This is a genomic window from Streptomyces sp. NPDC058469, assembly GCF_042721125.1.
Classification (GTDB): Bacteria; Actinomycetota; Actinomycetes; order Streptomycetales; family Streptomycetaceae; genus Streptomyces.
On record NZ_JBHXME010000037.1, the window covers coordinates 1 to 57,671 of the forward strand.

A 57,671-nucleotide genomic window follows, 5' to 3' on the forward strand; every position below is an offset into this window, starting at 1 on the left:
TGTTAAGCACGCCGCCAGCGTTCGTCCTGAGCCAGGATCAAACTCTCCGTGAATGTTTTCCCGTAATCGGGACCACACACACGAGAGCGGAACAGCCAGGCGGAATAAGCCCGGCCGTTCACAGCGTCCTCGCTGTATGTTTTCTTCAAAGGAACCTCGCCCCAGACATCAGATGACGACTGGAGACGGGGTATCAACATATCTGGCGTTGATTTTTGGCACGCTGTTGAGTTCTCAAGGAACGGACGCTTCCTTCGTACTCACCCTCTCGGGCTTTCCTCCGGGCTTTTCCCTTCGGTCTTGCGTTTCCGACTCTATCAGACCGTTTCAGGACCGATTTCCTCGGTGCTTTCCAGGTTTCCGCTTCCGCGTTTCCCTTTCCGGCGGTTCCGACTTTATCAGAAGTTCCGGGCCGGACTGACCGGCCGTTCTTTTCCGATTCATCGGGAGTGTGGCTTCTTTGAAATCGATGTTTCTAGAAGCAGACAGACACTCGCTGTCGCCGACCGGATCAGATCCAGTTCTAGGCAACTGTTCGAATCTACCTCCCCGACCGGTCCGTGTCAACGGCTCCTGTGGGGCGAAGAGGAGACTAGCAGCTCAGCAGGAGTGCCTGCACATCAGGCGGCTGTGGGGACGGAGGAGCTGCGTTCGGCTGCCTCGACGTCGCCCGTCTCACCGGCACGTACGGCACGACCGCCCAGGACGTAGACGTACGTCAGGAAGGCACCTTCGGCGGCGATGCCGATGCCGATGCGGGCCCAAGTGGGGAGGCCCGACGGGGTGACGAAGCCTTCGATGGCGCCGGAGACGAACAGGACCAGGGCCAGGCCGATCGCCATACCCACGGCGGCTCGGCCTTCTTCGGCCAGGGCCGTGCGGCGCGAGCGTGGGCCGGGGTCGATGAGGGTCCAGCCGAGGCGCATCCCCGTGCCGGCGGCGACGAAGACCGCCGTGAGTTCGAGCAGGCCGTGCGGGAGGATCAGGCCGAGGAACGTGTCGAGCCTGCCTGCCGACGACATCAGGCCGATGCCGACACCCAGGTTGAGCATGTTCTCGAAGAGGATCCAGAGGACCGGCAGGCCCAGGAAGACGCCCAGGACCAGGCACATCGCGGCGGCCTTGGCGTTGTTCGTCCAGACCTGTGCCGCGAAGGCCGCCGCCGGATGGCTGGAGTAGTAGGTCTCGTACTCGCCACCGGGACGGGTGAGGTCGCGCAGTTGGCTCGGGGCCGCGATGGAGGACTGCACCTCGGGGTGGGTGCCTATCCACCAGCCCAGGAGGATCGCGACCACGGTCGACAGCAGCGCGGTGGGGACCCACCAGTGGCGTGCTCTGTACACCGCGGCCGGAAAACTGTGCCCCAGGAAGCGTGTGACATCGCGCCAGGAGGCGCGGCGGGTTCCTGTCACCGCACTACGCGCGCGTGCCACGAGTTGGCTGAGCCGACCGGTGAGCTGGGGGTCCGGGGCGCTGGACTGGATAAGGGAGAGATGGGTGGCCGTGCGCTGGTACAGAGCGACGAGTTCGTCCGCCTCGGCGCCGTTGAGACGACGCTGGCGTCGGAGCAGCGCGTCGAGGCGGTCCCACTCGGCTCGGTGGGCCGAGACGAAGACGTCGAGGTCCATCTGGTTGCCTGCTCCTCGGCTGCTCGTCGACTGCTGGTCGGGGATCAGCTTGTCGTACTGGGGCGCGATGTGCCCTCAGCTTGGCAGACTGGCTGTTCCAGGGGCAGGGCAGGGGAAGGGCGGCAGGCGTGAGTGAGCTGGTGACGGGCGAGGCGGTGGCGCTGGAGTTGCGCCCCGCGAGGCTGCCCAGCAGGGCGCTGGCGGTGTTGCTCGATCTGATCGTGGCCATCGCCGCTTACACCGGTGTGACCGTGGTGCTGATGTTTTCCACGGCCTCCTTGGACGTCGCGGCGCAGGTCGCGATGTCGATCGCGGCCTTCGTGCTGATCCTGGTGGGCGGGCCCATAGCGGTGGAGACCCTGAGTCATGGGCGTTCGCTCGGGAAGCTGGCGTTCGGGCTGCGCGTGGTGCGGGACGACGGCGGCCCGATCCGGTTCCGGCACGCGCTCGTGCGGGGTGCGATCGGTGTGATCGAGATTCTGTCGACGTTCGGAGTCATCGCCTGTATCGCCTCGCTCGTCTCGGCGCGCGGTCGGCGGCTCGGGGATGTGTTCGCGGGCACTCTGGTCGTACGAGAAAGGGTGTCCGCCGGGCAGACGGCCTTCGTGCCTCCTCCGCCACCGTGGCTGACGGGACGTTTCGCGGAGCTTGATCTGTCCGCCGTTCCCGACGGGTTGTGGCTGGCCATCCGGCAGTACCTGACGCGGATGCAGCAGTTGGATCCGCAGGTCGGCTGGGCCATGGCCCAGCGGCTCGCCACGGACCTCGTGGCTCGTACGGGCGCTCCGGCGCCGCAGGGTGTTCAGCCGGCCGCGTATCTGGCGGCGGTGGTGCAGGAGCGGCAGGCGCGGGATGTGCGGCGGGCCTTCGGGAACGGCGCGGTCGGGGGTGTACCGGCCGGCGCGTTCGGGCCCGGGACGGGTGCGCCGGGCGCCTTCGGCAACTCGGCGTTCCAGCCGTCGCCGGCTCCTCAGCAGCCGTACGGTTCCGTTGCCGCGCCCGCACCTGTTTCCTGGCCGGCCTCTGCCGCTCCCCCTGTTCCCGCCGCGGGCGGCACGGGAGCCGATCCGGTCGCGCCCGGTGCCCAGCCCCCGGCGCCGCAGAACGCAGCGCCCGCCGACCCCCGGCCCTCCACCGGGTTCGCGCCGCCCGCCTGACTCTCCTCGCCGCCACCCTGGATCGCCGCCGCTCAGCCGAAGACGGACGGTGGCGACTCCAGTTCCTCCAGCTCGATGCCGGGTGCCGCGAGCACCACGTCGCCGGTGATGTATACGGCGTGCTGCTCGCCCGTGTCCAGGGCTGTGACCTGGTATTCGTCCACGGTCAGGGGGCCGTTGTCAGTGCCGTGTGTTTCTCTTTTCAGCAAGGCCCAGGACTGGTCCACGGTGCGGGGGGCGAGGACCGGGTCCGTGAGGCTGACCAGGCGGACACGGGTCGCGGCGGAGGAAGGGGTGAGGCGCAGGAGACGGGTGGTGGCGATGAGGAACGCGGGGGAGGTGCCGGTGAAGGCGTGGGCGCGGACATTGCCTTCGGTGGCATCGGTGCCGGTGGGGTCGGTGCGGACCCAGGTGACGCCGTCGAGAGCGGCGCCGCGCACCTGCCAGCTCGCCGCGTGGAGTTCCAGCCGGATGGGGCGGCCGAGTTCGTCGAGGGTGAGGTCGACGGAACCGCTGTGGTCGCCCGAGGGGGTGGTGAGTTGGGAGACATATCGCCAGCCGGACGGGCCGGGGGCGCACTGGAAGTGTTCTGCTGCGAGGGGGGTGTGATCGTGCGGATCGTGGAGCGAATATCGGCCGCGGGGCATCGGGGTCCTGGGTCTTGACGGGCCGGTCCGGCCAAAGGAACCAAAGGGGCAGGCCCCCGGCACGGGGGTGCGGGGGCCTGCCTCGGAGGATCTGCTGCTGAGGACCGCGTCAGTGCACGGACGCGGTCACAGCGGACGGGGTCGCCGGCTCAGTAGCGGTATTGGTCCGACTTGTACGGGCCGTCGACCTCGACGCCGATGTACGACGCCTGCTCGGGGCGGAGCGTGGTCAGCTTCACGCCGAGCGCGTCCAGGTGGAGGCGGGCGACCTTCTCGTCGAGGTGCTTGGGCAGCACGTAGACGTCGGTCGGGTACTCCTCGGGCTTGGTGAACAGCTCGATCTGGGCCAGGGTCTGGTCCGCGAAGGAGTTGGACATCACGAACGAGGGGTGGCCGGTGGCGTTGCCCAGGTTCAGCAGGCGGCCCTCGGACAGCACGATGAGGACCTTGCCATCGGGGAACTTCCAGGTGTGGACCTGCGGCTTGACCTCGTCCTTGACGATGCCCGGGATCTTCGCGAGGCCGGCCATGTCGATCTCGTTGTCGAAGTGACCGATGTTGCCGACGATCGCCTGGTGCTTCATCTTGGCCATGTCCGCGGCCATGATGATGTCCTTGTTGCCGGTCGTGGTGACGAAGATGTCGCCCTTGTCGACGATCTCGTCCAGCGTCGTGACCTGGTAGCCGTCCATCGCCGCCTGCAGCGCGCAGATCGGGTCGATCTCGGTGATGATCACGCGGGCGCCCTGTCCGCGCAGGGACTCCGCGCAGCCCTTGCCCACGTCGCCGTAGCCGAGGACGACCGCGGTCTTGCCGCCGATGAGGACGTCGGTGGCGCGGTTGATGCCGTCGATCAGGGAGTGGCGGCAGCCGTACTTGTTGTCGAACTTCGACTTGGTGACGGCGTCGTTCACGTTGATCGCCGGGAACAGGAGGGTGCCGTCGCGGTGCATCTCGTAGAGACGGTGCACACCGGTCGTGGTCTCCTCGGTCACGCCGCGGATCTCCGAGGCGAGCTGGGTCCACTTCTGCGAGCCCTCGGAGATGGTGCGGGTCAGGACCTGGAGGACGACGCGGTGCTCGTCGGACTCGGCGGTGTCGAGGGAGGGGACCTTGCCGGCCTTCTCGTACTCGACGCCCTTGTGGACGAGCATGGTGGCGTCGCCGCCGTCGTCCAGGATCATGTTCGGGCCGCCGGTGGGGGTGTTCGGCCAGGTCAGCGCCTGCTCCGTGCACCACCAGTACTCCTCCAGGGTCTCGCCCTTCCAGGCGAAGACCGGGATGCCCTGGGGGTTCTCGGGCGTGCCGTTCGGGCCGACGGCGATGGCGGCGGCCGCGTGGTCCTGGGTGGAGAAGATGTTGCAGGACACCCAGCGGACCTCGGCGCCCAGGGCGACCAGGGTCTCGATCAGGACGGCGGTCTGCACGGTCATGTGCAGCGAGCCCATGATGCGGGCGCCGGCCAGCGGCTGGCTGGCGGCGAACTCGCGGCGGATCGACATCAGGCCGGGCATCTCGTGCTCGGCGAGGGTGATCTCCTTGCGGCCGAACTCGGCCAGGGAGAGATCGGCGACCTTGAAGTCCTGTCGGTTGTCGACAGTCGTCATTGCGAGGTACTCCTCGGGGTTGGGGCGAGGTGGGCACGGCTGGTCTGCGCGGCGGCGGACACAGGGGTGCCCCAAGGAGGACACAGGCATGCCCGCGTGCGCGCAGCGCAGTCCGTCGGAGGCCCTCTCTCCCTCGGCCGGTCCGCGATGGGACCGCCCGACCGCCATCAGCAGCGACGTCTGGCTCCCACCCAAGCTACACCGGTGGACCCGGCCGCCCCAGCCCACCTCCGGACGGATCCAGCCGAACTCCAGCGGGCGTCGGGTGTCGGATCAGGTTTCCGGGGGAGCTGCAACGGGATGCCCGCGAGCGGTGGACGGAGGGGAGCGGACGACGGCGACCAGGGACTTCCGTGTCTTTGAGTCGGGCGTCGGATGTTGCAGGATGCACGGAGATCAGGAGCCTCTGATCGATCTTGCGGGACGTCCGGGACGGCGTTCCGTGCGACGAAGGTGTTAGGAGAACGACGTGACGAGTACGGCCGGCCCTCCCCCCACGGGCGGCGGCGATGGCGAGCGGCAGCGGTTGAAGCTGCTCGCGGTGACCGCGTGCCCGACCGGCATCGCCCACACGTACATGGCTGCGGAGAAACTCGCGCAGGCCGCCGAGAGCCGCGGCATCGACATGAAGGTGGAGACGCAGGGTTCCATCGGGGCTGAAAACATCCTGGATGACAACGATGTCAGCACTGCGGACGGTGTGATCGTCGCCGCGGACAAGGACGTGGACCTGAGCCGTTTCGTCGGCAAGCGGGTCCTCATGGTCGGGGTCGCCGAGGGCATTCGGCATCCCGAGCGGCTGATCGAGCAGGTGCGCACCGCGCCCGTGCACACGGCGGACGCTACGGCCGCAGCGGCGGCGGCACCGGGTGGCAGGGAGCGGAGCGTCGCGTACAAGGCGCTGATGAACGGGGTCAGTTACATGATCCCGTTCGTCGTGGTCGGCGGGCTGCTGATCGCGATCTCGCTGTCACTCGGCGGCCATCCGGACCCCTCCGGCGGTCTCGTCATCCCGAAGGACTCCTTCTGGATGGACGTGAACAACATCGGCGTGATCGGCTTCACGCTGATGGTGCCGATCCTGTCCGGCTACATCGCCTACGCGATCGGCGACCGGCCCGCGCTCGTGCCGGGCATGATCGGCGGGTGGATCGCCAACACCGGTTCGCTGTACGACTCGAAGGCGGGCGCCGGGTTCATCGGGGCGATCGTGACCGGGTTCCTCGCCGGGTATCTGGTGCTGTGGATCAAGAAGGTCAGGGTCCCGAAGTTCGTGCAGCCGATCATGCCGATCATCGTGATCCCGATCGTGGCGACGACGGCGCTCGGACTGTTCTTCATCAACGTGATCGGGAAGCCGATCTCCTGGGTGTTCGAGCACCTCACCAGCTGGCTCGGCGGGATGACCGGCACCAGCGCGATCCTGCTCGGCACGATCCTGGGGCTGATGATCGCGTTCGACATGGGCGGGCCGGTCAACAAGACGGCGTTCCTGTTCGGCGCGGGGCTCATCGCGACCGGCAACCAGGCCGTCATGGGCATGTGCGCCGCCGCGATCCCGGTGATGCCGCTCGGCCAGGGCCTGGCCACGCTGATACGGCAGCGGCTCTACACCGAGCAGGAACGGGAGACCGGTCTGGCCTCGCTGTTCATGGGCTGCTTCGGCATCTCCGAGGGCGCGATCCCGTTCGCGGCGGCACGACCCGCGCAGGTCATCCCCGCCAACATGCTGGGCGGCGCGGTGGCCGGTGCGGTCGCCGGGCTCGCCGGGGTGAAGGACGCGGTGCCGCACGGCGGGCCGATCGTGGCGGTGCTGGGCGCGGTGAGCGGCGTACCGATGTTCTTCGTGGCGGTGGCGATCGGTACGGCGGTCACCGCGGTGACGACGGTCGCGCTGGTCGACGTGAGTGAGCGGAAGCGGCGCGGGGAGCCCGTCGGGCACGGGGGCATCGCAAACGAACCCGAGCTCGCGTTGGTCGGGGCCGGGGTCGGAGTGCCGGGCGCCGGGACCGTCGTAGCGGAGCGGGCTGTGCGCGGCGGGACGGTGACGGCGAGTGTGGTGGGCTCGGGTAGCTCAAGTTCGCGTACTGCGACCGCAGTTGAGGCTACGACCGATGCCGACTCGGCCGACGCCGAACGTGCCCCCGGTTCCGGCTCCCCCACCACCGCGAACCCCACCCCCGAAGTCCACTCCGGCTACCTCACCGAGCAGACCGTGAAGGTGCGGCTCGACGCGGGTGACAAGGGGGCCGTGATTCGGGAGATGGCCGGGCTGCTGACGCGGACCGGCAAGGTCGTGGACGTCGAGGAGCTGGTGGCGTCCGCGCTGCGGCGGGAGGCGCAGGGGACGACCGGGCTCGGGGAGGAGATCGCGATTCCGCATGCCAAGACGGATGCGGTGAGTGCGCCGGTCGTCGGGTTCGCGCGGTCGGCGGAGGGGGTCGAGTGGGGCTCCCTGGACGGTACGAAGGCCCGGCTGGTGTTCATGATCGCCGTGCCGGAGGCGGCCGCCGGTGATGAGCATCTGCGGATTCTGGCGCTGCTGTCGCGGAAGTTGATGAATGCCGGGTTCCGGGAGCGGCTGTCGGCGGCCGGTGACGAGTCGGCGGTGCTCGGTGTGCTGAGCGAGGTCGGTTAGCCGGTGCGGGCCTGCGACTGTCGCAGGTCGCGGGCCCGCACAGACCGTTCATGGGCACCCGCTACCCTCGCCCCCGCGGAAGTGCCGCATGGGGGGGGAACGATGTCGGGCAAGGGGCGGGGACTCCGGGGCGCGGCTGTAGTCGTGGGCGTGTTGGGGGTGGTGTTGGCGCTCGGCGCGCTCGTGTACGCGCGGGACTCGTACGGGAGTTCCACCGTCGGCAGCCAGAGCATGGCGCCGACGTACAAGCCGGGCGACCGGATCGTCTACGAGAAGGTCGACGGCGGCGAGGTGCACCGCGGTGACGTCGTGCTGTTCTCGGCTCCGGACCGCTACGGGTTCAGCGCGAGCGTGATGCAGCGGGTCATCGGGGTGGGCGGCGACCGCGTGGTGTGCTGCGCGGGTTCGGGCACGGCCGCGCGGATCACCGTGAACGGAAAGCCGCTGGCGGAGCCCTATGTGAAGCAGGGGGATGTCGACGGCGTGCACAAGACGTACGACGTGACGGTCCCGAAGGGGCGGCTGCTCCTGCTGGGTGACAACCGCGCGAACTCGATGGACTCGCGTTTCTTCGCGAGCGACCACGACGGGACAGTGGCCAAGTCAGCCGTCCGGGACCGGGTGACCGACGACCGTACGGTCGCCTCCGTCATCGGGACGGCCGTCATCTCCGGGGTCGTCCTCGCCCTCGTCGGCATCGGCCTGGGCATCGCCGCGTTCGTCGTACGGCGGCGGAGGGCGGCGCCGGTCGCGCCGTGGCCCGTTCAGCAGGTGTAGGGGAAGCGGGGCCCGTCGGACGTCTCGGCGGGCCCTGTTGCCGTAGCGGCGGAGGGGCTCAGTGCTCGGTGGGGTGCTGGGCCGGGCCTCCGGGGGTTGCTTCGCGGTCCGGGCCCTTGGTGGCTTCGGACTCGCTGTAGATGTCGGGTTCGAGGTAGATCACGCGGGCGATCGGGACGGCTTCGCGGATGCGGGACTCGGCCGCGTTGATCGCGGTGGCGACCTCGGTGGCCGTGTCGTCGTGCTGGACGGCGATCTTGGCGGCGACGAGCAGTTCCTCGGGGCCGAGGTGGAGCGTGCGCATGTGGATGATGCCCGTGACCGTGTGGCCGTCGACGATCGCGGCCTCGATCTTCTTGACGTCCTCGATGCCGGCGGACTCGCCGAGCAGCAGTGACTTGGTCTCGGCGGCCAGGACCAGCGCGATCAGGATGAGCAGGACGCCGATGCAGAGCGTGCCGATGCCGTCCCAGATGCCGTCGCCGGTGAGCAGGGCCATGCCGACGCCGCCGAGGGCGAGGACCAGGCCGATGAGCGCGCCGAAGTCCTCCAGGAGGACGACCGGCAGCTCGGGGGCCTTGGCGCGGCGGATGAACTGCGACCAGGAGTGCGAGCCGCGCAGTTCGTTCGACTCCTTGATGGCCGTACGGAACGAGAAGCCCTCGGCGATGATCGCGAACACCAGGACGCCCACCGGCCAGTACCAGTGCTCCAGTTCGTGCGGGTGCCTGATCTTCTCGAAGCCCTCGTAGACGGCGAACATGCCGCCGACCGAGAAGAGGACGATCGAGACGAGGAAGGCGTAGATGTACCGCTCGCGGCCGTAGCCGAAGGGGTGCTGCGGGGTGGCCTCGCGCTGGGCCTTCTTGCCGCCGATCAGGAGCAGGGCCTGGTTACCGGAGTCCGCGAGGGAGTGGACGCCCTCGGCGAGCATCGAGGACGAGCCGCTGAAGGCGAACGCCACGAACTTCGATACCGCGATCGCGAGGTTGGCGCCGAGTGCCGCCACGATCGCCTTGGTGCCGCCTGACGCGCTCATGTGTTCGCGGTGTCCCTTCGCCTTCGTACGTCTGCCCCGGACGTCTGCCCAGAGTGGCCGTCCGGTCGTCTTTGCCCGTCCTTTGCCGGTGGGCCATTCTTGCAGCCCTGCCCGGCGACGGCTCGTCAGGTATCCACAGGCCCGGTCATACGATCACAGTGGCCCGGAAGACCGTGCCGACTCCGGACACCTCGGCCGTGTCTCCCGCCGGGACGAACACCGACTGACCGGGGGCGAGTTCGAACTCGCCCGCCTTCACCGCACCGGCCGTGCAGAGCAGGATCTGCGGGGTGTCGAGGGTGAGGTCGTGGGCGCCGGTGCCCTCCGGGAGGACGTACCGGGACAGCCGGAACTCGTCGATGGGGGTCTCGTAGACCTCCTCACCGTCCGGGGACGCCTCGGGGCGCAGCACTCCGGGGTCGCTCGCCTCGAAGCGGACGATGCGCAGGAGTTCGGGGACGTCGACGTGCTTGGGGGTGAGGCCGCAGCGCAGGACGTTGTCGGAGTTGGCCATGATCTCGACGCCTAGGCCGTCGAGGTAGGCGTGCGGGATGCCGGCGCCGAGGAACAGGGCCTCTCCGGGCTGGAGTCGGACGTGGTTCAGGAGCATGGCCGCGATGACACCGGGGTCGCCCGGGTAGTGGTGCGCGATGTCGGCGTAGGGGGCGTAGTCGCCGCCGAGGCGGGCGCAGGCGGTCGCCGCGGCGGTGACCGTGTGGCGCATCTCCTCGGGGTCGGCGGTGAGGATCGCCGTGAGGACCTCGCGCAGGGCGGCTTCCTCGGGGTGTGCGTGCAGAAGGTCGATGTACGGCTTCAGGGAGTCGACGCCGAGGCCGGCGAGCAGGTCGGCGGCGCGCAGCGGGTCGCGGAAGCCGCACAGGCCGTCGAACTCCGTGAGCGCGCAGATCAGTTCGGGCTTGTGATTGGCGTCCTTGTAGTTGCGGTTCGGGGCGTCCACAGGGATGCCCCGGCGCTCCTCGTCGGCGTAACCCTCCTTCGCCTGCTCCAGGTTGGGGTGCACCTGGAGGGAGAGCGGGGCGCCGGCGGCGAGGATCTTCAGCAGGAAGGGCAGTCGCGGGCCGAACTTCGCCACCGCCTTGTCGCCCAACTCCCGCTCCGGAGCCGCCTCGATGACCTCGACGAGCGTCCCGCGCGCGGTGCGCGAGGGTGCGCCCGGGTGCGCGCCCATCCACATCTCCGCCTGCGGTTCACCGCTCGGCTCGACGCCGAGCAGCTTGGGGATGGCGGTGGGGGAACCCCAGGCGTAGGGGCGGATCGTGTTGTCGAGGCGGTCCATGCGGGTCTCTACCGGTTCTCTCTGCGTACGACTTGGGTACGACGTGGATTCGCGCCACGTACGACGGTGTACGACGGCAGGGGCTTCGACGACAAGATCAGGCGCCCGAGGCGAGCGCCAGGTAAACGGCGGCGAAATCCGTCATGGCGATCAGCTCCGCGAGGGTCTCCAACTCGCCGCCCTCCTCGGGCTCCAGCTCGCTGATCGGCGTGTCGTGGCTGAGCGCCAGGTCACGGGCGGTCGGCGCCGCGGTGAGGCCGCCGATCGGACGGTCCCGGAGCAGCACCACGCGTGTGTGCAGCGCCGGTGCCTCGTCGACGCGGTCGCGGAAGAAGTCGTCGGGGTCGGCGCTTGCGGCGAGCGGGCCGGCCAGCAGCGCGTTGTGCTCGGCGAGCGCCTCGGGCAGTTCGGAGACGAGCGCGGGGCGGCCGGCCAATTCGGCGAGCGCGGCGGCGAAACGGCGGCCCGCCGGGCCCGCCGACGTGCCCTCCGTCCAGATCACCGGGAGCGAGTCGGCGAGTTCGGCGGCCAGGGTCTTCGCGGGATTGCTGTACGTCGCGACGGCGGGCCCGCAGCGCTCGGCGACCTGGTCGAGGCGGTCGGCGACCTTCTCCAGGGCCTCCGGCGGCGCGCTGAGCAGGCCGGTGCGGTCCAGGATCGCGAGCAGCGGGGTGAGCAGCGCCCAGAGGACTCCGGGGGCGGAGGCGGCCAGGGGTTCGTCGTGTTCGTACGGTGCGGTCGCCATCCGTACGAAGAGGCCGTGAGCACCGTCCACCGCCTCGCTGAGGGGGCTGCGGGTCGGGGCTACGGCGACGACGGTGCAGCCGCGGCGGTAGGCCTGCTCGGCGAGGAGGGACAGGCCGGGTTCGGTGCCGTCCGGGGTGGTGATCAGCAGCAGGTCCACGGAGCCGGCCCAGCCCGGGAGTTCCCAGCGCAGGGCGCCGGCAGCGGGGGCGACGCCGGTGGGTGCCAGGCGGGTGACGGGGCTGCTGGCGCCGGCGAGGGTGCCGAGCAGGTCGGCGACACAGGTCGCGGCGGCGCCGGGGCCCGCGATCAGGATGGCGCGGGGGCGGCCGTCCGGTTTCAGGTCGTGGACGCCTGCCTCGGCGGCGTGCCGGGCGGCTGTGCGCACCCTGGCACCGGCTTCGGCGGCACCGCGGAGCAGGGCTCGGCGGTCGGCCTCGGCCAGTGCCTCCGGGGTGTCGAGCAGCGATTCGTCGAGCATGGGCGGCGGCCTCCGATCGCGTCGTCGTCGGTTACGCGGGGCGGCGGGCCTCGTCGACGAGCAGTACGGGGATGCCGTCCCGGACGGGGTAGGCCAGGCCGCAGTCCTCGCCGGTGCAGATCAGCTCGGTGTCCTGCTCCTTGAGGGGGGCGTGGCAGGCCGGGCAGGCCAGGATCTCCAGGAGGCCGGCTTCGAGCGGCATGAGGTGTCCCTCCGAGGGGGTGTCTGCGACTGTCTGCGACGCTTGGGCGGATGTGCCTGGTCAGGTTACCGCCGGTGGGGAATGCTTGCCGGGGTTGGGGCTCACGTACCTGGGGGCTGCGCCCCCAGACCCCCCTTCGGCCTGAACGGCCTCGTCCTCAAACGCCGGACGGGCTGAGAATGGCGGCCTTCGTTGGAGGGGTGGACCCCCTCCCTGGTGGGTGGGGGTTCGGGACGGTGAACCCGTCCTCCGACGCGAGGCAAGCTGAAAATGCCGATCGGCGCCGCAGAGGTGTCCTCCTCTGGACGGGGACGGACGGTGCACGCGCCCTCGGAATCCGGACCGGTTGAAAATGCCGACCGGCGCTGGAGGTGTGCGCCCCTCCTGGTCGGCGGGACGCTGAACCCGGCCTCGGATGCCGGGCGCGCTGGATCTACCGACCGGCGTCGAGAAGAACCCTCAGCCGAAGCGCCGTCAGCCCCTGATGATCCCCAGTACCTCGTCCCGCACCTTCCCCATCGTCGCCTCGTCCCGCGCCTCCGCGTTGAGCCGCAGCAGCGGTTCCGTGTTGGACGGGCGGACGTTGAACCACCAGTCGGCGGAGGAGACGGTGAGGCCGTCGAGTTCGTCGAGGGTGAGGTCGGTCTGGTCCTCGTACGCGGCACGGATCGCCGCTAGGCGGGCCTGCTGGTCGTCGACCGTGGAGTTGATCTCGCCGGAGCCCACATAGCGGTCGTACTGGGCAACGAGGGCGGAGAGGGGGCCGTCCTGGCCGCCCAGCGCGGCGAGGACGTGGAGGGCGGCCAGCATGCCCGTGTCGGCGTTCCAGAAGTCCTTGAAGTAGTAGTGCGCGGAGTGCTCGCCGCCGAAGATCGCGCCGACCTTCGCCATCTCGGCCTTGATGAAGGAGTGGCCCACGCGTGTGCGTACCGGTGTGCCGCCGTTCTCCTTGACGACCTCGGGGACCGACCAGGAGGTGATCAGGTTGTGGATGATCACGCCCTTGCCGCCGTTCCTCGCCAGCTCGCGGGAGGCCACCAGGGCAGTGATCGCGGACGGTGAGACCGGGTCGCCGTTCTCGTCGACCACGAAGCAGCGGTCGGCGTCGCCGTCGAAGGCGATGCCGAGGTCGGCGCCCTCCTCGCGGACGCGTGCCTGGAGGTCGACGATGTTGGCCGGGTCGAGCGGGTTGGCCTCGTGGTTCGGGAACGTGCCGTCCAGCTCGAAGTACATCGGGACCAGCGTGAGCGGCAGGCCGGCGAACACGGTCGGGACCGTGTGGCCGCCCATGCCGTTGCCCGCGTCGACGACGACCTTCAGGGGGCGGATGGAGGTCAGGTCGACGAGGCCGCGGAGGTGCGCCGCGTAATCCTCCAACGTGTCCCGCTTTGTGATCGTTCCCGTCGGTCCGGAGACCTCCGGCGCGCCCGAGTCCAGCCAGGACTCGACGAGTTGGCGGATCTCGGCGAGGCCGGTGTCCTGGCCCACGGGGGCCGCGCCCGCCCGGCACATCTTGATGCCGTTGTACTTCGCGGGGTTGTGCGAGGCCGTGAACATGGCGCCGGGCAGGTCGAACGCGCCCGACGCGTAGTACAGCTGGTCCGTGGAGCACAGACCGATCTCGGTCACGTCGACTCCGCGCGCCGCCGCCCCGCGCGCGAACGCCGCGGAGAGGCCCGGGGACGAGGGCCGCATGTCGTGTCCGGTCACGATCGCGCTCGCGCCGGTCACTTGGACGAAGGCCGCTCCGAACAGCTCGGCCAACGACTCGTCCCACTGGTCCGGGACGACGCCCCGTACGTCGTACGCCTTCACGAGCTGTGACAGATCAGCAGACACGGCCAACCCTCCAGAAAGTCCTATCGGTCGCCCCAAACTACCCGCCGGCACCGACATCACGACGCGCGGTAACCGAGCCGTCCACAGACTCTTACCTGCGCTCAGGGCAGCATCCACCCCAGGACGGCCGAACTCTGCCCGACCACGATGAGGCACATCACCAGCAGCAGCCCCGCGCTCCACGGCAGCACCTTGCGCAGCAAGTCCCCCTCGCGGCCCTCCAGTCCGACGGCCGCGCAGGCGATGGTGAGGTTCTGCGGCGAGATCATCTTGCCGAGGACACCACCCGAACTGTTGGCGGCGGCCAGGAGTTCGGGTGACAGTCCCGACTCGCGGGCCGCGCTCACCTGGAGGGCGCCGAACAGCGCGTTGGACGACGTGTCCGACCCGGAGACGGCCACGCCGAACCAGCCCAGAACGGGCGACAAGAAGGCGAGCCCCGCGCCTGCCGCCGCCACGAAGTGCCCGATGGTGGCGGCCTGTCCGGAGAGGTTCATGACGTAGGCGAGGGCCAGCACGGACGTCACGGTGAGGATCGCGAACCGCAGTTCGTGCACGGTCGCCGCCCACTCCCGTACCGCCACGCGCGCGTGGACCCCGAGGACAACCGCCGTGCACACCCCGGCGATCAGCACGAGCGTGCCGCCGGTGGCGACGATCGGCCAGGTGAACACATTGCCGCCGACCGGCTTCCCGTCCGGGTTGACGACGTCCAGGAAGGGCCAGTCGTACGCGCGCGTGGCGCCCGCCAGCCAGTCCTTGACGGCCGGGATCTGCGCGGCGGAGAAGATCGCCACGATCAGCGCGTACGGCGCGTAGGCGCGCAGCACTTCGCGCCGCGGGTCCTCCTCCGCGAGGTCCTCGCTGGGTACGCCGGTCAGCACGGACGCGCGTACCAGCTCGGTGGCGGGCCTTCGTGCCTGCGGTACGGCGACCAGGGCGCCCGCGCCGGCCAAGGAGGCGGCGATGTCGGCGAGTTGGGCGGAGACGTAGTTGGAGGCGGCGAACTGGGCCGCGGCGAAGGCGAGTCCGCACGCCAGGGCGGGCACCCAGGTCTCCCGGAGCCCGCGTCTGCCGTCCACGAGTCCGACCAGCACGAGCGGCACCACAAGGGCCAGCAACGGCGTCTGACGGCCCACCACGGAGGCTACCGAATCCAGTGGCAGGCCGGTGACTTGGGCAAGGGTGACGACCGGTGTGCCCATCGCCCCGAAGGCCACGGGCGCGGTGTTGGCGACCAGGGCGACGACGGCCGCGCGCACCGGGTCGAAGCCGAGCGCGACGAGCATGACCGAGCAGATCGCCACGGGCGCGCCGAAGCCGGCGAGGGCTTCCAGGAGGGCGCCGAAGCAGAAGGCGACGACCAGGGCCTGAATGCGGGGATCGTCGGACAGCCGCCCGAAGGAGCGGCGCAGGATGTCGAAGTGCCGGGTGCGGACCGTCATCCGGTACACCCAGAGGGCGTTGACGACGATCCACAGGATGGGGAAGAGGCCGAAAACGGCTCCCTGGGCGGCGCTGGAGACGGTCTGCTCCAGCGGCATGCCGTAGGCGAGCCAGGCGACCAGGGCAGCCGCCAGGAGGCCGGTCAGGCCCGCCCAGTACGCCTTCAGGCGCACTCCGCCGAGCAGGACCAGGACGATGACGAGGGGCAGAGCCGCCACCAGGGCGGACAGGCCGAGCGAGTCGGCGACGGGTTCCAGCTCCTGGACGTACACGGGCACCTCCCCGGATTCCGCGATGCGGAAAGCGATTTCTCGCGAGTGTCGAAATCGTCGTGTCCGCGACAAGGGTGCGTCAATGGGCGTGCACCACTGGATGAAGCGCTGGATGAATCGCCGAGTGAATCGATCGAGGAACTACCGGAAGCGAACCGCGGGACGGACAGGGTCAGTTGTCCGGTGAGCGCAGCACTCGAAGGTGACCCCGGCGGGCGACCTCCATCGGGTCCGCCGTGCGGGCCCCGCCTCCGCCGCCGGCGCCTGCCGCGCGCTCCTGGGGGCGGGCCGCCTCGCGCACGGCGTTGGCGAGCGCTTCCAGGTCGTCGCCGCTCGGACGGGCCGGAGCGGAGCTGTCGAGGAGGCGGACGACTTCCCAGCCGCGGGGCGCGGTGAGGCGCTCGGAGTGCTGGGCGCACAGGTCGTAGCAGTGGGGTTCGGCGTAGGTGGCGAGCGGGCCGAGGACCGCGGTCGAGTCGGCGTAGACGTACGTCAGCGTCGCGACGGCGGGGCGGCCGCAAGCGGTGCGCGAACAACGACGTACAGGGCTCACGACGTTGGACGGTACCGCACTCTTGAGCGGGCCGCGAAGACTCTCCCCCAGGTCACCCCACCGTGTCGGGCTGTGAAACGCCCCACACAACCCACCGGTAACACGGCGCTGACCTGCGCGGACACCCCTTCCCGAGATCTCGAACGGGGTCGAACCCGGTCACCACTCGGTACAAACACCGTCAATTGCCTTGAGAGCGACGGTCTTGGAGGCATACGGAATCGAGCCCAACCTTGGCTGGAATGGTCATCCGGCGACATGCCGTGCGGAGTGCCCGGCGGCGGGTGGAGTCGGGCGGCCGGACCCGGCGGGGACTACGCTTCACCAGTGATGGACACCCCCGTACCGCCCTCTGCCGCCGGACCCGGGCCCCGCCGCCGCGATCGCCACGGCCGGGGCATGCGCGGCCCGATCGCACCGCCCCAGGTTCCGCTCGCCGCGAGCCGCGCCGACGCGTTCGCCGACCTGGTGCAGGACTCCGTGGAGCGCCTGGAGCGACGCTGGCCGCAGCTGACCGACATCGATTTCCTCGTCCTGGAAGTCCCTCGGCTGGGTGGCGCGGGCGAGGGCTGGAACGACGAGTCGGTGCCCCTGGGCGGCACGATCGCCGCCCGCGAGGGGCAGCCCGCGCGCGTGGTGATCTACCGGCGCCCGGTCGAGATCCGCACGAAGGGGCGCGACGAACGGGCCGCCCTCGTCCACGAGATCGTCGTGGAGCAGGTCGCCGAACTGCTGGGGCTCACCCCGGAGACCGTCGATCCGCGCTACGGGGAGGAATAGCCCCTCCCCGCGCGCGTGCCGCGGACCGCTACTTCTGGAGCACCGACAGGTCCTCGTCCGTCTGCGGTACCGACACCGTTCCCCGGTCGTCGGGCAGCGTCTGGATCGTGAAGCCCGGTACGCCCTCCTCGGTCGCCGACAGGGTCCGGGCCGCGTACACCGGGCCGCCCGACTGCGGTTCGACCGTCAGCGCGTAGGTGCCCTTCAGGCCGCCGGGGACCGGGAGTTCGACGTCCTCGGTGGTGCCGGCCTTGATCGTGTACGTCTTCGAGACGGGCGTGCCGCCGCCGCTGCCCGCGGACGCGGTGACCTTGACCGTGGCGGTGCGGGTGGGGGCGACCAGGGACAGGGTGGAGCCCTTGGCGCTGTTGTCGGCGGACGTCGCGCGCGTGCCGACCTGGCCGGTCGCGGGGATGAACGCCGTCTCCTGCTTGCTGCCCTTGCCCCGTACGACCTTCAGCGCGGCGACGATCGGCACGGACTGGTCGGTCGGCGTCAGGACCAGGGAGCCCGGGTCGCCGCGCGTGACGTCGCCCAGGTCGACGGCGGTCGTCATGCCCGCCTTCACGTGCACGGTCTCGTGCCCGGCCGGCGTGATCATCCCGGTGGGTGAGGACAGCCGCACCTTCAGGTCGGCGTCCGAGTCGCCCGGCGTGAAGGCGATCAGCCGCACCGAGGTGGCGTCCTTCGGGATACCCGGCATGACCAGGCTGCCCGCCGGGTCCGTGGAGGCGGCCAGCCAGTCGCCGCCGAGCTTGGCGTCGAGGGCCTGCACGGACGCGCCGACCCGGCCGCTGCGCACGCTCACGTGCACGGTCAGGTCGGTCTCCTGGCCGTCGGTGAGCGTGGACAGCAGGATCGGCTCACTGGCGTGCGGCTCGACCGTGATGCCCTCCCCCACCGTCGACTTGAGGTCGCCGTCCTTGCCGTAGAGCTCGATGTCGACGACAGCGGCGGAGTCGTCCGGGTTGGTGAGGTGCACGTAGTCGGTGCGGCCGGCGGAGGTGCTGGCGCCCGGGAACCAGAACTCGGTGTCCGGGGCGGTGCAGTTGACGCCCTGGAGGCCGCGTCCGTTGCCCGCGGCGACCTCGGTGGTCTCCTGAACGGCCCAGCCCGGCGCGTACTTGCCCTCGGCGGTGCCGAGCAGTGCGGGCGCGTCGGCGCCTGAGCTGTCGCCGGTGGCCGGGGTGCCGGGGTCCTTGGGTTCCAGGACGGGCTTGGCGGGCTTCTTCTTGCTGCTCGTGCCGTCGCCCGACTCCTCGGTGACGGACTGGAGTTCGGCCTTGCCGCTGCTGTCCGTGCCTGTCGTGACGGGCGTGAAGGACGTGTACGAGGTGTCGGCGAGGTCGGAGGTGCTGGGCGCCGGGCAGAGCAGGCTGGTGCGCTCCACGGGCAGCTGGGCGGCCGCCTTGGCGGTGCCGGCGCCGGACGCGGCCGGTGCCTTCATCTCGGCGAACCCGGTGACGGCGCCGAGCGCGACCACGCCGGCGAGGAGGGACAGGGTGGTGCGGTTCACTGCTGGCTCCCGTCGGGGCGCTCATCGCCGTGCGGTTGTTGCTGCTGGGCCGGGTCGTACGTCGGGTCGTAGGCGGGGTCGTAGTTCGGGTCGTAGCCCTGGTTCTGGTCGTAGCCCTGGTTCTGGTCGTGGCCCTGGTCGTACGTCGGGTCGTACGCCGGTGTCGGGGGCCGGCCGCCGTACGCGTACGGGTCGTACTGGCCGCCCTGGTAGGGGTCCGCCTGGTACGACTGGTCGTAAGTACCCGCCGGGTACTGCTCGTTGGTCTGGTACTGCTCGCCGCCGTAGGTGCCGTACTCGGCGCCCGCGTAGCTCGCCGTGTCCCACTCGCCGTAGGACTGCTGCTGCGGGATCGCGGCAACCCCCTCCTCCGAAGGAGGAGGCGTGGTGTCCGTGGCGAACGCGTCGAACTGCCCGGTGTCCGCGGGGTCGTCGGTCTGGTCGGTGGACTCGGCCTCCGCCTGGGCGCGCAGGCGGCGGGCCCTGCGGCCCTCGCCCGCGACCGCCTGGGCCGGGATCAGCTCCTCCTCGGGGAGGTCGTCGTCGATCTCACGGCGGCGGCCCGGGAGGGCGAGCACGACGAGGACGAGGGCGAGCGCGCCCTGTGTCCACAGCCAGGCGGTGTGCCCGATCGGGTCGTCATAGGTGACGTCCAACTTGCCGCCGGAGGCGGGGAGTTCGAAGCCCTGAGCCCAGCCGTCGACCGTGGTGCGGGTGAGGGGCCTGCCGTCCAGGGTGGCCGTCCAGCCCGCGGCGGCCGAGTCGGCGAGGCGCAGGACGCGGCCGGTGGCGCCGGACGGGATCGTGGTGTGGACGTCGACGGGTCCGGCGGCGACGGGCTTCGGGGCTGCGGAGCCGGTGACGACGGCCGCGCGGGAGACCTGCGCGTCCACCCGCCACAGGGCGCTGCCGTCGGCCTGGCTGAGCCTGCTGAGGCCGGGGGTGGCGTCCAGGACGCGGCTGACCTCGCGGGGCGCGCCCTTGTGGACGAGGACGTAGCGCACGGCGAAGCCGCCGAGTTCGTCGGCCTGGTCGGCGCCGGAGCCGGCGACGAGGTTGGCGACGACCTTGTCGAGCTTGGTGTTCTCGCCGTCCGCCGCGGCGAACTCGCCGTCTCCCATGCGGGCGCCGGAGCCGCGCACCAGCATGTAGCCGACGTGGGCGGCGGAGTCGCTGTCGAGGACGAGGGTGCGGGCCTGGTCCTGGGTGCCGCTCTCCTCGGCGACGAACGCGGGCACCTGGGTCGGGTCGTGGCGCTCCAGGGGGCCGTCGGCGCCGCGGATCATCCAGCCGGCGGCGACGAGCAGCGGGCCCGCTGCCGAGGCGAAGGCGATCAGCACGGCCACCGGCTGGCGCCAGCCGAAGCTCTGCTCGGCCACACGCGCGCGTGCCCCGTCGGCGCCGAGCGCGGCGGCGGCGAGGAGGGCGAGGCCGTAGACGAGGGTCGCGGGGCCCGCCCAGGTGGAGCTGTTGGACAGGACGGCGAAGACGAGGCCCACGAGGGCGACGCCCCAGGCCGTCCAGATTCCGAACTGACGGTCGCCGCGCAGCAGGGCGGCGAGCGCGGCCAGGACGATGCCGACGAGCATCAGGCCGCTGACCGTGCCGGGGCCGCCCGGGCTGGCGCCGAGCAGGTCGAGGGGGGACGCGGACCCGGAGCCGTACTCCAGACCGGCCTGCTGGAAGAAACCGAACGGGAGCAGGGTCAGCGACCAGGGCGCCAGGATCAGCAGCGGGGTGCCGTACTGGGCCAGGAAGCGCGGCCCGTAGCCGACGAGGTCGCTGCGGCGCACGGCCAGCAGCGCGACGCCGAGGAGCAGCGTGATGGGCCAGATGATCGGCGTGAAGGCCGTGGTGATCGTCAGGAGCAGGGCGTACGCCCAGGTGGCGCGCCAGCTGCCGCGGGCCCCGGAGGTGTGGGTGAGGCCGCTGGCCGCGATGCCCGCACGGGCCATCAGCGGGAGCAGTACGGCGAGCACTGCGGTGCCGATGCGGCCGCCCGCGAGGGCGCCGGTGGCGGCGGGCAGGAAGGCGTAGACGACGGCCGCCCACGCGCGCAGCAGGCGCGACTCGACGAGCGGGCGGGACGCGAAGTAGGCGGTGAACCCGGCCAGCGGGACCGAGGCGACCAGCAGGACCGTGACCGCGAAGCCGGTGGAGCCGAAGAGCAGCGAGGAGAGCATCGCGACGAGCGCGAGGTACGGCGGCGCGGACGGGGTGCCGCCGACGCCCACCGGGTGCCAGGAGTCCAGGAAGCGGGACCACAGCTCGCCGGAGTCGCCCGGGACGGGCAGCAGCGCGCCGCCCGTGAGCGCGCCACTGGCGAGCAGGCCGCGGCAGGCCACGAGGGAGACGAGCAGCAGCACCAGGAACAGCACCGGGCCCGGCTTGCGGGCGATGCGCTTCACGCGCGCGAACTGTTCGATCTCCAGGAAGTCCGCGTCGTCGCCACCGGGTCCGGACTCGACGGCGCCGCCGTGCCGGCCGGCTCCGGAGGTGATCTCGGGGTCGGAGGTGTCGACGAAGCTTCCGGCGAACTGTTCGAAGGTGGCCCGCACGGTCGCGCCGGGCGGCGGGAACAGCGGCCGCAGTTCGGCCTTGTCGATCTGGGCGCCGGCGCGCCTGCGCCGTCCGGCGAGGATCCGCTCGGGGCGCAGCAGGGTCCCCAGGAGGCCGCGGATCTCGTCGAGTGCCTGTCCGGGGACCTTGCCGACGAGGTTGGCGACGGTCCGCAGCAGTGTGCCGACGACGACCCTGAAGAGGACCCAGGGCAGCACGGCCGTACGGCTGTTGACGAGCAGGGTGTAGACGGCGCCGGCCTTGTCGACCTTGTGCGGGGAGGCGACGGTGCGGCCCGCGCAGTCGACGGCGCGGCGCTCGCGGGAGGCCGCCTCGGCGTGCCGTACGACCGCCTCGGGGGCGACCAGGACGCGGTGTCCGGCGGCGGTGGCGCGCCAGCACAGGTCGACGTCGTCGCGCATCAGGGGCAGCCGGCGGTCGAAGCCGCCGAGTTCGTCGAAGACGTCGCGCCGGACGAGCATGCCGGCGGTGGACACGGACAGCACGGGCCGTACGTGGTCGTGCTGTCCCTGGTCCTGCTCACGGCGGTCGAGGCCGGTCCAGCGACGGCCGGAGTGGGCGATGGTGACGCCGACCTCCAGCAGCTGCCGCCGGTCGTACCAGCCGCGCAGTTTGGGGCCTACGACGGCCACGTCGTCGCGGCCCAGTTCGTACTCCTGGTCCACGACCCGCAGCAGCTGCGCCAGGGCGTCGGGTTCCGGGGCGGAGTCGTCGTGCAGCAGCCACAGCCACTGGACGGGTTCGCCGTGCGGGAGCTCCGGCAGGTCGTAGGCGTCGTCGCGCCACGTGCGCGTGACGGGGTCCCAGCCGCTGGGGCGCTTCAGGTACGGCAGCTCGTCCGGGGTCAGCAGGGGTGCGGTGCGGTTGGCCTCCTCGACGGCCTGGCCGAAGCCGGTGCGCCGGGCGAGGTGGAGCACGCGGTCGGCGCCGAGGGCGTCGGTGACCAGCTGGGCGGAGTCGTCCGCGCTGCCGGTGTCGGCGGCCATGACGCTCTGCACGGGGCGCTCCTGGCCGAGCAGCCCGGCGAGCGCGTCGGGCAGCCAGCGGGCGCCGTCGTGGGAGACGAGCACCGCTGTCACCACGTGACGCGGGAACTCAGGAGTGGCAGCGTCGTGTTGGGCTGCCGTGTGGCTGTGCACGGACATCGAGGTACGGGCCCCGGTTCGATGGACTGCGGTGGACGCCCGTGTCCCGAGGGGACTGCGGTACGTCTCGGACGAGCGCCCACACTATCGGCTGGGCATGACGACGGCCCGCCGCCTGTGGACAACCCAGCTGCGACGGGCCGTTCAGTACGTCCCGAGGTATGTCCCGAGGTGTGCCGTCCGGCTTCAGACGGCGGCCTTCTTGAGCCGGCGGCGTTCCCGCTCGGAGAGGCCGCCCCAGATGCCGAAGCGTTCGTCGTTGGCGAGGGCGTATTCGAGGCATTCGGAGCGGACCTCACAGGCCAGGCAGACCTTCTTGGCCTCGCGGGTGGAGCCGCCCTTCTCGGGGAAGAAGGACTCGGGGTCGGTCTGGGCGCACAGCGCGCGCTCCTGCCAGCCGAGTTCCTCGTCCGCGTCGTCGACCAGCAGTTGCTGCACCAGCTCGGTCATGTGCGCCCCTCGTCCGTCTTTCGCGTCCCCGTGATGTGGCCGTTACCGATGTCGGCTGAACGACACGAGTGAAATTACAAGTGTGCTGCTCCGGGCGAGTCAAGCCGAGATCTGCTATTGGGCCCCTTATTCACTCTGCGGAACCAAGGGCTAGCGGAAAGTGTTCAAATCGGCCTAAACCTTGACAAGCAAAGGAGGCCCCCCGAGCGCCTCCTACCCCGAGACGGAGCCTGTACGGGGGAGGACGCCCAGGAGTTCGATCTCGTTCCACTGGGGTTTGTGCGTCCGGTTGTGCGCCATGTGTCCCGGTAGGCGCCTGAACAAACCTTTCACCTCGGAGATGAACCGGATGAGGTGAAACATGTCCCACATACCGGGCGTCGAGTTGACAGTGCGGGTGTGAACCGCTGTCCTTGTGGGCATGCTCGCGAACTCGGCACTCACCTCAACCCGCACCGCCGGGTCCCTCGGTGCTGCCCACGCTCGCCGCAGCTGTTGTTGCTGTTCCGGCTGTTGAGCCCCACGCGCTCCGGCCTTACTTGCTTGTCTGTCTGGTGACACCCAGCCCCCGCCGTTACTTCTTACGCCGAGGAACTCCCGCACCCCCATGAACAGCGACAGCGACCTCCAGATCGCCGGCGACATCCTCGAAGTCGCACACCTCCTCCAGCCTCCGCGCGAACACCCGGCCACGGTGGCCGAGTTCGTCGGCCTGGCGCGCTCCGTCGCGGCCGACCGCGCTCAGTGGGAGCACCTAGTCGAGTACGACGCGACGACCCGCTGGTACCACCGGCTGCGCACCGGCCCCGGCTACGAGGTGTGGCTGCTGTCCTGGGTGCCCGGACAGGGCAGCGGGCTGCACGACCACGGCCGCTCCTCCGGTGTGCTGACCGTCCTGGACGGCTCCCTGACCGAGCGCACCGAACGGGGCACGCGCGCGTTGGGGGCGGGCGCGCAGCGGGTGTTCGCGCCGGGGTACGTCCACGAGGTCGTCAACGACACCCTCGAACCGGCCATAAGCCTGCACGTCTACTTCCCCGGCCTCACCGAGATGCCGATGCACACGGCCTGCGCGCGGCGCACCGGGTCCGAGCCGGTCGATGCCGTGACCGCCTGACGCGATGCGGTGACCGCCGGGCGCGCGATACGACGACTGCCCGCCGCGTTGTCAGACCCGCCTGCAAGACTTGCCCCCATGCGCATTGTGGTTCTGGCAGGCGGTATCGGTGGTGCCCGGTTCCTGCGCGGTCTCAAGCAGGCCGTGCCGGACGCGGACATCACGGTGATCGGCAACACGGGGGACGACATCCACCTCTTCGGGCTGAAGGTCTGCCCGGACCTCGACACGGTGATGTACACGCTCGGCGGCGGCATCAACGAGGAACAGGGCTGGGGTCGGGCCGACGAGACCTTCCACCTCAAGGAGGAGCTCGGGGCGTACGGGGTCGGGCCCGAGTGGTTCGGGCTCGGCGACCGGGACTTCGCGACGCACATCGTGCGGACGCAGATGATCGGCGCCGGGTTTCCGCTGAGCGCGGTCACCGAGGCGCTGTGCGACCGGTGGCAGCCGGGGGTGCGGCTGATCCCCATGACGGACGACCGCGTCGAGACGCATGTCGCCGTCGAGGTGGACGGCGAGCGCAAGGTGATCCACTTCCAGGAGTACTGGGTACGGCTGCGCGCGTCGGTGGCCGCCGAGGCGGTCGTGCCGGTCGGGGCCGAGCAGGCCAAGCCCGCGCCCGGGGTCCTGGAGGCGATCGCGGAGGCGGACGTCATCCTCTTCCCGCCGTCCAACCCGGTCGTCTCCGTCGGCACCATCCTCGCCGTGCCCGGCATCCGTGAGGCGATCGCCGAGGCCGGGGTGCCCGTGGTCGGCCTCTCCCCCATCGTCGGGGACGCGCCCGTGCGCGGGATGGCCGACAAGGTGCTCGCGGCGGTGGGCGTGGAGTCCACGGCCACGGCGGTGGCCGAGCACTACGGCTCGGGGCTGCTCGACGGCTGGCTCGTCGACACCGTGGACGCCGCCGCCGTACCGGATGTCGAGGCGGCCGGCATCCGCTGCCGGGCCGTACCGCTGATGATGACCGACACCGAGGCGACCGCGCGGATGGCGCGGGAGGCGCTGGCGTTGGCGGAGGAGGTGCGGGCGGTATGAGCGGAGTGGCACCGGTGGAGGGTTACCGGGTCTGGGCCGTGCCCGGGATGCCCGAGGTGGCGGCCGGAGACGATCTGGCCAAGCTGATCGCCGCGGCCGAGCCCGGGCTCGTCGACGGGGACGTCCTGCTGGTCACCTCGAAGATCGTGTCCAAGGCGGAGGGGCGGATCGTCGAGGCGACCGACCGGGAGGCCGCGATCGACGCCGAGACCGTACGGGTCGTGGCGCGGCGCGGAGCCCTGCGGATCGTGGAGAACCGGCAGGGGCTGATCATGGCCGCCGCCGGTGTAGACGCCTCCAACACCCCTGCCGGGACCGTGCTGTTGCTGCCCGAGGACTCGGACGCGTCCGCGCGCGCGATCCGCGACGGGCTGCGGGACGCGCTCGGCGTCAACGTCGGCGTCCTCGTCACCGACACCTTCGGACGACCGTGGCGCACGGGGCTCACGGACGTCGCGATCGGCGCCGCCGGGGTGCGCGTACTGGACGATCTGCGCGGAGGCACGGACGCGTACGGCAATCCGCTCAGCGCGACGGTCGTGGCGACGGCCGACGAACTGGCCGCCGCCGGTGATCTCGTCAAGGGAAAGGCCGCCGGGCTGCCCGTCGCCGTCGTGCGCGGGCTGCCGCATGTGGTGACCGGGGACTACGGAGTGGGGGCGCGGGCCATGGTGCGGGGCGGGCGCGACGACATGTTCCGGCTGGGGACGTCGGAGGCGGTACGGGAGGCGGTGACCCAGCGTCGTACTGTGCGGGCCTTCACGGACGAGGCGGTCGATCCCGGTGCCGTACGACGGGCCGTGGCCGCGGCCGTGACCGCGCCGGCGCCGCATCACACGACGCCGTGGCGGTTCGTGCTGCTGGAGTCCCCCGAGTCCCGGACTTCGCTGCTGGACGCGATGCGGGACGCGTGGATCGCGGATCTACGGCGGGACGGCAAGTCGGAGGAGTCCGTCGCGAAGCGGGTGCGGCGCGGGGACGTGTTGCGTGGGGCGCCGTATCTCGTGGTGCCGTGTCTCGTCATGGACGGGTCGCACACGTACGGGGACGCGCGGCGGGACGCGGCCGAGCGGGAGATGTTCGTGGTGGCCGCGGGGGCCGGCGTTCAGAACTTCCTGGTGGCCCTTGCCGGGGAGCGGCTGGGGTCGGCGTGGGTGTCGTCGACGATGTTCTGCCGGGATGTCGTGCGGGGGGTGTTGGGGCTGCCGGTGGGGTGGGATCCGATGGGGGCGGTTGCTGTGGGGCATGCGGCGGGGGAACCGGCCGCGCGAGCTGAGAGGGATGCGGAGGCGTTTGTCGAGGTGCGCTGAATCGCCGTCGGGGCTGTACCGGTTCGCGGGTGCGGGTCGTTTGTGGCTGGGCGCGTCCGCGCGGCAGAGCCGCACATTGGCACAGCCCCGCGCCCCTGAGGGGCGCTACCGCCTAGGCTCGTGACACTCTTCAGGCCTCTCACATCACCCTGGAATCTCACTGTGGCCGGACGTTTTTCTCCTCGGCCCACTCGTACGACTGTGCGGGGCGGGGATGTCGTCGTGCCCGGGGGTGTGCCTCGGCAGGCTTCGCAGGCAGCGGGACGGGTGCGGAGCTGGGTGCCGGACGGGACGCTTGATCTCGGGCTGGTGCTCGGGCCGTTGCGGCGGGGGCCCGGGGATCCCACGTTTCGCGCTACGGCTGACGGGTCCGTGTGGCGGGCCAGTCTCACGCCTGTCGGGCCGGGGACCTTGCGGGTGTCCGCTCACGGGGGTGAGGTGCGCGGGGAGGCCTGGGGGCCGGGGGCTGAGTGGTTGTTGGAGCGGTTGCCTGACCTGCTTGGCGCCGCTGATGATCCTGAGGCGTTTGTGCCTCGGCATCGGCTTCTGGCGGTGGCTCAGCATCGGCGGCCTGGGTTGCGGTTGACGCGGACCGGGCTGGTGCTGGAGTCGTTGATTCCGTCGGTGTTGGAGCAGAAGGTGACGACCGACGAGGCGTATCGGGCCTGGCGGTTGTTGGTGCGGAAGTTCGGGGTGCCGGCGCCTGGGCCTGTGGGCGGGCGGATGTGGGTGATGCCGGCGCCGCGTGCGTGGGCGTTGATTCCGTCGTGGGAGTGGCATCGGGCCGGGGTCGACGACAAGCGGGCTTCTACGATTCTGCGTGCCGTACGGGTTGCTGCGCGGCTGGAGCAGGCGGTGGCGATGTCCGCGGAGGATGCGCGGGCTCGGCTGGAGGTTGTGCCGGGGGTGGGGGTGTGGACGTCCGCGGAGACTGTGCAGCGGAGTCATGGGGCGGCGGATGCGGTGACCGTGGGGGATCTGCATCTGCCGGGGATCGTGGGGTGGGCGTTGGCCGGGGACCGGGACGCGGATGACTCGGTGATGTTGTCGTTGCTGGAGCCGTACGCGGGGCAGCGGCATCGGGCGGCTCGGTTGATTCTGCTGAGCGGACGTACGCCGGATAGGCGGGCGCCGAAGATGCCGCGGGGTGACATCGGAAAGCTGTGAGGTTGCCGGGGTTCCGCTCGCCGTCCCTGGGGTCTCCGCCCCCAGACCCCCAGGCCTATGCCCACCCACTACCCGACTCTGTGGGCTCAGAAGTGGACCGTCGACTGACTCGGTAGGCCGGGAGGTGCACCGGCGCTCGACTCGGTAGACCTAGACGTCGGCCTCTGACCGACTCGGTGGGCTCAGAGGTGGGCCAACGGTCGCCCACCCCCATCGCCCTGTCCCCCCTTAGTGATCCGACCTTACTGATCCGAAGAAAACCGAACCGCCCCCGCCGGAATCCGCGCATCGCACCACACCCGCATGCCGTCGCGGAGTTCATTGTCCGCGCCGATGATCGCGCCGTCTCCGATGACTGTGCCGGTGAGGACGGAGCGTTCGCCCACTCGGGCTCGGGTGCCGATGAGGGAGTCGGTGATGACGGCGCCCGGTTCGATGACCGCGCCCGGCAGGATCGTCGAACCGAAGACCCTCGCGCCCTCCGCCACGAACGCGCCCTCGCCCACCACCGTGCCGCCCGTCAACTTGGCGTCGGGGGCCACTCGCGCCGTAGGAAGGACCAGGCGGTCGCCGCAGCGGCCGGGGATCGCGGGGGACGGGGCTCGGCCCAGGACCAGGTCCGCCGAGCCTCGGACGAAGGCGGCCGGCGTGCCTAGGTCCAGCCAGTATGTCGAGTCCACCAGGCCCTGGAGGTGGGCTCCCGCAGCCAGCAGGTCCGGGAACGTTTCGCGTTCCACCGAGACCGGGCGGCCCGCCGGGATCGTGTCGATGATCGAGCGGCGGAAGACGTACGCGCCCGCGTTGATCTGGTCGGTGACGATCTCCTCGGGGGTCTGTGGTTTCTCCAGGAAGGCCAGGACTCGGCCCGTCTCGTCGGTAGGGACGAGGCCGTAGGCGCGGGGGTCCGTCACCTTGGTGAGGTGGAGGGAGACGTCCGCGCCCGTTGTCTCGTGGGTGTGGACCAGGGCCCTGATGTCCAGGCCCGTCAGGATGTCGCCGTTGAAGATCAGGACCGGGTCGTCGGGACCCGAGTGGAGGCGCGAGGCCACGTTGCGGATCGCGCCGCCCGTGCCGAGGGGCTCGTCCTCCGTGACGTACTCGATGTGGAGGCCGAGGGACGAACCGTCACCGAAGTGCGGTTCGAACACCTCCGCCAGATAGGAAGTGGCCAGGACGATGTGGTCCACGCCCGCCGCTCTCGCTCTCGCCAGCTGATGCGTGAGGAACGGCACCCCCGCCGCCCTGACCATCGGCTTCGGGGTGTGCACCGTGAGCGGGCGCAACCGGGTGCCCTTGCCGCCGACCAGGAGGATCGCTTCTGTCACCTGTCGTCTCTGCTTCCTGCCGGGACCGGCCGAACTGTTTTTTCGGCCGGCCAGTGTATGCAGACCGCAGACCCTTCCCCGGCCCCCCTGTCGGTCCGCCCCGGTCAGCGGCCCTGGTACCGGGCCGACGTGGAGCGGGCCGAGCCGAGCTTGCCGTAGAGCTGCCGTCCTGGGCAGTCCGTGGCGAACCCGTCCCGATGGCCGGAGATCACATTGAGTCGTACGTTCTTTCCCTTTCGGTAGAGATTGCCACCAGCGGACTTCAGGTATGTCTTGCCGCGCGGATTGACCCCGTAGAGGCCGAGCTTCCATGCGGTGAGCTTGGCGATGGCGGTCACTGCCGCCGAGGACGGTTTGGCGCTGCCGAAGGTTCCGAGGACCGCGATCCCCATGCTGTTGGTGTTGAAACCGAGGGTGTGGGCGCCCATGACCGCCTTCGCGACTCCCCCGGCGCGGCCCTCGTAGATGGTCCCGCACTTGTCGACGAGGAAGTTGTAGCCGATGTCACGCCAGCCACTGCTCCTGACGTGGTAGCGGTAGATACCGCGAATGACTGAAGGCGCTTGCGAGCAGCGGTAGTTGTTGCCGGTGGCGGTGTGGTGCACGAAGGCCGCCTTGACCTTCTTCGTGTACACGAACCCCTTCTCCCGCAGCTTCTCGTCGGCACCCCAGCCGCGCCGGGTGACGATGCGCGGCCGCGGCCCGATGTACGGCTTGGCCCGCACCGGCCCGCTGCCGCGCAGGGTCGGCAGTTCGCGTTCGGTGGCCTGCTTGCTCAGTGCCGGGATCTCGGCGGCGCCCAGCGGGACCAGGTCGGTGTTGGTCGCCGACGCCGCGGCCGTCTCGGCGGTGAGGGGTACGGCGGCGCGGTCCGTGGCCGCGCGGGCGCCGGAGGTTGAGGGTTCCGCGCCTGGGTCCACGAGTTCCAGGTGCAGGCCGGCCGGGAGTTGGGACTGCTGCGCTTCCACGGCTTCCGCGACCCGCCTGTTCTCCGCGGTCGCTCTCATGCGTACGTCCACTCCGTCCGAGTCGCCCACCCACAGCGGGGCCGTGGAGCCGTGGACGTGGCCGGAGGTGCGTTCGGCGGTGCCGGGGTCGGCGCCGTGGTCCTCGTTGTGGGTGTCGATGTCCTGCCAGCCGGACCACTTACCGGTGCCGGTGGCCCGGGTGCGGACCTGGACCTGGCCGTGCAGTTCGGTGTCGGGGTCGGCCCAGGTGACGCCGACAAGGGAGAACCGGTGTACGTCGTCGCGGGTGAGGCCCTGTTCGGGGGCCGCGCCCAGGGTGCGGTCGCGGGTACGGGGGGTGAGGGGCAGCGACTGGGTGCTGCCGGGGAGGTCCGGTGCGGCGGCCGCCGACGCGGTTCTCGCGCCGCTCGCCGGCAGCGCCGCCGGTGCCGCGGACGCGGGCAGGGTGAGCGGGAGGGCCAGTGCGGCCGCGCAGGTGACGCCGATCGAGGAAGCAAGGAATCCACGCATGCCCCTGATTCTGAACATAGCCATACATATCCGCCCATCCGGGAATTGACGGACCGTCGGCTGCCGTTCGTCCGAACCGGTGGTCCGGCGCCGGACGCGGGGGCGTGCGGCGGCGGGCGCCCGCGTACGCTTGCGCGGGTGAACGCCACCGATCGCACCCCTGCCGACCTGCTGCGTTCCGCGCTCGCCGCGGATCCCGGCCGCCCCCTGGTGACCTTCTACGACGATGCCACGGGTGAACGTGTCGAATTGTCCGTGGCCACCTTCGCCAATTGGGTGGCCAAGACCGCGAATCTGCTTCAGGGGGATCTCGGTGCGGGGCCCGGTGATCGGGTCGCGGTGTTGTTGCCGGCGCACTGGCAGACGGCGGTGTGGTTGCTGGCGTGTTCGTCCGTGGGGGTGGTCGCGGATGTCGGGGGTGACCCCGCACGGGCCGATGTGGTCGTGAGTGGGCCGGAGTCGTTGGAGGCGGCGCGTGCCTGTGGCGGGGAGCGGGTTGCTCTTGCCTTGCGGCCGCTCGGGGGGCGGTTTCCGCAGACTCCGGCCGGGTTTGCCGACTATGCCGTTGAGGTGCCGAGTCAGGGGGATCGGTTCGTGGCGTTCTCGCCGGTGGATCCCGAGGAGCCTGCGCTGGTCGTGGGTGGGGCGGAGTTGACCGGGGTGCAGGTTGTGGAGCGGGCTCGGGCCGGCGGAGATGCGGGGGCTCGGGTGTTGTCGGGGCTGTCGTACGACACGTGGGAGGGGTTGAGCGCGGGGTTGTATGCGCCGCTTGCCTCCGGGGGGTCCGTGGTCCTGTGTCGGAATGTGGCGGAATTGAGCGAGGAATCGTTGGCCAAGCGGGTTGAGAGTGAGCGGGTGACTGTTTCGCGCCTCTGAAGGGGGTGCGGACGCTCGTATGGCGGGTGCGGGCCCGGTGGGGGCTGGTCGCGCCCACGCGGCGGAGCCGCACATCGATACAGCCCCGCGCCCCTGGAGGCATCACAGTCACCCGAATGGGTCGCTAACCCCCGCCTCCCCACCCCATCCGCGCCATGGTCGTAGGAGCAGAACCACGCGCTCGTACTCGGCCATGAGGGGTGGAACCGCACGTGTTCGACGACACCGTGGGAGGCGTTCTCGGGCCGGGTGCGGGGGCTTCCGCGTCCGGGGTCGGGCTCGTACGTCGGCGGCGTCGGCGGTGGGTGCGGTGGGTCGGGGCCGGGGTCGCCGTGATCGTCGTAGGGGCCGCCGGGGTCGGATGGGGCGTCTACGCCAAGCTCGACTCGAACATCACGCCGGACAACGCCGCCGCCGCCGAACTCGCCCGGTACGACAAGGAGCGGCCGACCGCGCTGGTGAAGGGGGCGCAGAACATTCTGCTGATCGGGTCCGACTCGCGGTCGGGGGACGGGAACGCGGAGTACGGGCGGGACTCGGGGACCGAGCGGTCGGACACGACGATCCTGTTGCATCTGGCGGCCGACCGGCGCAGTGCCACCGCCGTGTCGTTGCCGCGGGACCTGATGGTGGACGTACCGGGGTGTCTGCGGCCGGACGGGACACGGAGCGAGCCGATGTTCGCGATGTTCAACTACGCGTTCCAGGTGGGGGGTTCGGGGTGCACGATCCGGACCGTGGAGAAGCTGACGAACGTACGGATCGACCATCACATGGTGGTGGATTTCCATGGGTTCAAGGACATGGTCGACGCTGTGGACGGGGTGCAGGTCTGTCTCAGAGCTCCCATCCGCGACAAGGCCGCCAAGTTGAGGCTGCCCGCGGGGCGCGTCACGCTCGACGGGGAGCAGGCGCTCGGGTATGTGCGGGCCCGGAAGTCGCTCGGGAACGGCAGCGACACCGACCGGATGGACCGTCAGCAGGGGTTCCTGGGGGCGCTCGTCAACAAGGTGCGGAGTGACGACGTGCTGTTCAATCCGGTGAAGCTGTATCCCGTGCTGGACGCGGCCACCTCGTCGCTGACCACCGATCCGGAACTGGCGAATCTGCGTGGTCTGTACGAACTCGTGCGCGGATTGCGGAACATCCCCACCGAACATGTGCAATTCCTCACCGTTCCGCGGGAGTCGTACGTCTACAACGCGAATCGCGACCAGCTTGTGGAGCCCGAGGCCGAAAAGCTGTTCGCCCGGCTTAGGGCGGACGCGACCGTCGCGGTGACGCGGGAAGTTCCGCGGGGTTCCGCCGCAAACGCCCTTAATACGACGCCGGGTTCGGGAGCCACACCCGCGCCGACGTTTCGCGGGAACACGGCCGCCGAGGACACCTGCGGGTAAAGCGATCGCCAGGCAGACGAACTACTGTTCCGAAAAATAGGACGGATTGACCGGTTGTAGGGACGTGGAATTTGTCACCACAGTCACTTGCCGCTCAACTGGACGGATAGTGTGAGCGACCCGGTGTGCTTGCGCACCGGTTGTACGAGACCCGAGCGCCTGGAGGGGGAAGGCGCCGCGTGGCCCCGACGGAGGATTCGGTAAACCGTGGACGCGCAAGGCCGTGGGCGGGCGGGCGACATCGACCCCGCAGACCAGTGGGTACTCAATCCGAACACTGGTGAATACGAACTGCGACTGACTCCTTCCACACCGCAGTCAGCGGTGCCGGGGCCCCGTAGAGCCACCGCGCAGAACCGCAGCGTGGCGCCGGAGCGGGAGACGGTCCCGAAGGCCCCCGGGCGTGAGGTGCCGCCGCCGCGCAGACGGCGGGGCGCGCCCGAGGAGCCACCCGGGCGGCGCGGGCGCCGGCCGGTGAAGAAGAAGGCCAAGGGCAAGAAGATCCTGATGTGGACCGGCGGCGGTCTGGCCTTCGTGCTGGTCGCCGTCTCGGCGGCCGGGTACCTCTACATCAAGCACCTCAACGACAACATCACGGCCGTCTCCGACGACGGCGCCAGCACCGGTGGCTTCAGCAAGGGCAAGGCCATCAACCTGCTGGTGATCGGCACCGACAAGCGCACCGGCGCGGGCAACGAGGGCTACGGCGACTCCGGCAGCGTCGGTCACGCGGACACCACGATCCTGCTGCACGTGTCCAAGGACCGCTCGAACGCGACCGCGCTCAGCATCCCCCGTGACCTGATCACCGACGTCCCGGACTGCCAGACGGCCCAGTCGGACGGCACGTCCAAGGTCATCCCGGGCACGACGAGCGTCCGCTTCAACACCAGCCTCGGCCAGGACGGCCGCACGGCGAGTTGCACCGTGCGGACGGTCACCGAGCTGACCGGGATCCAGCCCGACGACTTCATGGTGGCCGACTTCAACGCCGTGAAGACGCTGACCGACGCGGTCGGCGGGGTCGAGGTGTGTCTGGCCAAGGACATCGACGACTCGGACTCGCACCTGAAGCTGTCCAAGGGCACGCACAATCTCTCGGGCGAGCAGGCGCTGGCCTTCGTGCGGACCCGGCACTCGGTCGGCTTCGGCGGTGACCTGAGCCGGATCACGCTCCAGCAGCAGTTCCTCAGCGCGCTGATGCGGAAGCTGAAGTCCAACTCCACGCTCACCAGCCCCTCGAAGATGCTGAAGCTGGCCGAGGCCGGCACCAAGGCGCTGACCGTCGACGACAACCTCGACTCGATCGGCAAGCTGAAGGACCTGGGTCTGGAGCTGGGCAAGCTCAACCCGAAGAACCTGACCTTCACCACCGTGCCGGTCGTCGACAACCCGGCGGAGAAGACCCCGGTGACGGTCGTCCTCAACAACACGACCGCCCCGCAGGTCTTCTCCCTGATCAAGAGCGACACGTCCTTCACCGCGGTCAAGCAGCAGGCCGCGAAGGAGAAGGCGGCCGTGGCCGCCCGGCTCAAGGGCACCAAGTCCGCCGCCTCCGCGGTGCGGGTGCGGATCCTCAACGGAGGGGCCGACGCGGGCAGCGCACAGGAAACTCTCACGTGGCTGCAGAATGATGAGGGCGTGCTCAAGTCCGAGAACGCGGGCAACGCTCCGGCGGCGCTCGCGAAGACGACACTTGAGTACGCGCCCGACCAGGCGGACCAGGCTCGCAGGCTCGCCGACATCATGGGTCTCTCGGGATCCGCGATGAAGCCGGGCAAGAGTGTGCAGAACTCCCAGGGGCTGCCGGCGATGACGCTGACCCTGGGCAAGGACTTCAAGGGAGCCGGCGTCCCGCTCACCTCGACCGCGGGGTCGACGCCGGAGGGGGTCCAGAAGTCCACGGCGGACAAGGTTGAGTGCGCCAAGTAAGTGACCACACGGGTCCGTTCCGCGTCTAACAGGGCGCGGGGCGGACCCGTGCGTCAGGGCGCGGTGTGGGAGGGGTGGGGACTTGACTCAGAGCGTGCGTGGGGAGGTGCCGGCGGTTGAGGACACGATGTCGCTCACGCCGGCGGACGGGAAGAGACCGTCGGACGGAGACGGGGGCAGACGCAAGGGCCGTAGACGCCGGGTGTTGCGCTGGTCGGCGATCGTCCTCGCGGTGGTCATAACCGGGACGGCCGGCGCCGGATATCTGTACTACCAGCACCTCAACCACAACATAAAGAAAGACCCCCTGAACATCGGGGACGAGAAGGACAGGGCGGCCGAGTCCAAGGCCAACGCGGCCGGGCAGACGCCGCTGAACATCCTGCTGATCGGTTCGGACGCGCGGGACTCCGCGGAGAACCAGAAGCTCGGCGGCGCGAAGGACACGTTCAACACCGCGCCCCGCGCCGACGTCCAGATGCTGCTCCATGTCTCGGCGGACCGCAGCAACATGTCGGTCGTGAGCATGCCGCGCGACACGTTGATGGACATCCCCAAGTGCACGGACCCGGACACCGGCACGACGTACGCGGCCGAGACGGACGTCATCACGAACGACTCGCTGGGCCGCGGCGGACCCGGCTGCACGGTGGCGACCTGGGAGAAGCTGACCGACATCCACATCGACCACTTCATGATGGTCGACTTCGCGGGTGTGGTGTCGATGGCGGACGCGATCGGCGGGGTACCGGTCTGCGTGGACGCCAACGTCTACTCGCACACCTCCTCCGGCAAGGGCTCCGGCCTGAAGCTGAAGAAGGGCACCACGGCCGTGAAGGGCAAGCAGGCCCTGGAGTGGCTGCGCACGCGCTACGGCTTCGAGGACGACACCGACATCGCCCGGACCAAGGCGCAGCACCAGTACATGAACTCGATGGTCCGCCAGCTGCGGGAGAACGCCACGCTGAGCAACCCGACCAAGCTGCGCAGCCTCGCCGAGACGGCCACCAAGGCGATCACGGTCGACAACGGCCTCGGGACCGTCGCCAAGCTGTACGACCTGAGCAAGGAACTGAAGAAGGTTCCGACGAGCCGGATCACCATGACGACGATGCCGTGGGAGTACTCGGGCAGCAGCGGCCGGGTGGTGCCCAAGCCGACCGACGCCGACCAGCTGTTCCGGCTGGTCCGTGAGGACATCGCGCTGGACGGCAAGGACAAGAAGAAGACGGCCACGGCGGTGAAGGCGTCCACCGATCCGGCCGCCGCCGACGACAAGATCGCCGTACAGGTGGAGAACGGCACCCGGACCGACACGACGAGCGCGGTACGGGGGCGGGCGACCTCGGTGGCCCAACTCCTCGTCGGCGAGGGCTTCAAGGAGGCGGTGGCCGACTCCTCGACGACCCCCAGCGAGGCCACGACGCTCGTCCGCTACCCGAGCGCCGACCTGGAGGGCGACGCCCAGCGGGTCGCCAAGGCCCTCGGCATCCCGACGAGCGCGGTGAAGAAGTCCACCAGCGTCTCCGGCGTCACCCTGGTCGTCGGCGCGGACTGGACCACCGGCACCAAGTACAAGGCCCCGGCCGAGGACGACACGACCCCGACATCGGCGGACGCCCTCAACGGCTCGGACACGACGGCGTGCATGCACGTCGACCCGAACTACGTCTGGTGAGCGGACCGCCGCGAGGTCGGGCCGGGGAGACCCGGTTCGCCCTCGGGCTCCTCGCCGTCGCGATCGCGCACTTCGCGACGGCCGTCGCCTTCGGCCACTCCGTCGCGAGCGCGCTGGAGACCCTGGCCGAGGACACGGCGATGCTCGTCGCCGTGGTCTCGACGGTCGCCTGGGTCAGCTCGCGGACGCGGCGGAGGACCCAGGAGGGCTGAGCGGCTCACGGGCCGGAGGCTCGCGGTACTTCAGCTGCTGGTCGAGCTGAGTACCGCGGGTCGGCGGGACGCGATCACTCTGCGCGCAAGGGACTTGGGGCTGGTGAGGAAGCCGTAGCCCCAGGACATGTGCATGGTGGCGAGGGCGACCGGGATCTGGAGGCGGGCCTTCAGAGGGAGGCCCTTGCCTGCCGGGAGGGAGCCGAGGGTGATCGCCGCGAGGTAGCCGGCCGGGATCAGGAAGCCCCAGGGGGTCAGTGCCGCGCCGATCACGATGCCGGCCGCGATCGCGCAGACGGCGGTCGGCGGGGCGAGGTAGCGGAGGTTGATGGAGCCCTCGTGGTAGCGGGCGACGACGTGCCGCCAGCGGCCGTAGTCCTTGTACTGCTTGGCCAACGCCTTCACGCTCGGCCTCGGGCGGTAGGACACCCGCAGTTCGGGCGAGAACCAGATCAGGCCGCCCGCCTCGCGGATGCGGAAGTTCAGCTCCCAGTCCTGGGCGCGGATGAACTCCTCGTTGTAGCCGCCCTGTTGCTCCAGCGCCTCGCGCCGGAACACCCCGAGGTAGACCGTCTCGGCGGAGCCTGCCTCGCCGCCCGTGTGGAAGGCCGCGTTGCCCACGCCGATCTTCGAGGTCATCGCGGCGGCGACCGCGTCCTCCCAGGCGTTCTCGCCCTCGGCGTGCATGACGCCGCCGACGTTCTGCGCGCCGGTCTCCTCCAGGAGGCGTACGGCGGTGGCGATGTAGTTCGGCGAGAGGATGCCGTGGCCGTCGACGCGGACGACGATCGGATGGCGGGAGGCCTTGATCGCGGCGTTGAGGGCGGCGGGCGTGCGGCCGGTCGGGTTCGGGACCGTGTGGACGCGCTTGTTTTCAGAAGATGCAGTTTCGCGTACGAGCTGGGCCGCGATCTCGTCCGTACGGTCCGTCGAGGGACCGATGGCGATCACGACCTCCATCTCGCCGTCGTACTCCTGCGCGAGGATCGCTTGGACGGCTCCGCGCAGATGCCGCTCCTCGTCGAGGACGGGCATGATCACAGAAACGGCGGGGAGTCGCACGTCGGGCTTGGCGTTCATAGGGGGCTCACGTTACCGCGAACGGGGGACACGGACGCGCCCCGCCCGGGCGTCTGCGGTGGTATCAGATCGTATCGGCCTACGGTGCTCAAGATCCCACGTACGGCCCTCGCGGAGGTGTCCCCCATGCCCACGCCGCCCCGCCGCTCCCCCGCCGCCCGTCCCCCACAGCGCCGCCCACGGCCCCCCGTACGGCCGAAGAAGCCGCGCTGGGCCATGCGGGCGGCGAGCACGCTGTCCGTGGTGGTGCTCGCGTCCGCCGGGATCGGGCACGCGGTGGTCACCAGCCTCGACGCGGACATCACCCGCGTCGACCCCTTCAAGGACATGAAGAACCGCCCGCGCGCGGGCCACGGCATGAACGTCCTGCTCGTCGGCACCGACGGCCGCGACAAGATCACCGAGGACGAGCGGCACAAGTACCACCTCGGCGGCGCGCCCTGCCACTGCACCGACACGATCATGATCGTGCACATCTCGGAGGACCGGGAGCGCGCCAGCGTGGTCAGCCTCCCGCGCGACTCCTACGCCGAGACGCCCGCGCACACCGACCAGACCACCGGCGAGCACCACGGCCCGCACCCCATCAAGATCAACGCGGCGTACGCGGAGGGCGGCCCCAACCTCACCGTCCGGACCGTCGAGTCCATGACCCACGTGAAGATCGACCACTACCTGGAGGTCGACTTCACCAGCTTCATGAAGACGGTCGACGTTCTGGGTGGGGTGAAGATCTGCACCGCCGAGCCCTTGAAGGACTCGTACACCGGCCTCGACCTACCCGCCGGCACGCACACGCTGATGGGCGGGCAGGCCCTGCAGTACGTCCGCTCCCGGCACGTCGACGGCGCCTCCGACCTCGGCCGGATGAAGCGCCAGCAGCGTTTCCTCGCGGCGCTGATCGACCAGGCCACCTCCTCCGGGGTGCTGCTGAACCCGCTGAAGTTCCGTGACGTGACCCTCGCGGTCCTCGGCTCGGTCCGCGCGGACAAGGGCTTCGGCACCGACGAACTACTCGACCTCGGCCGGGCGATGCGCACCTTCTCCCCGTCCTCCTCCGAGTTCACCACGGTCCCGATCGGGCAGATGGGCTACGTCGTGAAGGGCATCGGCTCCACCCTGAAATGGGACCAGGCGAAGGCGGCGAAGCTCTTCCAGGCCCTGCGCGACGACAAGCCCCTGGCCGTGCACAAGGCGGCGCGCGCCAACGCCGTGAAGGTGGACGTGGCCCCGCAGCAGATCCAGGTCCAGGTGGAGAACGGGACCGCGACGGGCGGACTCGGCAAGCGCGTGGACGCGGCACTGGCGGCGACCGGCTTCCGCACGACGCACCAGCCGACGAGCGCGGCCGATCACGCCGTACGACGGACGGTCGTCGCCTACGACCCCCGCTGGGACCGTTCCGCGAAGTCGCTCGCGGCGGCGCTGCCGGGGAGCGAGCTGCGGGCGGTGAAGGGGCAGGGGCCGGTGCTGAAGGTGATCGCCGGGAGTGACTTCAAGCAGGTCACGCGGGTGCGGGCGACGGATGTGCAGCAGGGCGAGTCCGGGGTGGTGACCGGGGACGAGGTGGGGTGTTCCTGAAAAAGTGTGACACTTCGGCGATTTCTGTAACACTTTTTCCAGGAGGGTAGGTCGTCCCCCCTTCGTCAGTCGTCGAGGCCCTCCGCGGCCCGCTTCTCGCGCAGTTCCATGATCGCGCGGCGGCGGGCCAGGCGGTGGGTGCGGCGGATCTGGGCCTCCTGGTAGCGGCGCTCGTCGCGTTCGGTCTCCGGGCAGACCGGCGGCACCGCGCGCGGCTTGCCGTCGGCGTCGACGGCGGCGAAGACGAGATACGCCGAGCCGACCTGGGTCGCCGGGTCCGACTCGTTCCACCGCTCGGCCATGACCCGCACGCCGACCTCCATGGACGTCCGCCCGGTCCAGTTGACCTGCGCCTTCACATGGACGAGGTCGCCGACGCGGACCGGTTCCAGGAACGCCATCTCGTCCATCGACGCGGTCACCGCCGGTCCGCCGCTGTGCCGCCCGGCGACTGCGCCCGCCGCGTCGTCGACCAGCTTCATGATCACACCGCCGTGCACCGTGCCCAGAAGGTTCGTGTCGTTGTGGTTCATGATGTGGCTGAGCGTGGTCCGGGAGGCGGACGTCGGCTTGCCCGGCAGGTCTGTCATGGTCCTCACCTTATGCCGGGGCGACATCTGCGGACTTTGTGTTGGCTTCGCAACAGCAGTGCCCTGATTTTCCTACGACCCTTGTAAAGGACCCAGCCGCTACCTGCACACTGGGCCCCATGAACGATTGGCCCGAGGGATCCGGCGACAACCGCGGCAACCAGTACGGACGCGGTAGCGCGAACGCACAGCCGGAGAGCGCACGTGTGATGCGCCAGGTACGACGCGGCCCGCAGGCCCCGCCGTACGGCGCCGGAGTCCCGCCGCAGCCGTCGTACACGGGCGGCCAGGGCTATGACGAGGGCCAGAACGGCTACGGCCAGGGCGGCTACGACAACGGGAACGGGTACGACGGCTACAACACCGGCCAGGTCTACGGCGGTGGCGGCCCGGGCGGACCCGAGGGGCCCGGCGGGCGCGGCCCGCGACGGCCGCCGAACTGGCGCCGTCGTATCAAGTGGACCGCGATCACCCTGGTCACCCTGCTCGTCGTGACCTCCGTGGCGACCTACTTCTGGGCCGACTCCAAGCTGAACCGCGACGTCGACCTGTCGAAGGTGATCGACCGGCCGGAGGCGGGCAGCGGCACGAACTACCTGATCGTCGGGTCCGACAGCCGCGAGGGGCTGTCCGCCGCCGAGAAGAAGAAGCTGCACACCGGCTCCGCCGCGGGCAAGCGCACGGACTCGATGATGATTCTGCACGTGGGCGACAGCGGCGACACCCTGATCTCGCTGCCGCGCGACTCGAACGTCACGGTCCCGTCGTACGTGGGATCCAGCTCCGGCAAGACGTACCAGAACACGGGCCGGCAGGAGAAGCTCAACGCGGCGTACGCGGAGGACGGGCCGACGCTGCTGGTGCGGACCGTCGAGTACAACATGGGCCTGCACATCGACCACTACGTCGAGATCGGCTTCAACGGCTTCGCGGACATCGTGGACGCGGTCGGCGGGGTCACGATCGACATCGACAAGGGCTTCAAGGACTCGTACTCGGGCGCCGACTTCAAGGCGGGCAAGCAGACGCTGAACGGCGAGGAGGCGCTGGCCTTCGTCCGTACCCGGCACGCGTTCGCCGCGTCCGACCTCCAGCGCACGAAGAACCAGCAGAAGTTCCTGTCGGCCCTCGCCCACCAGGTGGCGACCCCGGGGACCCTGATGAACCCCTTCAAGCTCTACCCCACGCTCGGCGCGGGCCTGGACTCCCTCTCGGTCGACAAGGACATGTCGCTCTGGGACCTGGGGTCCATGTTCTGGGCGATGAAGGGCGTCAGCGGCGGCGACGGCACCTCCATGAACATGCCGATCTCCGGCTCCACGGGCGGCAACCTCGTCTGGGACAAGGCGAAGGTCAAGACCCTGGTGAACGAGCTGAACAACGACCAGAAGGTCACGGTCTCCGGCAACTGAGGGACCGAGGGACTGGAAGTCAGCCGGCCCTGCCGCACGCCGCCAAGGCGATGTGCGGCAGGGCCAACTCGTCTCCCCCGGCGGCGAATTCACCGGCCAGCCGCGCGTACTCCCGCCTGATCCGTACGACCGTCCCCTCGTCCTGCGAGGTGACGATGAGCCCGGCGGTGGCGACGCCGGCGGCGGGTCCGCCCCACCATTCGTCGACGGTGGTGCGGTGGTCCCACTCCAGCTCGGCGGCCCGGGCATCGGTGAAGCCGGCCTCGCGGAGCAGCTCCACGAACCCGTCCGCCGTACGCACGAAGTCCTCGGCCGGGTCGAGCCGCGGCAGATCCGCGGGGATCACGGCCCCCGCCTCCGCGAACGCCCGCCCGAACAACTCCTGGCCGGCGCCCCTCCGCGCGCCCCAGAGGGTCAGCGCGACCCGTCCGCCCGGCTTCAGCACGCGCCGCAGTTCGGCGAGGGCGGCGCGGGGGCGGCCGACGTGGTTGACGACGAAGTTGCCGACTACGGCCTCGAACTCGCCGTCGGGAAAGGGCAGTTCGGGCAGTACGGCGACCCGTGCCTCCACACCCGCCGCCCGCGCGGCCGCCGCCATCCCGGCATCGGCGTCCACGGCACACACCCGTGCGCCCCGCGCCAGCGCGGCCAGGGCTGCCGTACCGGTCCCGGTGCCGACGTCGAGGACGTACGTCCCCGTCCCGACCTCGGCCGCGTCCAGCAGCCGCTCCACGGGGTGCGCGCAGAGCCGCGCGAAGCTCGCCGCGTAGGCGTGGGCGCGGCCGGCCCACATGGTGCGTTCGGCGGTGTCGAAGGCCTGGGTCGGGTCGGTCATGGGCCGCAGCATGCCTGACGAAACGGCGAGGGCACCCACCAGGGGTGCCCTCGATGCTGTTCGTCGTCCACGACTACGTCTACGGCAGGTTGCGCGCCATCACGATGCGCTGGACCTGGTTCGTGCCCTCGTAGATCTGGGTGATCTTGGCGTCGCGCATCATCCGCTCGACCGGATAGTCCCGCGTGTAGCCGTAGCCGCCGAGGAGCTGGACGGCGTCGACCGTGACCTCCATCGCCACGTCCGAGGCGAAGCACTTGGCCGCGGCGCCCTGGAAGGTGAGGTTCTTGTCGCCTCGCTGCGACGCCGCCGCGGCCTGGTAGGTGAGGGCGCGGGCGGCCTCGATCTTCATGGCCATGTCGGCGAGCATGAACTGGATGCCCTGGAAGTCGGCGATCGGCTTGCCGAACTGCTTGCGCTCCTTGACGTAGCCCTTGGCGTAGTCGATGGCGCCCTGGGCGATGCCGAGGGCCTGGGCCGCGATGGTGATGCGGGTGTGGTCCAGGGTCTTCATCGCCGTGGCGAAGCCCGTGCCCTCCGCGCCGATCATGCGGTCGGCCGGGATGCGGACGTTGTCGAGGTAGACCTCGCGGGTCGGGGAGCCCTTGATGCCGAGCTTCTTCTCCGGGGCGCCGAAGGAGACGCCCTCGTCGGACTTCTCCACCACGAACGCGCTGATGCCCTTGCTGCGCTTCTCGGGATCCGTCACCGCCATCACCGTGTAGTACTCGGAGACGCCCGCGTTGGTGATCCAGCGCTTCACGCCGTTCAGGACGTAGTGGTCGCCGTCGCGGACCGCCTTCGTCTTCATGCCGGCCGCGTCCGAGCCCGCGTCCGGCTCGGAGAGGGCGTACGAGAACATCGCGTCGCCCTTGGCGAGCGGGGTCATGTACTTCTTCTTCAGATCCTCGGAACCCGAGAGGATCACCGGGAGCGAGCCCAGCTTGTTCACCGCGGGGATGAGGGAGGAGGACGCACACACGCGTGCCACCTCCTCGATCACGATCACCGTGGCCAGCGCGTCCGCGCCCGTGCCGCCGTACTCCTCGGGTACGTGGACGGCGTGCAGGTCGTTCGCGACGAGGGCGTCGAGGGCCTCCTGCGGAAAGCGGGACTCCTCGTCCACCGCTGCGGCGTACGGCGCGATCTTCGCCTCGGCCAGTGAGCGGATCGCGTCGCGGAGCATGTCGTGCTCCTCTGACGGGCGGTACAGGTCGAAGTCAGCCGATCCGGCCAAGGTCTCTCACGCTCCAAGGACACTGTGATGACGGTGCTAATTACCGTTAAGTAACCCAAATTTTAGGGGCCTGCCCACGGGAGTGATACGTGAGCTTGGCGACAGGGGGAAAGTTGCCCGCTGTGACGTCCGACTATGCTCGGGCGCGCATCGCCCCCGTACCCTTTCTGGAGCACTCATGGCCCTCAAGATCACCGTGATCGGCACCGGCTATCTCGGCGCCACGCACGCCGCGGCCATGGCCGAGCTGGGCTACGAGGTGCTGGGGCTGGACATCGTTCCCGAGAAGATCGAGATGCTCCAGCGGGGTGAGGTCCCGATGTACGAGCCGGGGCTGGAGGAGCTGCTGCGCAAGCACGTCGCCGGGATCGAGGGCTCCACCGGGCGGCTGCGCTTCACCATGGACTGGGCCGAGGTCGCGGAGTTCGGCGACGTCCACTTCATGTGCACGAACACCCCGCAGAAGCACGGCGAGTACGCCTGCGACATGTCGTACGTCGACCGGGCCTTCGAGCTGCTCGCCCCGCACCTCACCCGCCCCGCCCTCGTCGTCGGCAAGTCCACCGTGCCGGTGGGCTCCGCGGACCGGCTGGCCGCGTATCTGGCTGAGCACGCGCCCGCCGGTGAGGACGCCGAGCTGGCCTGGAACCCGGAGTTCCTGCGCGAGGGGCTCGCCGTCGAGGACACGCTGCATCCGGACCGGATCGTCGTCGGCATACGGAGTGAGCGGGCCGAGAAGCTGCTGCGTGAGGTGTATGCCGTGCCGATCGCGGCCGGGTCGCCGTTCGTCGTGACCGACTTCCCGACCGCCGAGCTGGTGAAGACGGCCGCGAACTCCTTCCTCGCCACGAAGATCTCCTTCATCAACGCCATGGCCGAGGTCTGCGAGGCCGCGGACGGCGACGTCGTGAAGCTGGCCGAGGCGATCGGGCACGACGAGCGGATCGGGAAGAAGTTCCTGCGGGCCGGGATCGGCTTCGGCGGGGGCTGCCTCCCGAAGGACATCCGGGCGTTCATGGCGCGCGCCGGCGAACTGGGCGCCGACCAGGCGTTGACCTTCCTCCGCGAGATCGACTCCATCAACATGCGGCGGCGCGGCCAGATGGTCGAGATGACGCGCGAGGCGCTCGGCGGCGGGTCCTTCCTGGGCCAGCGGGTCGCCGTGCTCGGCGCGACCTTCAAGCCGGACTCGGACGACGTCCGTGACTCCCCCGCGCTGAACGTCGCCGGCCAGATCCACCTCCAGGGCGGCCAGGTCACCGTGTACGACCCGAAGGGCATGGACAACGCCCGGCGGCTCTTCCCGACGCTCGGCTACGCCGACACCGCCGTGGAGGCCGTACGGGGCGCCGATGTCGTCCTGCACCTGACGGAGTGGCGCGAGTTCCGCGAGCTGGACCCGGCGGCCCTCGGCGAAGCCGTACGCGCCCGCGTGGTCCTGGACGGCCGCAACGCCCTCGACCCGGCACTGTGGCGCAAGGCGGGCTGGACGTTCCGCGCGATGGGGCGACCTACCGCGTGACGCACGGGTAGGGGGTGGGTGGGCGGATGACGCCGGCCGGGCGGGGCTCGGTCGGTGGCCGGCCCGCCGCAGCACACACGGTCGGGCGGACGAGCCCGGTCGGGCCGAGGCTCGGTCGATGGGCCAGCCCAGCGCATCACACAGGGGTGGGCAGACGACGCCGGTCCGGCCGAGGGCACGGTCGGTGAGCCTGCCCAGGCATCACGCACGGGTGGGCAGACGACGCCGGTCGGACCGAGGGCACGGTCGGCGAGCCGGCCCGCCGCATCATCCACGAGTGGGCGGACGGCGCCGGTCCAGCCGAAGCTCACTCGGTGGCCGTCCAAGGGCATGGCGCACGGGTGGGCGACGGTTGGGCGGACGACGCCGGTCCGGCCGAGGCTCAGTCGGCCGGACCGGCGTCTGGCTGCATTCTGCACCACTGGACTGTGCTGAGCGCGGGGACCGCTCAAGTCGCCTTCCGTTAGGGCTACTTGGCGCGGTAGCGGCGCATCTTCGCGCGCGACCCGCAGACCGCCATCGAGCACCAGCGGCCCCGTCCGGCCGGGCTGCGGTCGTAGTACGCCCAGTGACAGGTCGGGGCCTCGCAGGCCTTGAGGCGGGGCCAGGTGCCCGCGACGAGGGCCCCGGCGATCGCCGCCGCCACGCGGGAGAGCAGCGGCTCGCCGTCGGTGGGTTCGAGGCGCGCCGAGCCGTCATCGGCGTCGACCGTGACCAACAGCGGGGCCCGCGACAGCAGTTCGCCGAGCGGAGTGGTCGCGCGGTGCGCGGGGTGGCCCGCGTGGGCGAGCAGGGTGGCGCGCAGGGACTCGCGCAGTTCGCGGGCCTGCGGCACCTCCTCCTCCGTGAGTCCGAAGCGGGTCCGGCCGTCCGCCGTGTCGAGTTCGTCGGCGCCCACCTCGATGTCCAGCGTGTTGACCAGAGCCTCGATCAGGGCCAGGTCCCCGGGCGCGGGAACCCTCTCACTCATGTCTGCGACCACTCATGCTTGCGACGTTACCTCCAATGCGGGAGCATGCAGTAACCGCCGTTACCGGCTAATGCCATCAATAGGTAACAAGGAGGAGTCCGTCATGACCGACCCCACCCCCATCGCCGAACTGGGTGCCGTCGTCCTGGACTGTCCCGACCCCCACGCGCTCGCCGGTTTCTACGCCGGGATCCTGGGCGGCACCATCGAAGGAGAGGACGACGGCCGCTGGGTGGACCTGAAGCTGCCGGGCGGGCGGTCCCTGGCGTTCCAGGAGGCGCCCGGGCACGTACCGCCGAAGTGGCCCGCGCCCGGCGACTCGCAGCAGTTCCATCTCGACCTGACCGTCGCGGACCTGGACGCGGCCGAGAAGGGCGTTCTGGCACTGGGCGCGACGCCGCTGGACACCGAGGACCGCTCACGCGCGTGGCGTGTGTACGCCGACCCGGCGGGGCACCCGTTCTGTCTCTGCGCCTGCTGACCCCGCAGATCACGCCGATACCGCAGACTCCTGAGACCCCCGAGATTCTGGAGGACCCGATGCCTGCCGTGGCACGTTTCCGTTCCACCGTGCTCGACTGCCCCGACCCGCTCGCGCTCGCCGCGTTCTACGCCGGGATCCTCGGCGGCACACCCCACGCCGCCGACGACGAGTGGGTCGTACTCGATATTCCCGACGGGCCGCGGCTCGCCTTCCAGCGGGTCGAGGGGTACACCCCGCCCCAGTGGCCGCGCGCGGACCGGCCGCAGCAGTTCCATCTCGACTTCGACGCCGGGTCCACCTGGGAGGAAGTCGAGGTCGCGGAGGCGAAGGCGCTGGCGCTCGGCGCGCGGCCGTTGCACCAGGAGGACAAGGAGGACTTCCGGGTGTACGCCGATCCGGCGGAGCATCCTTTCTGTCTCTGCCGGATCGACCACGCCTAGGGGCGCTACCCGTCCAGCTCGGCGATCTTCGCCGTCGACGGCTCGCGGCGCTGCTGGGCGGCGCGGGCCGTGAAGTCGGCGCTGCGCAGGACGCGTTGGACGTTGCCCCAGCTCAGCAGGGCGAGGTCGGGCTCGGACCAGCCGCGGTGGAGGAGCTCGGCGATGAGGTTCGGGTAGCAGGAGGCGTCGGCGAGGTCCTGCGGGTGGGCCGTGCCGGCGTCGTAGGTGCCGGACAGGGCGACGCACTCGCGGCCCGCGACCTCGTGGACGTGGTCGAGGTGGTCGGCGACGTCCCGGACGGACGGGCCGGTCTGCTCGGCGGTGAGCGGCACCATGCACAGGCCCTTGGCGGCGCCGACCGCGGCGAGGAGTTCGTCGGAGAGGTTGGCCGGGTGCGGGCGCAGGGTGCGGGCGGCGGAGCGGGTGAACAGCACCGGTGCCTTGGAGACCGCGAGGGTGCGGCGGATCGTGCCGTCGGAGGCGCCGGCGAGGTCGGCGAGCACGCCGAGGCGGTTCATCTCGCGCACGACCTCCTCGCCGAACCGGGTCAGCCCGGCCTCGCTCGCCCAGGACACCCCGGACAGCGTGAGGACCCGTAGACCCAGCACGTGCAGGGAGCGCAGGATGCCCAGGGAGTCGCCGAGCGCGGCGGCTCCGGCGGGGCCGAGCAGCACGGCGATACGGCCGCAGTGGCGCACGTCGGTGGTCTCGCCGGCGGTGTACGCCAGCCGCAGGCCCTCGGGGTGGGCCCGGACCACCGTGTTCACGAGGTCGAGCTGCTCCAGGGTGGCGCCGACCGCCCGGTCCCCGTCCAGCCCCTCGGGCAGGTGCAGCGACCAGAACAGCGCGCCGACATGCCCCTCGCGCAGCCGCGGCACATCGGTGTCAACCGAACTCTCCCCCAGCTCCAGGTCGAACCACGGCAGATGCCGCAGCGCCCACGGCAGCCCGCTGTAGCCGTCCGCGACCGGGTGCGCGGCGAGGATAGCGTGCGCGCGCTCCAGCGGGGCGGCGGCCGGGTCGGACACGGGGTCGTACGGTTCCGCGGTGTCCGGCGGGAAGGCCCCGCCGGGAAAGGGCTCGTGGACCAAGTCGTCGAGCTCGCCGACCTCGGTCGTCGCGTGCAGTTGGTCCTGGAGGTCGGCCATGGCGGGCTCCGTACGTCGTTACGGCAGTACGGTCACCGTCGCACGCCCGCAAGGGGGCTACCTGGTGAGCGGGGCGTTCGGGGTACGAGGGCGGGGGCGCCCGGTGCGACCGACCGCCCCGCCCCCGGACGATCACTCGTCGAGCGACTCGATCGTCGCGTTCGACGGCCCCCGCGTGGCCTGGATCCCGCGTGCCACGTCCTCCGCCGCGCCCAGCACCCGTACCGCGTTCTGCCAGGTCAGCTTGGCCAGGTCGGTCTTCGACCAGCCGCGGTCCAGCAGCTCCGCGATGAGATTCGGGTAGCCGGAGACGTCGCTCAGGCCGTCCGGGGTGAAGGCCGTGCCGTCGTAGTCGCCGCCGATGCCGAGGTGGTCGACGCCCGCGGCCTCGCGCATGTGGTCGAGGTGGTCGGCGACCGTGGAGACCGTGGCGATGGGGCGCGGGTTGAGCTCCTCGAAGGCGCGGTGCACCTTCATCGCCTCGGCGGTGGTCTCCAGGTGGTGCAGGCCGTGCGCGCGCATGTTGTCGTCGGCCGCGGCCGTCCAGTCGACGGCGGCCTGGAGCACGAACTTCGGTACGAACGTCACCATCGCCATGCCGCCGTTGGCGGGGAGGCGTTCCAGCACGTCGTCGGGGATGTTGCGCGGGTGATCACAGACGGCCCGCGACGACGAATGGGAGAAGATCACCGGGGCCGTCGACGTGTCCAGCGCGTCGCGCATCGTCGTCGCCGCCACGTGCGAGAGGTCCACGAGCATGCCCTCGCGGTTCATCTCCCGCACGACCTCGCGGCCGAACGCCGACAGTCCGCCCACACCGGGCTCGTCCGTCGCCGAGTCCGCCCACGCCACGTTGTCGTTGTGGGTGAGCGTCATGTAGCGGACGCCGAGGGCGTACAACCCCCGTAGCGTGCCGAGGGAGTTGGCGATCGAGTGGCCGCCCTCGGCCCCCATCAACGAGGCGATACGGCCCTCCGCGCGCGCCGACTCCATGTCCGCGGCGGTCAGCGCGGGCGCCAGGTCCTGCGGGTAGCGGGCCAGCAACTGCCGTACGCAGTCGATCTGTTCGAGCGTCATCGGCACCGGGTCGGGCAGGTCCGAGCGGACGTACACCGACCAGTACTGCGCGCCGACGCCGCCCTCGCGCAGGCGCGGGATGTCGGTGTGCAGATGCGCGTTCTGGTGTACGGCGATGTCGCGGGCGTCGAGGTCGTAGTTGACCTGCTCGCGCAGCGCCCAGGGCAGGTCGTTGTGCCCGTCGACGACCGGGAACTCACGCAGGAGTTCCCGTGCCTCGTCCAGTGAGGTCATCGCCGTCACTTCCCGAAGCCGAAGCCGCTGCCGGAGCCCTCGGCCTTGGAGCGCAGGCGCTTGCCCTTCTCGGTGGCCTGGTCGTTCAGTTCCTGCTGGAACTCCCGCATGCGGACGAGGAGTTCGTCGTCGTGCGTGGCCAGGATGCGGGCGGCGAGCAGGCCCGCGTTGCGCGCGCCGGCGACCGAGACGGTGGCGACGGGGACACCGGCCGGCATCTGCACGATGGACAGCAACGAGTCCATGCCGTCCAGGTACTTCAGCGGTACGGGGACGCCGATCACCGGCAGCGGGGTCACCGAGGCGAGCATGCCGGGGAGGTGGGCGGCGCCGCCCGCGCCCGCGATGATCACCTTGAGGCCGCGGCCGTCGGCCCGCTCGCCGTACGTGATCATCTCGCGGGGCATGCGGTGCGCGGAGAGGACGTCGACCTCGTACGCGATCTCGAACTCGTCGAGGGCCTTCGCGGCGGCCTCCATGACGGACCAGTCGGAGTCCGACCCCATGACGATTCCTACGACGGGTCCTGCGACGGAGCTCATTCGGTGATCGTGCCTCTCAGATAGCCGGCTGCGTGACGGGCGCGGTCCAGGACGTCGTCCAGGTCGTCGCCGTAGGTGTTGACGTGGCCCACCTTGCGGCCGGGCTTCACGTCCTTGCCGTACATGTGGATCTTCAGCTGGGGGTCGCGGGCCATGCAGTGCAGGTACGCGGAGTACATGTCCGGGTAGTCGCCGCCGAGAACGTTACACATGACGGTCCATGTGTCACGTGCGCGCGGATCGCCCAGCGGGAGGTCGAGGACCGCGCGGACGTGGTTCGCGAACTGGCTGGTGATCGCGCCGTCCTGGGTCCAGTGGCCGGAGTTGTGCGGGCGCATGGCGAGTTCGTTGACGAGGAGGCGGCCGTCGCCGGTCTGGAACAGCTCGACGGCGAGGTGGCCGACGACCCCGAGTTCCTTGGCGATGCGCAGCGCCATCTCCTCGGCCTGGAGGGCGAGGGACTCGTCGAGGTCGGGGGCGGGCGCGATGACCGTGTCGCAGACACCGTTGACCTGCTGCGACTCCACGACCGGGTAGGCGACGGCCTGGCCGTGCGGGGAGCGTACGACGTTCGCCGCCAGCTCCCGTACGAAGTCGACCTTCTCCTCGGCGAGCACGGGGACACCGGCGCGGAAGGGGTCGGCGGCCTCCTCCGCCGAGTCGACGACCCACACGCCCTTGCCGTCGTAGCCACCGCGGACGGTCTTGAGGACGACGGGAAAGCCGTCCCCCTCGGCCGCGAACGCGACGACGTCGACCGGGTCGCCGACGATGCGGTGCCGCGGGCACGGCACGCCGATCTCCACGAGCTTCGCCCGCATCACGCCCTTGTCCTGGGCGTGCACGAGCGCGTCCGGGCCGGGGCGCACGGGGATGCCGTCCGCCTCCAGGGCCCGTAGATGCTCGGTGGGTACGTGTTCGTGATCGAAGGTGATCACATCGCAGCCCCGCGCGAAGTCACGCAGCGTGTCGAGGTCGCGGTAGTCGCCGATGACGACATCGCCGACGACCTGCGCCGCGGAATCCTGGGGGGTGTCACTGAGGAGCTTGAATTTGATGCCGAGCGGGATGCCCGCCTCGTGTGTCATACGAGCGAGCTGCCCCCCGCCGACCATGCCGACTACCGGGAACGTCACTCCCCCAGGGTATCGGTCACGCCAGGGCGGCCTGATTTCCGTACCTCTTACCGTTCTTTTCCGGGTCTCTTCCCGACCTGTGAGCGGCTTCACGGGCGCCGGGGGAAAGCGGTGGTTAGCATGGCCGGGTCGAGAATCCGAGAAGACGGGGGCCTGCACAACCATGGAGCCTGGTTCCGAAGGGCCTTTCAAACGGCTCGCACGAGAGGTCGCCAAGTTCGGCGCGGTGGGCGTGGTGGGCACCGTGGTGAACTTCGCGGTCTCCAACCTGCTGTGGCATCTGACCAGCCTGCAGGCCGTGCGCGCCAACGTGATCGCGACGATCGTCGCCATCGCGTGCAACTACGTCGGCTTCCGGTACTTCACCTACCGTGACCGCGACAAGAGCGCCCGCACCAAGGAACTCAGCCTGTTCCTGGCGTTCAGCCTGGTCGGCCTGGTGATCGAGAACGGCATCCTGTTCGCGGCGATCTACGGCTTCGGCTGGGACAGCTCGCTGCAGCGCAACGTCTTCAAGGTGCTCGGCATCGGCATCGCGACGCTGTTCCGCTTCTGGTCGTACCGCAGCTGGGTGTTCAAAGCGCTGCCGGTGGCGGACATGAGCGAGGCCGGAGACGAGGACGGAGACGAGGCCGGGGAACCGGCCGCGAAGGCGGGGGCCTTCATCAAGTCCCAGCCCGAGCCGCTGCCCCGCCCCAAGCAGCACGTGAGCTGAATCACCGGTTTTCTCCGACCCGGCTTTGTCCGACTCACGTCCCACTCACATCCGACTCATGTCCGGCTCAGCGGACCGTGGGCTCGTCCTCGTCGACCGGCAGCCGCTTGGTCGGCGGCGGCGTACGCGACAGGAACAGCCCGAACACCGGCGGCTGCGCCTGCAGCATCTCCAGCCGCCCGCCGTCCGCCTCCGCGAGGTCACGCGCGACCGCCAGGCCGATCCCCGTGGAGTTACGGCCACTGATCGTGCGCTCGAAAATACGGGCGCCGAGGTCGGTCGGAACCCCGGGACCCTCGTCCGTCACCTCTACGACGGCCTGGTTGCCGGTGACGCGGGTGCGCAGGGCGACCGTGCCGCCGCCGTGCATCAGGGAGTTCTCGATCAGCGCGGCCAGCACCTGCGCGACGGCGCCCGGGGTGCCGACGGCCTGGAGATGCCGCTTGCCCGAGCTGACGATCGCGCGGCCCTCGCTGCGGTAGGCGGGGCGCCACTCGGCGAGCTGCTGCTGGATGACCTCGTCGAGGTCGAAGGAGACGGCGGAACCGGTACGGGGGTCGCGCGCGTTCGTCAGCAGCCGCTCCACGACGTCCGTGAGCCGCTCGACCTGCGTCAGCGCGATCGTCGCCTCCTCCTTCACCGTGTCCGGATCGTCGGTGAGGGTGATCTCCTCCAGCCGCATGGACAGCGCGGTCAGCGGCGTACGCAACTGGTGCGAGGCGTCCGCGGCGAGCCTGCGCTCGGCGGTGAGCATGCGGGCGATGCGCTCGGCGGAGGAGTCGAGGACATCGGCGACCCGGTCCAACTCGGGGACGCTGTAGCGCTTGTGCCGGGGCCGCGGGTCACCGGAACCGAGCCGCTCGGCGGTCTCCGCGAGGTCGGTGAGCGGCGAGGCGAGCCGGTTGGCCTGCCGTACGGCGAGGAGTACCGCGGCCACTACGGCGAGCAGGGCGACCGCACCGATGATGAGCAGCGTCCGCCCGACCTCGCGGGTGACGGTCGAGCGCGGCTCCTCCACGGTGACCGACTCGCCCTCCTCGCCCTTGGCGGTGGAGCGGATGACGTCACCCGTCGGCTTGGTGCCGACCGCGATCACCGGGTCGCCCGGGATACGGATCACGGCGTAACGGTCCTCCGTGACCTGCGTGCGCAGCACCTCGGAGTCGACGATCTCCGCCCCGAGGATCCGGCTGTCCACGATGCTGGCCAGCCGCAACGCCTCGGAATCCACCCGTTCCTGTGCGCTGTTGCTGATCGTGCGCGTCTCGACGATGACGAGGGACACACCGAAGACGGCGATGACCACGAGCACCACGGCGAGCGTGGACTGGATGAGCCGACGACGCACGGGGTGCTAGCTCTTCTCGAACCGGAACCCGACACCACGCACCGTGGCGATGTACCGCGGGTTGGCCGCATCGTCACCGAGCTTCTTGCGCAGCCAGGAGATGTGCATGTCGAGGGTCTTGGTGGACGACCACCACGTCGTGTCCCAGACCTCGCGCATCAACTGGTCCCGGGTGACGACCCGGCCGGCGTCGCGCACCAGCACCCGCAGCAGGTCGAACTCCTTGGCGGTGAGCTGGAGTTCCTCGTCGCCCATCCACGCGCGGTGGGACTCGACGTCGATACGGACACCGTGCGTGGCGGGCGGCTGCGCGGGCTCGGCCGCGCCGCGCCGGAGGAGGGCCCGGACGCGGGCGAGCAGTTCGGCGAGCCGGAAGGGTTTGGTGACGTAGTCGTCGGCGCCCGCGTCGAGGCCGACGACGGTGTCCACCTCGTCGGCGCGCGCGGTCAGGATGAGGATGGGGACGGTGTGGCCCTCGGCGCGCAGTCGGCGGGCCACTTCCAGGCCGTCCATGCCGGGCAGGCCCAGGTCCAGGACACACAGGTCGATGCCGCCTTGAATGCCGGCATCGAGCGCTGTCGGTCCGTCCTCGCGCACCTCGACCTCGTAACCTTCCCGTCGCAAAGCGCGGGCCAGCGGCTCCGAGATGGACGCGTCGTCCTCGGCGAGCAGTACACGGGTCATGAGGTGATGGTAGTCCGCCTCGGACAGCGGTCGGGGTGTGATCGCCACGAGTGATTCTTACCTTGGGGCAAGTCGGATTCGCTGCGGTGAAGAATCTGGTCCGAACCTGTGCCTGTGGGATGCCATCCTTGTATCCACCTTCGAAAAGTCGACCACGGTTCCACTTCTCCCTGTGATCGATGTCTCAAGTCCTTCCATTTCCGGCGGTGTCCTGCCGTATGGTGACCTGAACGCCTGTAGCAACACCGGGGACCTTTGGCGAGCATTTACAGCTGAAGGTCTCTTTTGTGTGCGGGCTGGCTGTCGCCAGCCTTGAAAGGAATGACCTGTGGCCGGGCCCGAGCGCAGTACGCGCAGGGCGTGGATCCCGGTGGTCGCCGTCCACCGCCCCGTGACCCGGGGCGGACTCCCCGAGGGCGTGGGGACGGACGCGCCGATCCCGCCGGTGCCGGCCGCCCCCCACAGGGCGCGCACCCCCTCCTGCACGCGCGTCCCGACCAGCAAGGATCGACCATGGCGTCCAGCCTGACGAAGGACTCGGTGACTCCGGGCACCCCCGGTTCCGAGAAGACCTTCTTCGGCCACCCCCGCGGACTGGCCACTCTCTTCATGACCGAGATGTGGGAGCGATTCTCCTACTACGGCATGAAGGCTCTGCTCCCGCTGTACCTCGTGGCACCGGGCGGCCTGCACATGAGCGCGGCCACCGCGACCGCGATCTACTCGGTGTACCTGTCGCTCGTGTACCTGCTCGCCCTGCCCGGCGGCTGGTTCGCGGACCGGGTCCTCGGCCCCCGCAAGACGGTCGCCGTCGCCGGCGTGATCATCATGCTCGGCCACCTCACCCTGGCCCTCCCGTCCTCGGGCACGTTCTTCGCGGGCCTGGGCCTGGTGGCGATCGGCTCGGGTCTCCTCAAGGCCAACATCTCGACGATGGTCGGCCACCTCTACGAGGGCCCGGACGACCCGCGCCGTGACGGCGGCTTCACGCTCTTCTACATCGGCATCAACGTCGGCGCCTTCGCCGCGCCGCTGGCCATCGGTACCGTCGGTGAGAACGTCAACTGGCACTTCGGCTTCGCGCTCGCCGCGGTCGGCATGGCCCTCGGCCTCGCCCAGTACCTGCTCGGCACGCGTCACCTCAGCTCCCGCTCGGACATCGTCCCCACGCCGCTGTCCGCCGAGGAGAAGGCGGCCACGCTGCGCAAGTCGGCGCTGTGGGCGGCCGTCGCGGTCGTCTTCTACGCGGTCGTCGGCTTCTCCGGCCACTACACGCTGAACTGGCTGCTGGTCCCGATCACGATCGCCGGCCTGCTCATCCCCGTCCTGGTCATCGCCCGCATCAAGCGCGACAAGGACCTCGACCGCTCCGAGCAGTCGAAGATGTCCGCGTACATCTGGTTCTTCGTCGCCGCGGCCGTGTTCTGGATGATCTACGACCAGGGCGGCTCGACGGTGTCCCTGTTCGCCGACGCCTCGGCGAAGAACACCGTATTCGGCTGGAACTTCCCGATCTCCTGGTACCAGTCGGTCAACCCGGTCCTCATCATGGCCCTGGCCCCGGTCTTCGCCTGGGCCTGGCTGGCCCTGGCCCGCCGCGGCAAGGAACCGAGCACGGCGACCAAGTTCGCGATGGGCCTGGTCCTGATCGGCGCGTCCTTCTTCCTCTTCCTGGCCCCGCTCGCGATCGCCGACGGCGGTCACAAGGCGGCGGCGATGTGGCTGGTGGCGATCTACTTCGTCCAGACGGTCGGCGAGTTGACCCTCTCCCCTGTCGGCCTGTCCGTCACCACGAAGATGGCCCCCACGAAATACGCCTCCCAGATGATGGGGGTCTGGTTCCTGGCGGTCACGGCCGGCGACGCGACAACAGGCCTCCTGTCCATCGCCGGCGTCGACCTGAACAAGACGGGCATCGTCACACTCCAGGCCGCCCTCGCGGTCCTGGCCGGCGCGGCGGTGTGGATGTACCGCAAGAAGGTCAAGGAACTCATGGGCGACGTGCACTGACGTTCGTCTACGGCAACGCGACAAAGGGCCGCTGGATCCTTCGGGGTACGGCGGCCCTTTCGTGTCCCCGGCGTTTTCCAGTTGCCGTTGGGCCACTCGCTTCTTTGCCAGTGTCGGGCTTCCACGGCCCGAGTAAAGGGCGCTCCCTACGGTCGCGTCGGCTACGCCGATTCCGCTCCGCTCCACCCTTGACTCGACCCGCTCCAGCCCGTTTGAGAAGCGAGCGAGCAGCCCGGAAGAACGGGTGACCAAGGGAGGAATCCCCTTACCTGTACTGCGTTCCGGGCCAGCGTGGAGGGACGCGCTGCCGTCTCGCCAGCACGCCGGGCCGGCTCAGCGACTACCGGCCGGTGGGGTGCGAGGAACACGGGCGGGGACTGCCCTCACGGGCCATGGGCAGAACCGGGCCGGTGTGAGGGGCCGCGCTCGCGCCTCGCCAGCACGCCGCCTCGGCTCAGCGGCCAACCCCGAGTGGGTGGTCGCTGGAAGCCGGGGGCAAATCTAACCACCATCACGACCCTTAACCGGTTAGAAAAGACCCCAGCCTCCAGAGAGGAGGGAGTCGGGGGCAGGCCAGGAGGAGATGGGTTCGAGAAAGCGTGACGATTTCCCCTCGACCGTCACACTTCGGCGGGCTGGCTGTCTAAGGGGAGGGGTAAGGGGAGGGGTAATCGGTGGATGGGGCCATCGCTCGGGCGGCCATTTGGGACCGGCCCGGAGTGTTCCTTCATGCCTCCCCAGCGCTCATCGCCCCTTACACAAGTCCCCCCCCCGCCGATAGCCGCTAAGCCGACCCGGCGGGCGGACGGGCCGACGGGCGGACGGGCGGACGGGCGGACGGGCGGACGGGCGGACGGGCGGACGGGCGAGACGCCAGCACACCCCTCACGCCAGCCCGGAGTCTTAATACACGCCCGTGACCGGGATCCACCCATCACCCATCACCTATCACCCATGACCCCGTTGCTTGTGAGGTTGGCCCCCGTGCGACCCACCAGTCGGTAGCCGCTAAGCCAGCCCGGCGTGCAGGCGAGGCGCGAGCGCGTTGCCTCGCTCCGGCCCGGAGTCTTGATGCATGCCCGTGGCCCAGGTCTGCGCATTGGCCTCGGCCATGAACTCCCCAGTGTTCCTTGCCTCTTGGCCTCCTACCCAACAAGTCCCCACCGGCCGACAGCCGCTAAGCCGACCCGGCGGGCGGCCGAGACGCCAGCGCACCTCCCTCACCTGGGCCCGGATCTGCCCATGGCCCGTGGGGTCAGTCCCCACCCACCCCCCACCAGCCACCAGCCGCTAGCCGCTAGCCGCTAGCCGCTAGCCGCTCAGCCTGCCCGGCGTGCAGGCGAGGCGCCAGCGCGCGCCCTCGCCCCCAACCCCACCCTTTCTGGAGGCTGGGGTGGTTTCTAACCAGTCAAATGTCATGGCGGTGGTTAGATTTGCCCCCAGCTTCTGGGGACCCCCGACCGGGGTTGGCCGCTGAGCCGGCCCGGCGTGCTGGCGAGGTGCGAGCGCGCCCCTGCGCTCCGGCCCGGAACGCAGTACAGGCAAGGGGGTTCATCCCTTGGCCACCCATCCCTCGGGGCCGCCCGCTCGCTTCTGAAACGGGATTGCGTGAGACGAGTCAAGGGTGGAGCGGAGCGGAATCGGCGTAGCCGACGCGACCGCAGGGAGCGCCCTTTACTCGGCTCACGCAATCCCGACACTGACAAAGAAGCGGGCGGCCCACCAGCACTTGTCTACCGCAGTCGCCTCCGCCCCGGCATGAACGTAAACACCGCTACGCCCAACAGAATCGCCGTACCGGAGACAAGGCCGAGCGCTTTCAGACCGCCGTGGCTGTCCGAGCCAGTTTCCGCCAAGCCGCCGGAGGTAGATGTCGACGTCGATGTGCCGCCCGACGTGGAGGAACCGCCGGACGCGCCGCTTGCCTGTTCCGTCGTGTCGAGGGTCAGCGAGACCTCCGACTTCGTGGGCGTGCAAGTCGTCGTCGTACCAAGGGCGTTGATCGTGAGGACGCCGGGTGACAGGGTCGACGTACCGCTCGCGCCGGGCTTGTACGTGCCGGTCAGGTCCGGGATCTCGATCGGGTCGCCGGACTTGATGGCGGCGGAGTTGGTTGGGCCTTCGACGTGGACCGTGCCTTTGTCGGCGCCGCCCAGGACCACCTCCATCGACGGTTTCACGGAGTCCGCAGGGATATCGGCCGGACTGTCCATCACCGACTTCTTGAACTGGACGATGAGGTCATAACTCCCGCCGTTCTTCGTGGCGTTGATCTGCACGGGCGAGGTGGCGTTCTTG

The 57,671-nt window shown here is 70.2% G+C and carries 47 protein-coding genes (1 of these 47 running past the window's edge); 20 read left to right on the plus strand and 27 right to left on the minus strand.

The genetic code is table 11. From position 1 onward, the window contains the following. Positions 1-620: 620 nt before the first annotated feature. On the minus strand, positions 621-1,628 hold the full coding sequence (locus ACFWP5_RS18305; protein ID WP_384156942.1) for a stage II sporulation protein M: 1,008 nt from the start codon (positions 1,626-1,628) through the stop codon (positions 621-623). A 128-nt stretch (positions 1,629-1,756) separates the two neighbouring features. On the opposite strand from ACFWP5_RS18305, the gene ACFWP5_RS18310 reads away from it, so the two are divergent. After that, positions 1,757-2,785 (plus strand): RDD family protein, encoded by a 1,029-nt coding sequence (locus tag ACFWP5_RS18310; RefSeq protein WP_384156945.1) that lies wholly within the window; start codon positions 1,757-1,759, stop codon positions 2,783-2,785. Between the two features lie 32 nt (positions 2,786-2,817). Here ACFWP5_RS18310 and ACFWP5_RS18315 read toward each other — a convergent pair whose 3' ends face one another. Beyond that, positions 2,818-3,432: a hypothetical protein gene (locus ACFWP5_RS18315; RefSeq protein ID WP_384156948.1), complete on the minus strand. Its 615-nt coding sequence runs from the start codon at positions 3,430-3,432 to the stop codon at positions 2,818-2,820. 149 nt (positions 3,433-3,581) lie between these two features. Next, positions 3,582-5,039, minus strand: a complete 1,458-nt coding sequence (gene ahcY / locus ACFWP5_RS18320; protein ID WP_384156951.1) for an adenosylhomocysteinase — start codon at positions 5,037-5,039, stop codon at positions 3,582-3,584. Between the two features lie 469 nt (positions 5,040-5,508). Here ahcY and ACFWP5_RS18325 point away from each other — a divergent pair, with 469 nt between their 5' ends. Then, a complete protein-coding gene (locus ACFWP5_RS18325) occupies positions 5,509-7,677 on the plus strand; it encodes a fructose-specific PTS transporter subunit EIIC (RefSeq protein ID WP_384156954.1) in 2,169 nt (722 codons plus the stop codon). A 102-nt stretch (positions 7,678-7,779) separates the two neighbouring features. Then, positions 7,780-8,454 (plus strand): signal peptidase I, encoded by a 675-nt coding sequence (lepB, locus tag ACFWP5_RS18330; RefSeq protein ID WP_384156957.1) that lies wholly within the window; start codon positions 7,780-7,782, stop codon positions 8,452-8,454. Between the two features lie 58 nt (positions 8,455-8,512). On the opposite strand, the gene ACFWP5_RS18335 is transcribed toward lepB, so the two are convergent. From ACFWP5_RS18335 to ACFWP5_RS18365, 7 genes are all read right to left on the minus strand, one after another. Next, positions 8,513-9,493: a cation diffusion facilitator family transporter gene (locus ACFWP5_RS18335; RefSeq protein WP_384156960.1), complete on the minus strand. Its 981-nt coding sequence runs from the start codon at positions 9,491-9,493 to the stop codon at positions 8,513-8,515. Positions 9,494-9,638: 145 nt separating this feature from the next. After that, positions 9,639-10,790, minus strand: a complete 1,152-nt coding sequence (gene manA / locus ACFWP5_RS18340; RefSeq protein ID WP_384156963.1) for a mannose-6-phosphate isomerase, class I — start codon at positions 10,788-10,790, stop codon at positions 9,639-9,641. A gap of 97 nt (positions 10,791-10,887) precedes the next feature. Continuing rightward, positions 10,888-12,015: an SIS domain-containing protein gene (locus ACFWP5_RS18345; RefSeq protein WP_384156966.1), complete on the minus strand. Its 1,128-nt coding sequence runs from the start codon at positions 12,013-12,015 to the stop codon at positions 10,888-10,890. Between the two features lie 31 nt (positions 12,016-12,046). Next, positions 12,047-12,217, minus strand: a complete 171-nt coding sequence (locus ACFWP5_RS18350) for a Trm112 family protein (protein WP_018567001.1) — start codon at positions 12,215-12,217, stop codon at positions 12,047-12,049. Positions 12,218-12,691: 474 nt separating this feature from the next. Then, a complete protein-coding gene (locus ACFWP5_RS18355; protein WP_384156969.1) occupies positions 12,692-14,056 on the minus strand; it encodes a phosphomannomutase/phosphoglucomutase in 1,365 nt (454 codons plus the stop codon). A gap of 101 nt (positions 14,057-14,157) precedes the next feature. Beyond that, positions 14,158-15,774 (minus strand): L-lactate permease, encoded by a 1,617-nt coding sequence (locus ACFWP5_RS18360; protein WP_384156972.1) that lies wholly within the window; start codon positions 15,772-15,774, stop codon positions 14,158-14,160. 172 nt (positions 15,775-15,946) lie between these two features. Then, positions 15,947-16,378 carry a DUF3499 domain-containing protein gene (locus tag ACFWP5_RS18365; RefSeq protein ID WP_384157094.1) on the minus strand — a complete coding sequence of 144 codons (432 nt, stop codon included), beginning with the start codon at positions 16,376-16,378 and terminating at the stop codon, positions 15,947-15,949. 279 nt (positions 16,379-16,657) lie between these two features. Between ACFWP5_RS18365 and ACFWP5_RS18370 the strand changes: the two genes are divergently transcribed. Further along, positions 16,658-17,107, plus strand: coding sequence for a metallopeptidase family protein (locus tag ACFWP5_RS18370; RefSeq protein WP_384157097.1), 450 nt, complete (start codon positions 16,658-16,660; stop codon positions 17,105-17,107). Positions 17,108-17,135: 28 nt separating this feature from the next. On the opposite strand, the gene ACFWP5_RS18375 is transcribed toward ACFWP5_RS18370, so the two are convergent. From ACFWP5_RS18375 to ACFWP5_RS18385, 3 genes are all read right to left on the minus strand, one after another. Then, positions 17,136-18,623: a DUF5719 family protein gene (locus ACFWP5_RS18375; protein WP_384156975.1), complete on the minus strand. Its 1,488-nt coding sequence runs from the start codon at positions 18,621-18,623 to the stop codon at positions 17,136-17,138. Next, positions 18,620-22,348 (minus strand): glycosyltransferase, encoded by a 3,729-nt coding sequence (locus tag ACFWP5_RS18380; protein WP_384156978.1) that lies wholly within the window; start codon positions 22,346-22,348, stop codon positions 18,620-18,622. The genes ACFWP5_RS18375 and ACFWP5_RS18380 overlap by 4 nt, the downstream gene beginning before the upstream one ends. A 186-nt stretch (positions 22,349-22,534) precedes the next feature. Continuing rightward, positions 22,535-22,798 carry a WhiB family transcriptional regulator gene (locus tag ACFWP5_RS18385; RefSeq protein ID WP_003975777.1) on the minus strand — a complete coding sequence of 88 codons (264 nt, stop codon included), beginning with the start codon at positions 22,796-22,798 and terminating at the stop codon, positions 22,535-22,537. 607 nt (positions 22,799-23,405) lie between these two features. Between ACFWP5_RS18385 and ACFWP5_RS18390 the strand changes: the two genes are divergently transcribed. The 4 genes from ACFWP5_RS18390 to ACFWP5_RS18405 all read left to right on the plus strand — a co-directional run bounded on the left by ACFWP5_RS18390 (position 23,406) and on the right by ACFWP5_RS18405 (position 27,430). After that, complete coding sequence (locus ACFWP5_RS18390; protein WP_384156981.1) at positions 23,406-23,915, plus strand: cysteine dioxygenase; 510 nt, start codon at positions 23,406-23,408, stop codon at positions 23,913-23,915. A 78-nt stretch (positions 23,916-23,993) separates the two neighbouring features. After that, entirely contained in the window at positions 23,994-24,953 is a 960-nt protein-coding gene (gene cofD / locus ACFWP5_RS18395) for a 2-phospho-L-lactate transferase (protein ID WP_384156984.1), read from the plus strand. Further along, positions 24,950-26,263 carry a coenzyme F420-0:L-glutamate ligase gene (locus ACFWP5_RS18400; RefSeq protein ID WP_384156987.1) on the plus strand — a complete coding sequence of 438 codons (1,314 nt, stop codon included), beginning with the start codon at positions 24,950-24,952 and terminating at the stop codon, positions 26,261-26,263. Before cofD ends, ACFWP5_RS18400 begins: the two co-directional genes overlap by 4 nt. Before the next feature lie 162 nt (positions 26,264-26,425). After that, positions 26,426-27,430, plus strand: coding sequence for a DNA-3-methyladenine glycosylase family protein (locus tag ACFWP5_RS18405; protein ID WP_384156990.1), 1,005 nt, complete (start codon positions 26,426-26,428; stop codon positions 27,428-27,430). Positions 27,431-27,672: 242 nt separating this feature from the next. Here the strand turns inward: ACFWP5_RS18405 and ACFWP5_RS18410 are convergent, their stop codons facing one another. Further along, positions 27,673-28,755 carry a sugar phosphate nucleotidyltransferase gene (locus tag ACFWP5_RS18410; RefSeq protein WP_384156993.1) on the minus strand — a complete coding sequence of 361 codons (1,083 nt, stop codon included), beginning with the start codon at positions 28,753-28,755 and terminating at the stop codon, positions 27,673-27,675. A gap of 104 nt (positions 28,756-28,859) precedes the next feature. After that, positions 28,860-30,233 carry a peptidoglycan recognition protein gene (locus ACFWP5_RS18415; RefSeq protein WP_384156996.1) on the minus strand — a complete coding sequence of 458 codons (1,374 nt, stop codon included), beginning with the start codon at positions 30,231-30,233 and terminating at the stop codon, positions 28,860-28,862. 138 nt (positions 30,234-30,371) lie between these two features. Here ACFWP5_RS18415 and ACFWP5_RS18420 point away from each other — a divergent pair, with 138 nt between their 5' ends. The 5 genes from ACFWP5_RS18420 (at position 30,372) to ACFWP5_RS18440 (ending at position 36,328) form a co-directional block, all read left to right on the plus strand. Next, the gene (locus ACFWP5_RS18420) at positions 30,372-31,109 is read left to right on the plus strand and encodes a TIGR03089 family protein (protein ID WP_384156999.1); all 738 of its coding nucleotides are present in this window, start codon (positions 30,372-30,374) and stop codon (positions 31,107-31,109) included. A gap of 212 nt (positions 31,110-31,321) precedes the next feature. After that, entirely contained in the window at positions 31,322-32,506 is a 1,185-nt protein-coding gene (locus ACFWP5_RS18425) for an LCP family protein (protein WP_384157002.1), read from the plus strand. 207 nt (positions 32,507-32,713) lie between these two features. Next, positions 32,714-34,438 (plus strand): LCP family protein, encoded by a 1,725-nt coding sequence (locus tag ACFWP5_RS18430; protein ID WP_384157005.1) that lies wholly within the window; start codon positions 32,714-32,716, stop codon positions 34,436-34,438. Between the two features lie 127 nt (positions 34,439-34,565). Next, positions 34,566-36,116, plus strand: a complete 1,551-nt coding sequence (locus tag ACFWP5_RS18435; RefSeq protein ID WP_384157008.1) for an LCP family protein — start codon at positions 34,566-34,568, stop codon at positions 36,114-36,116. Beyond that, positions 36,113-36,328, plus strand: a complete 216-nt coding sequence (locus tag ACFWP5_RS18440; RefSeq protein WP_384157011.1) for a hypothetical protein — start codon at positions 36,113-36,115, stop codon at positions 36,326-36,328. Before ACFWP5_RS18435 ends, ACFWP5_RS18440 begins: the two co-directional genes overlap by 4 nt. A 30-nt stretch (positions 36,329-36,358) precedes the next feature. On the opposite strand, the gene ACFWP5_RS18445 is transcribed toward ACFWP5_RS18440, so the two are convergent. Continuing rightward, positions 36,359-37,408 carry a glycosyltransferase family 2 protein gene (locus ACFWP5_RS18445; protein ID WP_384157014.1) on the minus strand — a complete coding sequence of 350 codons (1,050 nt, stop codon included), beginning with the start codon at positions 37,406-37,408 and terminating at the stop codon, positions 36,359-36,361. Positions 37,409-37,534: 126 nt separating this feature from the next. Between ACFWP5_RS18445 and ACFWP5_RS18450 the strand changes: the two genes are divergently transcribed. Then, positions 37,535-38,989 carry an LCP family protein gene (locus tag ACFWP5_RS18450; protein ID WP_384157017.1) on the plus strand — a complete coding sequence of 485 codons (1,455 nt, stop codon included), beginning with the start codon at positions 37,535-37,537 and terminating at the stop codon, positions 38,987-38,989. Between the two features lie 65 nt (positions 38,990-39,054). On the opposite strand, the gene ACFWP5_RS18455 is transcribed toward ACFWP5_RS18450, so the two are convergent. Further along, entirely contained in the window at positions 39,055-39,606 is a 552-nt protein-coding gene (locus ACFWP5_RS18455; protein WP_384157020.1) for an acyl-CoA thioesterase, read from the minus strand. A gap of 92 nt (positions 39,607-39,698) precedes the next feature. Between ACFWP5_RS18455 and ACFWP5_RS18460 the strand changes: the two genes are divergently transcribed. Then, a complete protein-coding gene (locus tag ACFWP5_RS18460; protein ID WP_384157023.1) occupies positions 39,699-40,991 on the plus strand; it encodes an LCP family protein in 1,293 nt (430 codons plus the stop codon). Between the two features lie 19 nt (positions 40,992-41,010). Here ACFWP5_RS18460 and ACFWP5_RS18465 read toward each other — a convergent pair whose 3' ends face one another. After that, positions 41,011-41,826, minus strand: coding sequence for a class I SAM-dependent methyltransferase (locus tag ACFWP5_RS18465; protein ID WP_384157026.1), 816 nt, complete (start codon positions 41,824-41,826; stop codon positions 41,011-41,013). Between the two features lie 79 nt (positions 41,827-41,905). Beyond that, on the minus strand, positions 41,906-43,063 hold the full coding sequence (locus tag ACFWP5_RS18470) for an acyl-CoA dehydrogenase (RefSeq protein WP_384157029.1): 1,158 nt from the start codon (positions 43,061-43,063) through the stop codon (positions 41,906-41,908). Positions 43,064-43,241: 178 nt separating this feature from the next. Here ACFWP5_RS18470 and ACFWP5_RS18475 point away from each other — a divergent pair, with 178 nt between their 5' ends. Next, the gene (locus ACFWP5_RS18475) at positions 43,242-44,585 is read left to right on the plus strand and encodes a UDP-glucose dehydrogenase family protein (protein WP_384157033.1); all 1,344 of its coding nucleotides are present in this window, start codon (positions 43,242-43,244) and stop codon (positions 44,583-44,585) included. A gap of 469 nt (positions 44,586-45,054) precedes the next feature. Here ACFWP5_RS18475 and ACFWP5_RS18480 read toward each other — a convergent pair whose 3' ends face one another. Next, on the minus strand, positions 45,055-45,555 hold the full coding sequence (locus ACFWP5_RS18480) for a CGNR zinc finger domain-containing protein (RefSeq protein WP_384157036.1): 501 nt from the start codon (positions 45,553-45,555) through the stop codon (positions 45,055-45,057). 103 nt (positions 45,556-45,658) lie between these two features. Between ACFWP5_RS18480 and ACFWP5_RS18485 the strand changes: the two genes are divergently transcribed. Next, the gene (locus ACFWP5_RS18485) at positions 45,659-46,036 is read left to right on the plus strand and encodes a VOC family protein (RefSeq protein ID WP_384157039.1); all 378 of its coding nucleotides are present in this window, start codon (positions 45,659-45,661) and stop codon (positions 46,034-46,036) included. Positions 46,037-46,095: 59 nt separating this feature from the next. Beyond that, positions 46,096-46,479, plus strand: a complete 384-nt coding sequence (locus tag ACFWP5_RS18490; RefSeq protein WP_384157041.1) for a VOC family protein — start codon at positions 46,096-46,098, stop codon at positions 46,477-46,479. Between the two features lie 5 nt (positions 46,480-46,484). Here the strand turns inward: ACFWP5_RS18490 and ACFWP5_RS18495 are convergent, their stop codons facing one another. From ACFWP5_RS18495 to ACFWP5_RS18510, 4 genes are all read right to left on the minus strand, one after another. Further along, the gene (locus tag ACFWP5_RS18495; protein WP_384157044.1) at positions 46,485-47,627 is read right to left on the minus strand and encodes a dipeptidase; all 1,143 of its coding nucleotides are present in this window, start codon (positions 47,625-47,627) and stop codon (positions 46,485-46,487) included. 132 nt (positions 47,628-47,759) lie between these two features. Then, positions 47,760-48,938: a dipeptidase gene (locus ACFWP5_RS18500; RefSeq protein WP_384157047.1), complete on the minus strand. Its 1,179-nt coding sequence runs from the start codon at positions 48,936-48,938 to the stop codon at positions 47,760-47,762. Between the two features lie 5 nt (positions 48,939-48,943). Next, a complete protein-coding gene (purE, locus tag ACFWP5_RS18505) occupies positions 48,944-49,480 on the minus strand; it encodes a 5-(carboxyamino)imidazole ribonucleotide mutase (protein ID WP_384157050.1) in 537 nt (178 codons plus the stop codon). Further along, positions 49,477-50,616: a 5-(carboxyamino)imidazole ribonucleotide synthase gene (locus ACFWP5_RS18510; protein ID WP_384157053.1), complete on the minus strand. Its 1,140-nt coding sequence runs from the start codon at positions 50,614-50,616 to the stop codon at positions 49,477-49,479. Before ACFWP5_RS18510 ends, purE begins: the two co-directional genes overlap by 4 nt. Positions 50,617-50,779: 163 nt before the next feature. On the opposite strand from ACFWP5_RS18510, the gene ACFWP5_RS18515 reads away from it, so the two are divergent. Further along, on the plus strand, positions 50,780-51,331 hold the full coding sequence (locus tag ACFWP5_RS18515; RefSeq protein ID WP_384157056.1) for a GtrA family protein: 552 nt from the start codon (positions 50,780-50,782) through the stop codon (positions 51,329-51,331). Between the two features lie 67 nt (positions 51,332-51,398). Here the strand turns inward: ACFWP5_RS18515 and ACFWP5_RS18520 are convergent, their stop codons facing one another. Together ACFWP5_RS18520 and ACFWP5_RS18525 are read right to left on the minus strand one after the other, a co-directional pair. Next, the gene (locus ACFWP5_RS18520) at positions 51,399-52,679 is read right to left on the minus strand and encodes an ATP-binding protein (protein ID WP_384157059.1); all 1,281 of its coding nucleotides are present in this window, start codon (positions 52,677-52,679) and stop codon (positions 51,399-51,401) included. 6 nt (positions 52,680-52,685) lie between these two features. Further along, the gene (locus ACFWP5_RS18525) at positions 52,686-53,363 is read right to left on the minus strand and encodes a response regulator transcription factor (RefSeq protein ID WP_174447603.1); all 678 of its coding nucleotides are present in this window, start codon (positions 53,361-53,363) and stop codon (positions 52,686-52,688) included. A gap of 513 nt (positions 53,364-53,876) precedes the next feature. On the opposite strand from ACFWP5_RS18525, the gene ACFWP5_RS18530 reads away from it, so the two are divergent. Further along, positions 53,877-55,373 (plus strand): oligopeptide:H+ symporter, encoded by a 1,497-nt coding sequence (locus ACFWP5_RS18530; RefSeq protein WP_384157062.1) that lies wholly within the window; start codon positions 53,877-53,879, stop codon positions 55,371-55,373. 1,733 nt (positions 55,374-57,106) lie between these two features. Here ACFWP5_RS18530 and ACFWP5_RS18535 read toward each other — a convergent pair. Further along, a protein-coding gene (locus ACFWP5_RS18535) for a hypothetical protein (RefSeq protein ID WP_384157065.1) crosses the window boundary here: on the minus strand, positions 57,107-57,671 show its end. 725 nt of this gene lie beyond the right edge of the window; only the last 565 of its 1,290 coding nucleotides appear in the window; its start codon lies beyond the right edge, outside the window; the stop codon is at positions 57,107-57,109.

Bases quoted from the DNA above. Each gene is read 5' to 3' on its own strand.
- ACFWP5_RS18400 (WP_384156987.1), top strand. From the start codon at position 24,950: ATGAGCGGAGTGGCACCGGTGGAGGGTTACCGGGTCTGGGCCGTGCCC.
- ACFWP5_RS18305 (WP_384156942.1), bottom strand. From the start codon at position 1,628: ATGGACCTCGACGTCTTCGTCTCGGCCCACCGAGCCGAGTGGGACCGC.
- ACFWP5_RS18490 (WP_384157041.1), top strand. From the start codon at position 46,096: ATGCCTGCCGTGGCACGTTTCCGTTCCACCGTGCTCGACTGCCCCGAC.
- ACFWP5_RS18495 (WP_384157044.1), bottom strand. From the start codon at position 47,627: ATGGCCGACCTCCAGGACCAACTGCACGCGACGACCGAGGTCGGCGAG.
- ACFWP5_RS18500 (WP_384157047.1), bottom strand. From the start codon at position 48,938: ATGACCTCACTGGACGAGGCACGGGAACTCCTGCGTGAGTTCCCGGTC.
- ACFWP5_RS18460 (WP_384157023.1), top strand. From the start codon at position 39,699: ATGAACGATTGGCCCGAGGGATCCGGCGACAACCGCGGCAACCAGTAC.
- lepB (WP_384156957.1), top strand. From the start codon at position 7,780: ATGTCGGGCAAGGGGCGGGGACTCCGGGGCGCGGCTGTAGTCGTGGGC.
- ACFWP5_RS18485 (WP_384157039.1), top strand. From the start codon at position 45,659: ATGACCGACCCCACCCCCATCGCCGAACTGGGTGCCGTCGTCCTGGAC.
- ACFWP5_RS18380 (WP_384156978.1), bottom strand. From the start codon at position 22,348: ATGTCCGTGCACAGCCACACGGCAGCCCAACACGACGCTGCCACTCCT.
- ACFWP5_RS18515 (WP_384157056.1), top strand. From the start codon at position 50,780: ATGGAGCCTGGTTCCGAAGGGCCTTTCAAACGGCTCGCACGAGAGGTC.
- ACFWP5_RS18370 (WP_384157097.1), top strand. From the start codon at position 16,658: ATGGACACCCCCGTACCGCCCTCTGCCGCCGGACCCGGGCCCCGCCGC.
- ACFWP5_RS18335 (WP_384156960.1), bottom strand. From the start codon at position 9,493: ATGAGCGCGTCAGGCGGCACCAAGGCGATCGTGGCGGCACTCGGCGCC.
- ACFWP5_RS18445 (WP_384157014.1), bottom strand. From the start codon at position 37,408: ATGAACGCCAAGCCCGACGTGCGACTCCCCGCCGTTTCTGTGATCATG.
- ACFWP5_RS18385 (WP_003975777.1), bottom strand. From the start codon at position 22,798: ATGACCGAGCTGGTGCAGCAACTGCTGGTCGACGACGCGGACGAGGAA.
- ACFWP5_RS18450 (WP_384157017.1), top strand. From the start codon at position 37,535: ATGCCCACGCCGCCCCGCCGCTCCCCCGCCGCCCGTCCCCCACAGCGC.
- ACFWP5_RS18530 (WP_384157062.1), top strand. From the start codon at position 53,877: ATGGCGTCCAGCCTGACGAAGGACTCGGTGACTCCGGGCACCCCCGGT.
- manA (WP_384156963.1), bottom strand. From the start codon at position 10,790: ATGGACCGCCTCGACAACACGATCCGCCCCTACGCCTGGGGTTCCCCC.
- ACFWP5_RS18480 (WP_384157036.1), bottom strand. From the start codon at position 45,555: ATGAGTGAGAGGGTTCCCGCGCCCGGGGACCTGGCCCTGATCGAGGCT.
- ACFWP5_RS18475 (WP_384157033.1), top strand. From the start codon at position 43,242: ATGGCCCTCAAGATCACCGTGATCGGCACCGGCTATCTCGGCGCCACG.
- ACFWP5_RS18315 (WP_384156948.1), bottom strand. From the start codon at position 3,432: ATGCCCCGCGGCCGATATTCGCTCCACGATCCGCACGATCACACCCCC.
- ACFWP5_RS18525 (WP_174447603.1), bottom strand. From the start codon at position 53,363: ATGACCCGTGTACTGCTCGCCGAGGACGACGCGTCCATCTCGGAGCCG.
- ACFWP5_RS18435 (WP_384157008.1), top strand. From the start codon at position 34,566: ATGTCGCTCACGCCGGCGGACGGGAAGAGACCGTCGGACGGAGACGGG.
- cofD (WP_384156984.1), top strand. From the start codon at position 23,994: ATGCGCATTGTGGTTCTGGCAGGCGGTATCGGTGGTGCCCGGTTCCTG.
- ahcY (WP_384156951.1), bottom strand. From the start codon at position 5,039: ATGACGACTGTCGACAACCGACAGGACTTCAAGGTCGCCGATCTCTCC.
- ACFWP5_RS18455 (WP_384157020.1), bottom strand. From the start codon at position 39,606: ATGTCGCCCCGGCATAAGGTGAGGACCATGACAGACCTGCCGGGCAAG.
- ACFWP5_RS18390 (WP_384156981.1), top strand. From the start codon at position 23,406: ATGAACAGCGACAGCGACCTCCAGATCGCCGGCGACATCCTCGAAGTC.
- ACFWP5_RS18465 (WP_384157026.1), bottom strand. From the start codon at position 41,826: ATGACCGACCCGACCCAGGCCTTCGACACCGCCGAACGCACCATGTGG.
- ACFWP5_RS18345 (WP_384156966.1), bottom strand. From the start codon at position 12,015: ATGCTCGACGAATCGCTGCTCGACACCCCGGAGGCACTGGCCGAGGCC.
- ACFWP5_RS18415 (WP_384156996.1), bottom strand. From the start codon at position 30,233: ATGCGTGGATTCCTTGCTTCCTCGATCGGCGTCACCTGCGCGGCCGCA.
- purE (WP_384157050.1), bottom strand. From the start codon at position 49,480: ATGAGCTCCGTCGCAGGACCCGTCGTAGGAATCGTCATGGGGTCGGAC.
- ACFWP5_RS18350 (WP_018567001.1), bottom strand. From the start codon at position 12,217: ATGCCGCTCGAAGCCGGCCTCCTGGAGATCCTGGCCTGCCCGGCCTGC.